The organism is Ekhidna sp., assembly GCF_964218185.1.
In the GTDB taxonomy this organism is placed as follows: Bacteria; Bacteroidota; Bacteroidia; order Cytophagales; family Cyclobacteriaceae; genus Ekhidna.
This window is the reverse complement of sequence record NZ_CAXPLV010000012.1, coordinates 1-57671: the sequence shown is the minus strand read 5'-3', so window position 1 is coordinate 57671 and position 57671 is coordinate 1. Positions and strand designations below refer to the sequence as shown.

General features: G+C 42.5%; 38 protein-coding genes (1 of these 38 running past the window's edge). 22 read left to right on the top strand and 16 right to left on the bottom strand.

Annotation, left to right across the window (positions count from 1 at the left end; all coding sequences use genetic code 11):
* The 7 genes in view from ACEQZT_RS16200 to ACEQZT_RS16170 are tightly spaced (at most 12 nt apart) and all read left to right on the top strand, a layout consistent with a single transcriptional unit that may run on beyond the window.
* A protein-coding gene (locus ACEQZT_RS16200) for a GSCFA domain-containing protein (RefSeq protein ID WP_370090519.1) crosses the window boundary here: on the top strand, nt 1-49 show its 3' end. The gene continues 905 nt to the left of window position 1, outside the view; 49 of the gene's 954 nt are visible here — the last part of the coding sequence; its start codon lies off the left edge, out of view; the stop codon is at nt 47-49.
* A complete protein-coding gene (locus ACEQZT_RS16195; protein ID WP_370090518.1) occupies nt 46-2121 on the top strand; it encodes a thioredoxin domain-containing protein in 2076 nt (691 codons plus the stop codon). The genes ACEQZT_RS16200 and ACEQZT_RS16195 overlap by 4 nt, the downstream gene beginning before the upstream one ends.
* Before the next feature lie 12 nt (nt 2122-2133).
* A complete protein-coding gene (locus ACEQZT_RS16190; RefSeq protein ID WP_370090517.1) occupies nt 2134-2352 on the top strand; it encodes a hypothetical protein in 219 nt (72 codons plus the stop codon).
* Nucleotides 2345-2629, top strand: a complete 285-nt coding sequence (locus ACEQZT_RS16185; protein ID WP_370090515.1) for a type II toxin-antitoxin system RelE/ParE family toxin — start codon at nt 2345-2347, stop codon at nt 2627-2629. Before ACEQZT_RS16190 ends, ACEQZT_RS16185 begins: the two co-directional genes overlap by 8 nt.
* Nucleotides 2626-5088, top strand: coding sequence for a primosomal protein N' (gene priA, locus ACEQZT_RS16180; RefSeq protein ID WP_370090514.1), 2463 nt, complete (start codon nt 2626-2628; stop codon nt 5086-5088). Before ACEQZT_RS16185 ends, priA begins: the two co-directional genes overlap by 4 nt.
* 11 nt (nt 5089-5099) lie before the next feature.
* Nucleotides 5100-5804 (top strand): hypothetical protein, encoded by a 705-nt coding sequence (locus tag ACEQZT_RS16175; RefSeq protein WP_370090513.1) that lies wholly within the window; start codon nt 5100-5102, stop codon nt 5802-5804.
* On the top strand, nt 5773-6426 hold the full coding sequence (locus tag ACEQZT_RS16170) for a DUF6048 family protein (protein WP_370090512.1): 654 nt from the start codon (nt 5773-5775) through the stop codon (nt 6424-6426). The genes ACEQZT_RS16175 and ACEQZT_RS16170 overlap by 32 nt, the downstream gene beginning before the upstream one ends.
* Nucleotides 6427-6441: 15 nt before the next feature.
* Here ACEQZT_RS16170 and ACEQZT_RS16165 read toward each other — a convergent pair whose 3' ends face one another.
* Genes ACEQZT_RS16165 through metG form a run of 3 tightly spaced genes read right to left on the bottom strand, consistent with a single transcriptional unit; the run spans nt 6442 to nt 13227 of the window.
* Nucleotides 6442-7887, bottom strand: coding sequence for an OmpA family protein (locus tag ACEQZT_RS16165; protein WP_370090511.1), 1446 nt, complete (start codon nt 7885-7887; stop codon nt 6442-6444).
* Complete coding sequence (locus ACEQZT_RS16160) at nt 7884-11114, bottom strand: gliding motility-associated C-terminal domain-containing protein (RefSeq protein ID WP_370090510.1); 3231 nt, start codon at nt 11112-11114, stop codon at nt 7884-7886. Before ACEQZT_RS16160 ends, ACEQZT_RS16165 begins: the two co-directional genes overlap by 4 nt.
* Before the next feature lie 58 nt (nt 11115-11172).
* The gene (gene metG, locus ACEQZT_RS16155) at nt 11173-13227 is read right to left on the bottom strand and encodes a methionine--tRNA ligase (RefSeq protein WP_370090509.1); all 2055 of its coding nucleotides are present in this window, start codon (nt 13225-13227) and stop codon (nt 11173-11175) included.
* 98 nt (nt 13228-13325) lie between these two features.
* Here metG and typA point away from each other — a divergent pair, with 98 nt between their 5' ends.
* The 5 genes from typA to ACEQZT_RS16130 all read left to right on the top strand — a co-directional run bounded on the left by typA (nt 13326) and on the right by ACEQZT_RS16130 (nt 21284).
* Nucleotides 13326-15131, top strand: coding sequence for a translational GTPase TypA (typA, locus tag ACEQZT_RS16150; RefSeq protein ID WP_370090508.1), 1806 nt, complete (start codon nt 13326-13328; stop codon nt 15129-15131).
* A 105-nt stretch (nt 15132-15236) separates the two neighbouring features.
* Nucleotides 15237-17081 carry a peptidase M61 gene (locus ACEQZT_RS16145; protein WP_370090507.1) on the top strand — a complete coding sequence of 615 codons (1845 nt, stop codon included), beginning with the start codon at nt 15237-15239 and terminating at the stop codon, nt 17079-17081.
* Between the two features lie 44 nt (nt 17082-17125).
* Entirely contained in the window at nt 17126-18472 is a 1347-nt protein-coding gene (locus ACEQZT_RS16140) for an efflux RND transporter periplasmic adaptor subunit (protein ID WP_370090506.1), read from the top strand.
* 3 nt (nt 18473-18475) lie between these two features.
* Nucleotides 18476-19843 carry an ABC transporter permease gene (locus tag ACEQZT_RS16135; RefSeq protein WP_370090505.1) on the top strand — a complete coding sequence of 456 codons (1368 nt, stop codon included), beginning with the start codon at nt 18476-18478 and terminating at the stop codon, nt 19841-19843.
* On the top strand, nt 19836-21284 hold the full coding sequence (locus tag ACEQZT_RS16130; protein ID WP_370090504.1) for a TolC family protein: 1449 nt from the start codon (nt 19836-19838) through the stop codon (nt 21282-21284). Before ACEQZT_RS16135 ends, ACEQZT_RS16130 begins: the two co-directional genes overlap by 8 nt.
* On the opposite strand, the gene ACEQZT_RS16125 is transcribed toward ACEQZT_RS16130, so the two are convergent.
* The 3 genes from ACEQZT_RS16125 to ACEQZT_RS16115 form a co-directional block, all read right to left on the bottom strand.
* The gene (locus ACEQZT_RS16125) at nt 21281-23281 is read right to left on the bottom strand and encodes a lamin tail domain-containing protein (protein WP_370090503.1); all 2001 of its coding nucleotides are present in this window, start codon (nt 23279-23281) and stop codon (nt 21281-21283) included. The genes ACEQZT_RS16130 and ACEQZT_RS16125 overlap by 4 nt on opposite strands.
* 114 nt (nt 23282-23395) lie before the next feature.
* The gene (locus ACEQZT_RS16120; RefSeq protein ID WP_370090502.1) at nt 23396-24322 is read right to left on the bottom strand and encodes an SDR family oxidoreductase; all 927 of its coding nucleotides are present in this window, start codon (nt 24320-24322) and stop codon (nt 23396-23398) included.
* 173 nt (nt 24323-24495) lie between these two features.
* On the bottom strand, nt 24496-26247 hold the full coding sequence (locus tag ACEQZT_RS16115) for a sodium:solute symporter family protein (protein WP_370090501.1): 1752 nt from the start codon (nt 26245-26247) through the stop codon (nt 24496-24498).
* A gap of 144 nt (nt 26248-26391) precedes the next feature.
* Between ACEQZT_RS16115 and ACEQZT_RS16110 the strand changes: the two genes are divergently transcribed.
* On the top strand, nt 26392-28761 hold the full coding sequence (locus ACEQZT_RS16110; RefSeq protein WP_370090500.1) for an ABC transporter permease: 2370 nt from the start codon (nt 26392-26394) through the stop codon (nt 28759-28761).
* A gap of 113 nt (nt 28762-28874) precedes the next feature.
* Here ACEQZT_RS16110 and ACEQZT_RS16105 read toward each other — a convergent pair whose 3' ends face one another.
* Nucleotides 28875-30236, bottom strand: a complete 1362-nt coding sequence (locus ACEQZT_RS16105; RefSeq protein ID WP_370090499.1) for an NAD-dependent succinate-semialdehyde dehydrogenase — start codon at nt 30234-30236, stop codon at nt 28875-28877.
* A 60-nt stretch (nt 30237-30296) separates the two neighbouring features.
* Here ACEQZT_RS16105 and ACEQZT_RS16100 point away from each other — a divergent pair, with 60 nt between their 5' ends.
* From ACEQZT_RS16100 to ACEQZT_RS16085, 4 genes are all read left to right on the top strand, one after another.
* Nucleotides 30297-31424: an FAD-dependent oxidoreductase gene (locus ACEQZT_RS16100; protein ID WP_370090498.1), complete on the top strand. Its 1128-nt coding sequence runs from the start codon at nt 30297-30299 to the stop codon at nt 31422-31424.
* 89 nt (nt 31425-31513) lie between these two features.
* A complete protein-coding gene (gene hppD, locus ACEQZT_RS16095) occupies nt 31514-32638 on the top strand; it encodes a 4-hydroxyphenylpyruvate dioxygenase (RefSeq protein WP_370090497.1) in 1125 nt (374 codons plus the stop codon).
* Nucleotides 32639-32739: 101 nt separating this feature from the next.
* Nucleotides 32740-33474: a hypothetical protein gene (locus tag ACEQZT_RS16090; RefSeq protein WP_370090496.1), complete on the top strand. Its 735-nt coding sequence runs from the start codon at nt 32740-32742 to the stop codon at nt 33472-33474.
* Nucleotides 33475-34089 (top strand): SUMF1/EgtB/PvdO family nonheme iron enzyme, encoded by a 615-nt coding sequence (locus tag ACEQZT_RS16085; RefSeq protein ID WP_370090495.1) that lies wholly within the window; start codon nt 33475-33477, stop codon nt 34087-34089. It begins immediately after the preceding gene.
* Between the two features lie 321 nt (nt 34090-34410).
* On the opposite strand, the gene ACEQZT_RS16080 is transcribed toward ACEQZT_RS16085, so the two are convergent.
* Nucleotides 34411-35499, bottom strand: coding sequence for an SRPBCC family protein (locus tag ACEQZT_RS16080; protein WP_370090494.1), 1089 nt, complete (start codon nt 35497-35499; stop codon nt 34411-34413).
* A gap of 57 nt (nt 35500-35556) precedes the next feature.
* Between ACEQZT_RS16080 and ACEQZT_RS16075 the strand changes: the two genes are divergently transcribed.
* Nucleotides 35557-36855: an amino acid permease gene (locus tag ACEQZT_RS16075; protein ID WP_370090493.1), complete on the top strand. Its 1299-nt coding sequence runs from the start codon at nt 35557-35559 to the stop codon at nt 36853-36855.
* On the opposite strand, the gene ACEQZT_RS16070 is transcribed toward ACEQZT_RS16075, so the two are convergent.
* A complete protein-coding gene (locus tag ACEQZT_RS16070) occupies nt 36852-37283 on the bottom strand; it encodes a MarR family winged helix-turn-helix transcriptional regulator (protein ID WP_370090492.1) in 432 nt (143 codons plus the stop codon). The two genes, ACEQZT_RS16075 and ACEQZT_RS16070, sit on opposite strands and share 4 nt — an antisense overlap.
* Nucleotides 37284-37411: 128 nt before the next feature.
* Here ACEQZT_RS16070 and ACEQZT_RS16065 point away from each other — a divergent pair, with 128 nt between their 5' ends.
* On the top strand, nt 37412-40102 hold the full coding sequence (locus ACEQZT_RS16065) for a DUF3352 domain-containing protein (RefSeq protein WP_370090491.1): 2691 nt from the start codon (nt 37412-37414) through the stop codon (nt 40100-40102).
* Here ACEQZT_RS16065 and ACEQZT_RS16060 read toward each other — a convergent pair.
* Both ACEQZT_RS16060 and ACEQZT_RS16055 read right to left on the bottom strand, forming a co-directional pair.
* Entirely contained in the window at nt 40099-40629 is a 531-nt protein-coding gene (locus ACEQZT_RS16060; RefSeq protein ID WP_370090490.1) for a dihydrofolate reductase family protein, read from the bottom strand. The two genes, ACEQZT_RS16065 and ACEQZT_RS16060, sit on opposite strands and share 4 nt — an antisense overlap.
* Nucleotides 40630-40633: 4 nt before the next feature.
* On the bottom strand, nt 40634-42040 hold the full coding sequence (locus ACEQZT_RS16055) for an MATE family efflux transporter (RefSeq protein WP_370090489.1): 1407 nt from the start codon (nt 42038-42040) through the stop codon (nt 40634-40636).
* A 431-nt stretch (nt 42041-42471) separates the two neighbouring features.
* Here ACEQZT_RS16055 and ACEQZT_RS16050 point away from each other — a divergent pair, with 431 nt between their 5' ends.
* The gene (locus tag ACEQZT_RS16050; protein ID WP_370090488.1) at nt 42472-43470 is read left to right on the top strand and encodes a hypothetical protein; all 999 of its coding nucleotides are present in this window, start codon (nt 42472-42474) and stop codon (nt 43468-43470) included.
* Between the two features lies 1 nt (nt 43471).
* Here the strand turns inward: ACEQZT_RS16050 and ACEQZT_RS16045 are convergent, their stop codons facing one another.
* Nucleotides 43472-45517, bottom strand: a complete 2046-nt coding sequence (locus tag ACEQZT_RS16045; RefSeq protein ID WP_370090487.1) for a M3 family metallopeptidase — start codon at nt 45515-45517, stop codon at nt 43472-43474.
* Between the two features lie 80 nt (nt 45518-45597).
* Here ACEQZT_RS16045 and ACEQZT_RS16040 point away from each other — a divergent pair, with 80 nt between their 5' ends.
* Entirely contained in the window at nt 45598-47193 is a 1596-nt protein-coding gene (locus tag ACEQZT_RS16040; RefSeq protein ID WP_370090486.1) for a mechanosensitive ion channel family protein, read from the top strand.
* A 55-nt stretch (nt 47194-47248) separates the two neighbouring features.
* On the opposite strand, the gene ACEQZT_RS16035 is transcribed toward ACEQZT_RS16040, so the two are convergent.
* The 4 genes from ACEQZT_RS16035 to ACEQZT_RS16020 are packed head-to-tail and all read right to left on the bottom strand — an operon-like array spanning nt 47249 to nt 55624.
* The gene (locus tag ACEQZT_RS16035; protein WP_370090485.1) at nt 47249-50758 is read right to left on the bottom strand and encodes a T9SS type A sorting domain-containing protein; all 3510 of its coding nucleotides are present in this window, start codon (nt 50756-50758) and stop codon (nt 47249-47251) included.
* Nucleotides 50759-50788: 30 nt separating this feature from the next.
* Nucleotides 50789-52945, bottom strand: coding sequence for a tetratricopeptide repeat protein (locus ACEQZT_RS16030; RefSeq protein WP_370090484.1), 2157 nt, complete (start codon nt 52943-52945; stop codon nt 50789-50791).
* 1 nt (nt 52946) lies between these two features.
* Nucleotides 52947-55367 (bottom strand): tetratricopeptide repeat protein, encoded by a 2421-nt coding sequence (locus tag ACEQZT_RS16025; RefSeq protein WP_370090483.1) that lies wholly within the window; start codon nt 55365-55367, stop codon nt 52947-52949.
* 11 nt (nt 55368-55378) lie between these two features.
* Complete coding sequence (locus ACEQZT_RS16020) at nt 55379-55624, bottom strand: hypothetical protein (RefSeq protein ID WP_370090482.1); 246 nt, start codon at nt 55622-55624, stop codon at nt 55379-55381.
* Between the two features lie 2 nt (nt 55625-55626).
* Here ACEQZT_RS16020 and ACEQZT_RS16015 point away from each other — a divergent pair.
* On the top strand, nt 55627-57671 hold a 2045-nt coding region (locus tag ACEQZT_RS16015; protein WP_370090481.1), incomplete at its 3' end, for an AIR synthase related protein.

Below are 57671 nucleotides of genomic sequence, written 5' to 3'. Positions count from 1 at the left end.
AGTAAATGTGAGTGTTGAAATCGAAGAACTGAAGAAGCAGCTTTTATGAAAAAATACATTCTTTTCTTTTTCATCGCTGCGACAGCTTGCCAACCAAAAAGCCAAAATGAAATGCATACATACACCAACGATCTCATCAACTCCACAAGCCCATACCTCCTACAGCATGCGCACAATCCTGTTAACTGGCAAGAATGGGGTGAGGAAGCCTTGAGTCAGGCAAAAAAAGAGGACAAACCCATCCTGGTGAGCATTGGGTACTCCAGCTGTCACTGGTGTCATGTAATGGAAAAAGAGTCCTTCGAAGACACTGCGGTAGCCAAAATTATGAATGAGCATTTCATCAATATCAAGGTAGATCGTGAAGAACGACCCGATGTAGATCAGGTATATATGGATGCCGTACAAGCGATGGGGCTCAATGGCGGGTGGCCACTCAATGTTTTCCTAACCCCAGACCAAAAGCCATTCTATGGAGGCACCTACTTCCCAAAAGAGGGTTGGAAAAACTTACTAACCAGTATCAACCAGGCTTTCGAGACCAACCGGGATAAAATCAATGAGTCGGCAGAGGCTTTCACAAAAAGCCTTCAGGCCAAAGAATCAGAAAAATATAAACTTGAAGGAACTGATCACAACCTATCATCAGAAGATATTGAGGCGGCTTACCAAAGGCTGGCAGGGAAGTTTGATCTTGTGGATGGAGGAATTAAAAAATCACCAAAATTTCCAATGCCTTCTGTTTGGCAGTTTCTTGCTTCCTACTATCACCGAACTCAAAACAAAGATGCTTTTAAGCACCTTGAATTCACGCTTGAGAAAATTGCCGATGGAGGTATCTATGATCACATAGGTGGTGGTTTTGCTAGGTACAGTACCGATGAAGAATGGCATGTCCCCCACTTTGAGAAAATGCTGTATGATAATGGACAGCTACTGAGTCTCTATGCCAATGGCTACAAACTCACTCAAAACCCGAAATTCAAACGAACAATACTTGAAACGGTGGGATGGTTGAAACGAGAAATGCTTGATGAGTCTGGAGGGTTCTACTCAGCCCTGGATGCGGATAGTGAAGGTGAGGAAGGAAAGTTTTACGTGTGGACAGCTGAAGAAATTGAAGAATTAGCTGGTGATGACTTTAATATGATCGCCGAGTATTACGATGTGCAACCGCAAGGTAATTGGGAGGGAAAGAATTCATTGAGAGTGGTGAATGATGAAGCTGCTATTGCAGAGAAATACAGTCTAAGCAAGGAAGCTTTCAGCAATAAAATCTTAGTTTTTAAAAAGAATGCATTAGAAACAAGAGAAAATAGAATTCGTCCGGGATTGGACCATAAATTAATTGCCGGATGGAATGGACTTTCACTATCAGGTTTAGCTGAAGCGTATCAAGCCCTGCAAGATTCTTCTATTCTTGATTTAGCCAGTATCAATGCTGAATTTATTAAAAACCATCTGGTAAAGGATGTGGTATTGAGAAGATTTCCTGACAAGCAAATGGAAGGCTTTATGGAAGACTATGCAGCGGTCATTCAGGGATTCATTAAATATTATGAAACTACCCTGGATCGAGACTACTTAGAATTAGCTCAGGAATTGATGAATAGAACTGAAGCAGCATTTTATGATGAAAGTGAAAATCTGTACTATTTCTCAAGTGAAGCAAGTGCTGATTTGATTGCCAGAAAGAAGGAGCTTTTTGACAATGTGATCCCTTCATCTAATTCGATCATGGCCTGGAACCTGATTCATTTGGGTACTCACTTCTATGATGAGGAACTCATCAATAAAGGGAAGTCCATTTTGGCACAAGTTCGTGAGCTCATCATTCAGGAACCGGAGTATATGAGTAACTGGGGTGAACTGGCCATGGAACTTTCTGAGAACTTTGCGGAGGTGATTGTTGTAGGACCTAAGGCTGGTCAATTTGTCAATGAACTCAACCAAAAGTTCATCCCCAACAAGATAATATCCGGTACCAAAGAGCCAACAGATAAGGCTCCATTTGAAGGTAAAACTGCAGTAAATGGTGAGACCACTATCTACGTTTGCTTTAACAAATCATGCAAACGACCCGTAACAACTGTTGAGGAAGCTTTGGAGCAAATCAATTAATTTAGAGGGAAGATGCATACGATCAGACTACAAGTAAGCGATAAAATATACGAAAGGTTAATTAAGTCTCTACAAACATTAAAAGGTGATGACCTGACCATTATCAACGAAGACGATGAGTTTATATCTAATCAGAAAGTAGTACATGAGGACTACAAGTTGATGAAGGAGAGTAAAGAACCTTATCTGAATTTCGAGGAATTTGAAAGACGTTTAATGACTGATGATTAAGTACAAAGTAGAAGTTACTGAGGCTTTTACGAGTAAGCTTTTAATCATTATTGATCAGATAAAACAAGATAGGCCTAACGTTGCAAGAAAAATTCGAAAAGAGATTCTTCTCAAAATAAAATCTCTTCAAGAAATGCCTTTGAGAAACAGGCAATCAGTCTATTTTAACAATGAAAACATTAGAGATTTAATCCATAAAGGATTTACTATTGTCTATGAAATTCAGGAGAGAAAAGTAGTTGTTTTCAGCATTTTAAAACATCAGCTTGAGCCTTGAATTACGCCGAAATCATCCTGCCCCTCCCTCTCGCTGGTACCTTCACCTATCGAATACCCAGTGAGTTTCAATCAACAGTTCAGGCTGGATCGAGGGTAGTTGTTTCTTTCGGCAAGAAGAAAATATATACAGGGATTGTACTCAAACTTCACTCTGAATCACCATCTGACTATCAGCCCAAAGAGCTGCTGGATGTCCTGGATGACCAACCGGTTGTGAATAAAAGTCAGCTCGTTTTCTTTCAATGGATGGCCCGCTACTACATGTGTACTTTAGGTGAAGTAATCAATGCTGCGCTTCCGGCAGCTCTGAAACTTTCGAGTGAATCTTTTGTAGGAATAAAGCCGGACATCAATCCGCTAGATGTGGATGTAACAGATCGTGAGTGGGAACTATTGAGAGCGCTCAAGACAAACGACCTCACCATGAAGGATGTAAGCGAGGTTCTTAATCTCAAACAACCTCAGCGGGTACTTAAACAGCTATCCGAAAAGGGATTGATTGATCTTTTTGAAAAAGTCAAAGACAAGTATCAGCCTAAAAAGGTAAAGCGAATACGCATTGCTGACACATTCATGGATGAAGGCATGCTAGAAGGTTTGCTCAATGAACTTGAGTCAAAAACCAAGCAGCAGGATGTGATCCTTGCCTATCTGAGGGAGGTTCCGGTTTTAGACAATCCCGATACTAATAAAACAGGTATTCTTAAATCAAAGCTATTAAGTGAGAATTTGAGTCCGTCCTCCTTGAAGACACTGATCAAAAATCAGGTCTTGATAGAATGGGAAGAAATAGTTTCGAGACTACCATCTGGTGATCAACGAGCTAATGCAGAAATCACATTGAGTCAGGTTCAGCAGCACTGCAAAAAGCAAATACTCCAATCTTTCGAAGATCACAATGCCGTACTTCTTCACGGAATAACCGGCAGTGGTAAGACAGAGATTTTCATTGAACTCATCAAAGAGCAAATCAATTCTGGAAAGCAAGTGCTTTATCTCCTTCCGGAGATTGCTCTCACCACCCAGATCATTGCTCGGCTTCACAGAATTTTCGGAGATTCTTTCGGTGTGTATCACTCACGCTATTCAGACAATGAACGTGTCGAGGTGTGGCAAAAGGTGCTGAATAAGGAATATCAGTTCGTTGTTGGTGTGCGTAGTGCTGTCTTCCTACCCTTCTCTGATTTAGGACTGATCATTGTTGACGAGGAACATGAACCATCCTACAAACAGTTTGAACCTGCTCCTCGATACCATGCCCGTGACTCAGCTATTTATCTGGCCACCATCCATAAAGCAAAGGTTCTCCTGGGGACTGCCACTCCTTCATTAGAAACCTATCAAAATGCGCTGGATAGAAAGTATGGCCTGGTAGAGTTGACAAGCAGGTATGGAGAAGCTTACAACCCTAAAATGGAGTTTGCCAATGTACAGCGGGAGCGAAAGCAGAAAAAATTAAAAGGTAATTTCACTTCTGTTTTGGTCGAGGCTATTCAGGAATCACTTGACAAAGAAGAGCAGGTCATCCTCTTCCAAAACAGACGAGGGTATGCCTCTTATATCACCTGCGACAATTGCAGTACCATCCCAAAATGCCCTAACTGTGCCGTCAGCCTTACTTACCATCAATACAACAACAAGCTTGTGTGCCACTACTGCGGATACAATCAGAGCATGTACAGTGACTGCCTGAGTTGTGGGAGCAAAGAGCTGCGCAATGTAGGTTATGGCACAGAGGAGTTGGAAGAAGAAATCAAGCTACTATTCCCTCAAGCCATCGTACAGCGAATGGATTTGGACACAACCAGAAGTAAGTACGGTTACCAACGTATTATTGAGGAGTTCGAGGAAGGTAACATCGATATTCTTGTTGGAACGCAGATGGTGAGCAAAGGGCTGGATTTTGATCGGGTGAATCTGGTCGGCATTTTCGATACTGATCGGATGATCCACTTCCCAGATTTCAGATCACACGAACGAGCCTACCACCTTATTACTCAGGTCAGTGGCAGAGCGGGTAGGAAATCTAAGAATGGAAAAGTCGTCGTACAAACCAACGACCCTGATCAAGAACTGCTACAACGGGCAAGAAATGACAACTACAAGGCATTTTTTCAATGGGAGATTATGGAACGTGAGCAGTTTTATTATCCACCTTTCACCCGGTTGATCAATATTACTTTTAAGCACCGAGAAAAAACGATCTCCTTTCAGGCTGCCAATTTCTTCGCAGCAGACATTCGAAAGAATCTTGGTAATCAGCGTATGATTGGTCCTGTAGAACCTCTTATTGGGAAGATCAGAAACATGTACTTGCATGAAATCACATTGAAAATTGAGAAGCAAGGCATTAACTTGCCGGCTGTAAAAGACTACCTCCGATCTGTGGAGCAAATGATGAAACAGATGCCGGCATTTAAAAGTGCTGGCGTGGTATTTGACGTAGACCCGATTTAGTGGAGAATCAAGTGAAACAACTACTTAGCATTTTCATCTTTTTCCTTCTCATTGTTTCTTGCGATCCGTGTGATGATTGTGATACAGTGAGTTATGAGCCTACTATTTCACTAGTTTTCATTAATCAGGATAGTATTAATAGCCTGGACGACAGCCTTATGGTTTTCTCTTTCAATGATTCTGCACTTGCTGTTCATGTGAATGCCCTTGACACTTTGAGAGCAAGGCTGGAAGAAGTGCAGATTGGCTTAGACACAGGAAACACTTCTCTGCAAGCAGAGAAAGATGAAATATTGATACTAATTCCTGAAAGACAAACCGATAGTTCATATTATGCAACACTAAATCAAGACGCAGACTCGCTTACCGCTGTTTTTAACACTACAAAATCAACAATCAACTCTGGACTCCTTCAGGTAGATCAAATTGAAATATTGGGCACTACCTTCGTCAATACATATGAAGATATCGACAGTGCCACGATCTGGAGCATCCCACTTTCCTATGATGGTGAGTTTAACACCTATGAAGTAGTGATTGCCGGCATTGCCCGAACCATAGAGTTTAGCTATGACAATACTCAGGAGGTGGATGAAGAACGAAATGTAATAATCCGGGCAGAAAATATACAGGTAGTCTCAAGTACCTTTGACTCGTTTGATAATTGTGAAGAAAACTGCGTAGATGGCGAAGCATCGTTTACTTTTTATTTTTAGTCTCATCCTTTCAGGCATTTGCTTTTCGCAAGGAAGTGGAGCTGATTCGGTGACGTACACCCGCCCTGTCACTCCTTCTATCTATATGGATTATGGAAAGCTTTTGACGATTGCTACAAATTTTGAAACCAAATATGAAGGTGGTATCGAGTTATTATTCAAAGAAAAATTCCCGTTGATCATTGAGGCTGGCCAGGCAACCCTAACTCCGGAAGGAGCCTACTCAAACGGCACCTACGAAAGTGAAGGTTTTTATTACCGAATTGGTGGCGGCTATTACAGTCAGTTTCTGCCAAAAAATAAAATAGGCATTACACTGAGATATGCCGCTTCTACATTTAATGAGACCGGCAGGATTTTCATTGAGAGTCCATCAGGCTCGCAAGATGATTTCATTCAAAATATTAGGCGAGACAATTTAAAAGCTACCTGGTACGAAGTGGTGGTCTACTCAGATAGAAAACTTTCAGATCTATTCAGCATAGGAATGAACCTACGCCTGCGAATTTTGGCTGACTATGACGAGCAAGACCCGATCGATGTTTATGCTATTCCCGGTTACGGTCGTTCATTTGACAAGACCATTCCAGCAGCTAACTTCTTTTTAAAGATGAGTTTTTGATTGACCTGAATCCTTCTATTTCTTAATAAACACAATCTCGATTCGCCTATTAAGCTCACGGTTTTCCTTTGTATCGTTCGGGTAGAGCGGCAGGTTTTCACCATATCCAACGACATTCATTCGAGCAGGATCAATTCCCCTACTCAACAGGTAATTGAACACCGTGAGTGCGCGATATCTTGAAAGATCAAGATTGGTTTCAGGAGATCCTGAGTTATCTGTGTGACCCTGAATCTCGATATGCAAGGTCTTGTGATGTCTGATATAGTTGTAAAGTTTGTCTAATTCAGTATAAGAATCAGGAGTGAGCAAATAGAGTCCCGGTTCAAAGCCAATATGATCCAAAATAATGTGCGTGTTGTCTGAAACATTCCCCGCTAGGTCATCCAGTGAAGAATAAATACCTCCCTCTTCTTCGGCGATAATCGGTTCCTCCTCCGTTAGAACAGTATCCGGTTCAGATACCTCTACAACGCTTTGATTAGCTAAAGAATCCTTCTTTGCTTTTTCCTCCACTTGAAGTTGTCTATATCGCTCCACACGTGCCCTATTGATGGAATCCCTCCTAACCTTTATAATGCTGTCCTTTCTGTGCTGAACCATCGCCGGAGATTCAAAATAGTATGAACCAAATAGCTCATGAGTGAGACCTAAGGATGAAGCGTCATTGCCGGGTGCTTCAATCCCATAAGATATTTTAGATGAATTATTTAGGCGGAATGCGAGCTGAAATATGGCTCCAAAGTTTTGCCGGTAGCCCACCGTAGCGCTTATCGTTTGGTCATAAGATGCTTTGAGCTGACCTTCCAGTTGATGTTCAAAATTCTCTGTCATTCTCAGCACAACTATGGGATTAAGTCTATACTTCTGCCTTTTCAATGGAACATTAAATGAAAAGGAAGAATGATAATCTGTAATAGAAGTGGTATTCAGCAATCTTGCAGCTAATCCAAAATCAACAAGTCGATGGTGTATCGAAAGCCCAAGTTTATTGGCAATTGAAAGCCTCCGGTCTACACCTGCTAATTCAGGATCTACGAGCTCTTCTACATTGAAACCATCTGTATTTATACCATTATAATTTAGGCCAGTATTTAACCCCAAACCGACCCTGATTTGCTTAAACTCAGCAAGTGTACTTGAAGCAAAGAATTCCAGCTTCGCCCGATTGGCTAGATTAAAGTCTTCGTATTGAAAAACGGAACCAATGGCATGAGGTGACCATACTTTCCCGTTGCTCATAAGCGGGTATTTGAAAAACAGGGTATTGGAAGATGGACCTAGTCCTTCCCATTGATATCTGTATAGATAACTAACTTGTCCATTTGAGCCACCATTAAGTGCTGGGTTGAAGTAACCGATTAGATCCTGATGACCAATTAGCGTGGTTTGCTGACCTTGAACATGCCCAAGTAAGCATATGCTGATCGATGCAAGAGTTATGTAAAATCGTTTATTCACTTATTCTTAAAATAAAAACTACCCTTCATAACTTCGCCATCTACTTTAAACAAATAATAGTAAACTCCCTCCCCTTTTAGGCTGTTTATTAAGCGCTCTGACTCTTGAGCTTGATTGAAATAATTTTTAAATGAGAAGAGTTTATTTCCCCAGGCATCTATCACCTGCAGCTCATTTTCAAGTTGACTGTTTAGCCCTCTTATTTCAAAGTAATCATTGAGTCCGTCCCCATTAGGTGAAATAAACTTTGAAAAGGTGATTTCTGAAATCTCTTCAAGTGATACCACCACGCTGTGATTTACATCGCACCCATTTTCCGAAATCACTGATACACGAATGGTAATACTATCAGACTGATAATTTTCCGGAAGCTTGAATACTGCCTTACTGTTATTTTCGAAGCTTATAAATTCAGCAGGCTCCCACATGAATGTTACGCCATCCTCAACCTCATCCAATATCACCGATGCTTCAAATGGAATTCCTTTTGTTTGAGTAGTGCCAACCTCAAGCGACGAAGTGAATGAATTTTGATTTTCGATTACTTCAAGTACTTCTGACACATCAACACATCCATCATAGCTTACTTCAAAATAGAAAAATCCTGGCCCATAAAGTGATTCCTCAACACCTATCAATAATTCAGGATCCGTTTCACCCGATATCGGCTCGAAATCAGTGCTATCTCCGCTGTAATACCATTGAAAATCAAATACACTGAGGTCTGGTAGCAGCCCCTGATTTACTTGTAAAAAAATATCATTCCCAAAACAGTATAAAGTCTCACCTGCTATTTGGGTTGGTAATGTTAAAACATCAAGGTCATTACTGATTGAAAAGCATGTATTGTCTGCTGTGCTTGCAATACATTGGTATCTACCAGGTTGGGAAATGGTATAACTAGAACTGGTAGCTCCTGCTAAAGAATCATAAATGCCTTCAGATGGGTTGTATCTCCTCCATGTAAATGAAAGATCATTGAAGTCTACTACAGAGAGGTTAGTAACATCGACATCCACGCTAATATCACCATCACCACAAAAGAACATTTCCGATGAGGATGGCATGTCGGCAAATTGTAGTTCGATGATAGGGTTGGGATTAATACGAACAGCAAATGGTGTATTGGCACTTCCTACTATACACTCTCCATCAAGCACCAATGAATAAAAATAAAGTATCAAGGGTTCGGTCAGGTCAGTTCCGATAGCTCGGGTATCAATAGTTAAGTCCGGACTGGATGATCCACCTAACTCGACTAGCTCGATTGTAACATCTTCTTCATCCAAAAGGAAAAATGAGTAGTACCAAAAGTAGGCTGTACTTGAAGACCTCTCATAGTCGCTGCTAATTTCGATTATGTCTCCTTCGCAATACTCAAACGCTCCTTCGATTCCAGCCTCAACAAAATCCGGATCAGATGAGTCTGGTATTTCTACATATACCGGACTTGTTTCCGCCGAACAAAATGCATTGGAAGCCGAAAGTGTGTAATAGCCATCTAGTGTGGCCTGATAGAAAGAGTTCGTACTATCCCCGGGTGCTGGCACGTAGGTAACATCATCAATGCTGTAGTACCACTGATATTCTAATACATCATCACTTCCTTCCCCATACAATAGAACACTTGGGATGTCATTACAAGCTAGCGCCTCATTGTCTTCTACATTGGTAATCCCAACGGATGGAGGGTCTGCTGAGGCTACCACGAATTCCTCGGACAAGCCGGTACAGCCATTTTTCGTGACCTCCAAATAATAAACACCTCCACTAAAATTTTCATCTACTGTAATGCTAAAAGTAGCATCACTATCGACCTCTGTGTACGTATCCGAAACCTCATCGTACTCAAGCCAAGCATAACTATCGGCAGTATTATCATAGGAAGTGAATGTCAGCTCATCCCCAGTACATGCAGGCACATAATTGACACCTGCTGGATAATCGTAGGCTAGTTTATTCCCAATCAAAGGAAACGGAAAAGGTGCATCAGCAAAGATGGCATTTGAGTAACCAATACACCCTGCAATCGTGTCGGTGATTGTAGCAAATAGCAATCCTCCATCAATTTGGAATGGATTCCCATCATTTTGATTTAAAACTACCTCATCACCATCTCCTATGATCCTTTCACTTATCCCCGCACCTAACATAGCCTTTGCTTGGAAGTAATCACTAACTCCATCTTCACCAGAGAAAGATTTAAAAGCATCAAGTGTGAAAAACTCCGAATAATTTATACTCATCCACTCAACTTTCAAGTTGGAATAGGTCGAAGAAAACTGCAAGGTTCTGGTTGGTTCTGCATCTGCTCCGCAGTAAAAGAAGTCATCGGTCCCAATTGCAGGATTCAAATGGCTAATCTCTCCCTCAGGATAGGGCCTCCAGTAAACGGCAATAGTCGTATCGTTTGAGCAGTTCTGTTCGGTGATAGTCAGTCGGTAATATGCAGTATCATACAGTTGTGCTGTGGGCTTAGAAACATCTATACTTTTGGTGTTGCCAACTGGTGTGAAAGTAACACTGTCCAATGATTCTTCCCATTGATACTCCGTGAATGCCCTTCCATTGCTCTCCAAGGTAACAAGATCATCACCGGGGATCAAAGGGTCATAACATGTAAAAGTTGAGGAGATAAATTCGACGACTGGATCACTGGTAACCTCCATCTCTCTGGAAATAGCACTGCAACCTACGGAATCAGTAACCACTACTCTGTAGAAACCCGCTTCAACAGCTATCAGGATGCTAGAGTCAGCAGACTCAGTAGACAGTGATTGAAAAAAAGATTCGCCAAACTCATCAGGCACCAAAATTTGCCATTGGTATGACGCTATAGAATCCATATCAGTTTCTGCCTCAAGGTATGCCTCCCCACACAATTGTATCTCAGGTCGCTGAACAACCACAGCTTCATTCAAAATTTCAGCTTGAACATAAACGTATGGGCTCACAGAATTACCTATCCTAACCCTAACCGCATACCTCCTATCAGCTACAAGAAAAGAGGTAATAAACTGGGACCTTCCGGTCGATCCATCTAAAGAGCCCAGGAATACTGGCTGAGTCCCATTCGTCGCTGTGAACCATTCAAATTCAAGATTTGGATTGCTGATAGAGCTTGTTGCAGTTAAGGTGACATAGCCAGCACCGCATATCACCTGATCTTCAGTTGAGGGTGCCACAAGTTCAACAACATCTTGCGCCAGCCCATTGAGGGCAAGCATAACCAAGGTTAAACAGAAAGAAAATCTAGAATTCGGAAACGACATGCTTAGCTGCTTGCTAGTTTATGGTACCTCCATTCTCAGCATCTGCTCCGGGGCTGACAGCCACTAATTTTCCATCGGAATTTTCAGCAAACAGCAACATACCCTGAGACTCAACACCCATGATCTTACGTGGAGCCAGGTTAGCCATTACAGTCACTTTCTTTCCTATCATCTCTTCAGGTGTGAAGTGCTTTGCCACACCACTTAGAATCGTTCGGGTTTCCAGCCCCATATCCACGGTAAACTTCAAGAGCTTATTGGACTTCTCTACTTTCTCAGCGGTTTTGATTTCTCCAACCCGCAAATCCATTTTCATGAAATCATCAAACACAATTTCCTCTTTCAATGCTGGCAATTCAGGTTTACTATTTTCTTGTTCGTTCATTTTCTTCGTTTCCAGTAGTTTGTTCACTTGTGCTTCCACCTCCTTATCCTCAATCTTTTCAAACAGCAATGTTGCCTTGTTGAGTTGGTGATTATCAGGAAGAAAGTCTATTCCGCCAGCATCAATCCATGCCCGTTTTTCAGTATTCAGTATTTCCTCCAGTCGTTTAGCCGTAAGGGGCAAAAATGGCTCGCACACAATCGCTAGATTAGCACTAATCTGAAGCGCGAGATTAAGGATCGTCTCTACCCTATTCCGGTCTTCTTTGATCAGTTTCCATGGCTCGGTATCTGCCAGATACTTGTTCCCAATCCTTGCCAGATCCATCATCTGAGCAAGTGCCTCTCTGAATTTGAATTGATCCAGAGCAGCTTCAATTTTCGCTGGTGCTTCGCTTACTGCTTTAATCACCTCTTCATCAATAGGCTTTAGTTCACCTCTTGCAGGAACCTTGCCTTCAAAATATTTATGGGTCAGCACAACCGCTCGATTCACAAAATTGCCAAAGATAGCTACCAGTTCACTGTTGTTTCTGGTTTGAAAATCCTTCCAGGTGAAGTCATTGTCCTTAGTTTCCGGAGCATTAGCTGTCAGTGTATAGCGCAATACATCCTGCTTCTCTGGAAACTCCTGTAGGTATTCATGCAACCAGACAGCCCAGTTTCGCGAAGTTGAAATCTTGTTACTCTCCAGATTCAGAAATTCATTGGCTGGTACATTGTCAGGCAGCACATAGCTTCCTTCGGCCTTAAGTAAGGTTGGGAAAATTATACAGTGAAAAACGATATTATCCTTCCCAATGAAGTGCAGCAATCGTGTATCCTCAGCTTTCCAATAATCTTCCCAATTCTTGCGATTATCCTTTGCCCATTGCTTGGTGGCAGAGATATAGCCGATTGGAGCATCAAACCACACATACAACACTTTACCTTCTCCGCCATCCACCGGAACAGGTATCCCCCATTTCAAATCTCGCGTCATGGGCCTTGGGCGCAAGCCATTATCGATCCAGCTTTTGCATTGCCCGTAGACGTTAGACTTCCACTCTTTATGCCCTTCCAGCAACCATTCCTTTAGCCATGGTTCGTATTGATCCAATGGCAAATACCAATGCTTCGTTTCCTTCATCACCGGAGACTCCCCACTCAGCATGGATTTAGGATTTTTCAACTCTGTCGGGCTCAATGTCGAGCCGCATCGCTCGCATTGATCGCCATAAGCTTCCTCATACCCACAGTTCGGGCATGTTCCTTTGATATATCTGTCAGCCAGAAACTGCTGCTCCTTCTCATCGAAAAACTGCTCAGAAGTCTCCACGGCAAACTTCCCTTCTGCCTCCATCTTTCTGAAGAATTCAGAAGCAGTCTCATGGTGAAGTTCCGACGATGTTCTATGATAGATATCGAAACTGATTCCGAACCGTTCAAACGAGTCTTTTATTTGATTGTGATAGAAGTCAACCACCTCTTGCGGGGATTTTCCTTCTTTCCTGGCCCTCAGTTCTATCGCTACCCCGTGCTCATCCGAGCCACAGACAAAGGCTACATCCTCGCCCTTACTTCTGAGGTATCTCACATAAATATCTGCAGGCACATAAACGCCAGCCAAATGCCCGATATGAACCGGTCCGTTGGCATAAGGAAGTGCTGCAGTGATCGTATGTCGTTTGTATTGCTTCGTCATAAATTCGATAAGAGACCGCAAATATAAGTTTTGTGTTTACCTGATATAGTGCAATCCACAATTGTTCTGTCTAATTTTGCGGTCGAATTCAAATTTGCATGCAAGAAATTAGAAATATTGCCATCATCGCACACGTTGACCATGGCAAAACTACGCTCGTTGACAAGATCATTTACGCTACTCAGGAGTTTCGTGAAAATCAGGAGAAAGGCGAGCTAATCCTTGATAATAACGACCTGGAACGTGAGAGAGGAATTACCATTCTTTCCAAAAACGTATCCGCTGAATACAACGGTGTTAAAATCAACATCATCGATACGCCCGGTCACTCCGATTTTGGAGGTGAAGTGGAACGAGTACTAAAAATGGCTGACGGAGTTATTCTTTTAGTGGATGCTTTTGAGGGACCTATGCCTCAAACCCGATTTGTATTAGGCAAGGCCCTTGGTCTTGGTTTGAAACCGATCGTAGTTGTAAACAAGGTGGATAAAGAAAACTGTCGGCCGGATGAGGTGCACGAGCAGGTATTCGACCTTATGTTCTCACTAGATGCAACAGAAGAACAACTTGATTTCCATACACTTTACGGTTCCAGCAAGCATGGCTGGTTCAGTGAAGATTGGAAAAAACCTACTGACAATATCCTACCACTTTTAGATAAAATCATAGAAGTAATTCCTCCTGCCCCCTACAAGGAAGGCGTTCCTGCTATGCAGATCACTTCTCTTGACTTCTCTTCATTTACTGGTAGAATTGCCATTGGCAGAATTGTTCAGGGAGACATCAAAGAAGGAGCATCCCTTGGACTAAGTAAAAGGGATGGTTCGCTGAAGCGAGTTAAGGTGAAGGAGGTTCACATATTCGAAGGGCTGGGCAAAAGAAGGGTGGAATCTGCACGAGCTGGAGATATTTGTGCCATCACTGGAATTGAAGGTTTTGAAATTGGGGACACGATCACTGATTTTGAAAATCCAATGGTTCTTCCAAGAATAGCAATCGACGAGCCTACCATGAGTATGATGTTCGCGATCAATGATTCTCCTTTCTTCGGCAAAGAAGGAAAGTTTGTGACTTCCCGTCACATCCGTGATAGACTGATGAAAGAGCTGGAGAAAAACCTTGCGCTTAGAGTAGAGGAAACCGGATCTGAAGATAAGTTTTTGGTGTATGGTCGTGGGGTACTTCACTTGTCTGTTTTGATTGAGACGATGAGAAGAGAAGGATATGAATTGCAGGTAGGCCAACCTCAGGTTCTTTTCAAAGAAGATGAGAATGGTCAAAAACTAGAGCCGATTGAGCATCTGGTGATTGATGTACCGGATGAATATTCAGGCAAAGCAATCGAAATGGTGACTCAGCGAAAAGGCGAGTTGAAGATAATGGAGCCAAAAGGAAACATTCAGCACCTTGAATTTGAAATTCCATCAAGAGGACTCATTGGCCTGAGAAACAACATGTTAACAGCAACTGCAGGCGAAGCTGTAATGACACATCGCCTGAAAGAATATCAGCCTTATAAAGGTAAAATTCCAGGTAGAATCAATGGTTCATTGATTTCGATGGAGCATGGCCCGGGAACTCCATACTCTATTGATAAACTTCAGGATCGTGGATTCTTCTTTGTTGATCCAGGTGTTGATGTATATACCGGACAGGTAATCGGAGAGCACAGCAGAGGTTCAGACTTGGTAGTCAACATTCAGAAAGGAAAGAAGCTGACGAACATGCGTGCGTCCGGGTCTGACAACAACGTGAAAATTGCTCCGGCGAAGAAGTTCAGTCTTGAAGAGGCACTAGAATACATTCAGAAAGATGAGTATGTGGAAGTAACTCCTAAGTCTATACGTATGCGTAAGATTTATCTGGATGAGAACCAGCGCAAGCGTATGGCAAACGCTGAATAACCAAAAAACAACCGACACAACCACTTATATAAATTAACCCCTATTTGGAAACAATAGGGGTTTTTTACGTTTAGACTTGCATAGTATTTGACACACAAATCAATTATGAGAAAAATAGCATTCACCCTTTCCTTACTATTCGCTTTCGCTTCCATAGCGCAAGACAAATACCTTATCAACATTGATCTCACTCAGGCAAATGAAGATCGAGTTCCTGTAGAAATAAAGGTTCCGACCATCTCTGAAGATACAGTCGAGTATCACATGGCCAAGATTGTTCCAGGCACCTACAGCATTTCTGATTTTGGACGCTTTGTAGTTGATTTTAAGGCGATCGATAAGGATGGAAAAGAAATTGCTGCTGAGAAAATAAGCACCAACAGATGGGTTATTCCCAACGCTAAAAACCTGAGTAAGATTAGCTACTGGATAGAAGATTCCTACGATGAATTTGACGGATATGGTAGTAATAAACTTTTCGAGCCAGGTGGAATGAGTATAGAATCAGATAAAGGGGTGTTTGTTATGAATACGTTTGGCTTTGTAGGATATATTGATGGATATAAGTTCAAGCCCTTTGAGCTAACTGTCGTTCATGATAAAGCTATAAAAGGCGCTACCTCACTTAAGAAAACCATTTCTACAGAAACATCTGACACTTTCATTGCAGACAATTATAATTTTCTTGCTGATGCACCGATCATGTATAGTAAGCCGGATATTGTGACGAAAAATATTGCCGGAGCTGAGGTTTTAGTTTCGGTTTATTCCCCCAACAAGATTTTGTCTGCCGCTGACGTGATGGACAACATAGATGAACTGATGGAGGCACAAGCTAAGTACCTGGGAGGTGAACTTCCTGTGGATCGATATGCATATTTGATCTATCTCTTTGATTCTCCTTCTATCTCGGGTTCTTGGGGTGCATTGGAACATTCCTACTCCTCGCTTTACACCCTTCCTGAAATGGATCCTGAGCGAATCAGTCAGACGGTCAAGGATGTAGCAGCTCATGAGTTCTTTCACATTGTAACGCCGCTGAATATTCACTCAGAAGAGATTCATAACTTCAACTACATCGAGCCGGAAATGAGCCAGCACCTATGGTTATATGAAGGCGTGACCGAATACTCATCCCATCATGTGCAGGTAAAATACAAGCTGTATGATCTTGAAGATTTCCTTGCTGAGATGCAAAGCAAAATGAACCAGCAAGATCAATACAATGTAGATATTCCCTATACTGAATTTAGCGCCAATATCCTTGAGCCGGTAAATGAGAGACGGTATGGAGATGTGTATGCCGGTGGAGCGCTGATTGCCTGGTGCCTGGACCTCACCATCATCAAATCCACAAATGGTGAAAAAGATTTACAAGCTGTATTGCGGGAGCTTGCCAAACAGTACGGTCCAATGAAAGCCTTCAAAGACGATGAGCTTTTCGGCGAAATAGAAAAAATTACAAATGCAGAGGTCAAAGAATTCTTAGACAAATATGTGGGCGGGAATGAACGACTTCCTTATGCAGAGATATTAGGATGGGCAGGCCTTAGATATTCACCAGAGAGTAACGAAATGGTTGCAACAGCTGGGAAATTTACCCCTGCACTCAATGAAGCGCAGGAAATTTATGTGGCTGGCAATAGCGATATGAATGCCTTCGGGAAAGATCTGGATCTTCAGGTAGGTGATGTTTTACTTGAGTGGAATGGTGAAAAAATCACTCTTGAAACTTTCTCAGATGTAATGCAATCATACTATAGTGAGATTGCAGAAGGAGATAAAGTAACTGTTTTGGTGCGCAGAGAGGTGAAGGGGAAAACAAAAGAAGTAAAGCTAAAAGCTAAATCAATGCTTGTAAAATCTTCTCAAAGACATGCATTGGAAATCATAGAAAATCCATCTCCTGAGCAACAAAAAGTGAGAGCATTCTGGCTAGGCACAGAGTAACCTTATGTTCAGATTAGAGTATTTAATTGACAACAAACCTAAAAATGAAGAGGAATAGAGTTTTAATCATCGGTGGTGCTGCAATAGTCACCATCCTGGTGTTGGTTTTCGCCGGCAGCTCATCAGATGCCAATCCGGAAGTAGTAATTCCGGTAGAGCAAGGCGAATTCATTGTTGATATTACTACATCCGGTTCTTTGGATGCTAAAAATTCAGTTCCCATCAAAGGTCCGCAGGGAATCAGAAATTATCGGATTTGGAATCTGACCATCCAGCACATCATCGATGAAGGTACGGAGGTAAAAAAAGGCCAGTACGTTGCTCGCCTCGATCCTTCCGAGCTTACCGGGAAAATCAAAGATGCTCAGCTGGAGGTAGATCAGTCTCAATCTCAATACACCCAGACAAGGTTGGACACAGCCCTCACCATGAGGCAGGCAAGGGATGAGCTCATCAATTTGGAGTATGGCGTTAGGGAAAAGCAACTGGTGTTAGATCAGTCACAGTTCGAGCCACCTGCAACTATTCAAAAAGCAGAAATCGATCTGGAGAAGGCTAAAAGAGCGCTAGCCCAAGCAAAAGAAAACTATGAAATCAAACGCCAGCAAAATGTGGCTAAAATGCAGGAAGCTGCTGCTGAGCTACAAGGAGATAAAAATGAACTTGAAGGTCTTCAAGCCTTACAACAGGATTTTACCATTTTAGCTCCTGAAGACGGGATGCTTATCTATGAACGAGACTGGAGTGGTAAGCCTATCAAAGCAGGCTCTCAAATCAGTGCATGGGACCCCACGGTAGCCACCTTACCAGACCTCTCCAAGATGTTGTCGAAGACCTATGTAAATGAAGTAGATATCCGAAAGGTAAAGGCCGGACAACCAGTAGATATTGGTTTTGATGCATTCCCTGACAAAAAGCTAAAAGGTAGGGTAATCAAAGTTGCCAATGTAGGTGAGCAACGTCCAAACTCTGACGCAAAGGTTTTTGAAGTGGAAATAGAAGTGTTTGGAACTGACCCCTTACTAAAGCCTGGTATGACTACCAGCAATAAAATCATTACAAAAGCACTAGATAGCGCTATCTATGTTCCTTTGGAATCTCTTCATTCACAATATGATTCTATCACCTATGTTTTCAAAAAGCAAGGTGGGAGCACCATCAAGCAGGAAGTAATGCTTGGAGATGCGAATTCAGAGTATGTTCATATTGTGGCTGGCCTGGAACCTAATGACCGGGTGTACCTCAGCACCGTTAGCGGCCTACAGGGAGATGATGTCGTTCTAATCCCTGAAATGAACGGCAAACGAATGCAAAAGCAAGAAGAAGCACCTGAGCCTGAAGCCAGACCTCAAGGCGAATTTCCACAAGGTAGAAGAGGACGAAGAAACTAACCTATGGATAAAGAAAGGCTCCTTGCTAACCTCCTGATCGCTATAGAAGCTGTTCTGGCGAATAGAGTTCGATCAATTCTTACTGCTCTGGGTATCATCTTCGGTGTAGCGGCTGTAATAGCTATGCTAGCAATTGGTAACGGTGCACAACAGGAAATCTTAGAGCAGATCAAGCTTGTCGGGGTAAACAACATCATCATCGAACCAGTGGTGGAACAAACCGAGGAAAACCTGGCCGAAGAAGATGAATCAAAGGAAAAGAAAAAATTTTCCCCCGGGCTTACACTCGATGATAAAGAGTCGATCATTAAGACAATCCCAGGCGTACAGACAATCAGTCCTGAGGTTCTTTTAGAAACCTACATCATCAAAAACGGAATCCGAAGATCTGCCAAGCTGGTTGGTGTAGAACCCTCCTATTTCGATATATTCAATTTCACCCTGGATGAAGGGAAAATGTTTAATAGTGTTCAGCTTGAAAAAGGCGAAGCGGTCTGCATCATCGGTAAATCCATAAAGACCAAATTCTTCCCCTCAGAAAACCCAATTGGAAAGATGATCAAATGCGGCCCCAACTGGCTAAAGGTGATTGGTGTACTGGAAGAAAGATATATCAGTGAGAGCAGTATCAGCAAACTTGGAATCAGGGATTACAACATGGATGTATACACCCCTCTCCAGACAGTTCTGGTCAGATACAAAAACCGAGCGATGCTGACTGAAGAAATGATTCAGGGAGCCAACCGCGGTGGTGGTGGCAATGTTATTATCATAGGTGGTAATGGTAATTCTAATGAGGCTGATACCAAGACAACTAATTATCATCAGCTAGACAGGCTGGTGGTTCAGGTTGACCAAACTGAACTATTGAATCCAACTGCAGATGTGATTGTGAGGATGCTGGAGCGAAAGCACAATGAAGTAGTGGATTACGAAATCGAGATTCCTGAGCTACTATTGAAACAGCAACAACGCACCAACGATATCTTCAGCTATGTGCTTGGAGCCATTGCTGGCATCTCACTGATTGTGGGTGGCATTGGCATCATGAATATCATGCTGGCCTCTGTACTTGAGCGAATCAAGGAAATCGGACTGAGACTTTCCATTGGAGCTAAGAAAACGGATATCATCAACCAGTTTATGTTTGAATCTATGATGATCAGCATCAGCGGCGGATTCATCGGTATCATACTTGGTGTGATAATGGCTTTAGCCGTCAGTCGTTTTGCAGATATCCCTACTGTAATTTCATTTGGATCAATTCTAATTTCATTTGGTGTTGCTACTACTATCGGGCTGGTCTTTGGTATTGCCCCGGCTAAAAAAGCAGCATCTCAAGACCCTATTACTTCACTCAGATATGAATAAAATAGCTATAGTTATCTGCCTGGTTGGGCTTGCGCTTGGTTCCAATGCTCAGGTAGTCTATTCATTGGATAATATCATTGACCTGGCCAAAGGACAGTCTCCTCTGGCAAAACAAGCCGAAACCCGAAAGGAGAACCGCTTCTGGCAGTATAGACTATTTAAGTCCAATTACAACCCTCAACTTGCACTAAGTGGGAATCTTCCTGCTTATAGTAATCAGTTTATTCCGGTAACACAGGAAGATGGATCCACACAATTCAGACCGGTGGAACAGACTAACTCGTCATTGAATTTGGGATTATTCCAGCCAATTTCACCAACCGGCGGAAGTGTATCTGTAAATACAAGAGCTAGCCAGTTTCAAGATTTAGTCATTGATGATACACGATGGAGAAGCACTATTGTGGACCTGACCATAAATCAACCAATTTTTGCATTTAACGAGTTGAAATGGGATAAAAAAACAGAGCCTATTCGATTTGAGGAATCCAGACGAAGCTATGTTGAGGAAATGGAATTTGTTTCCCGAACCGCTGTACAACGATTCTTTGATTACCTGGATGCCCAGGTAAACTACCAAATTGCTGAGTTCAACTTATCAAACAACGATACGATCTACAATATTGAAAAAGGGAGATACAACATTGGAACAACCTCTGAGGATAAACTCTTACAGGTGGAGCTTCAATTGTTACGTTCCAAACAAGATTTAGCCAATGCGGAATTGGATTTGCAGACTTCCAGACTAGCTCTCCGAACCTTCATTGGATTGAATGAGGGAGAGAATTTCAATCTTAGCCTTCCTGAGAACATCCCAATATTCCCAGTTGATGAAGAAGTAGCTTTGCAATATGCAAAAGATAATCGTTCGGATTTTATTGCTTTCGAACGAAGGAGAATTGAGGCGGATGCTCAGGTAGCCCAAGCCAAAGGTCAACGATTTCAAATGAATCTGAACGCTTCTTTTGGACTGAACAGTGCTGGAACAACATTCGATCAGTCTTATGAAGATGCACAAACTCAACAATTTGCAAACTTGACATTAAATATCCCGATAGTGAACTGGGGCAGAAATGAAGCTCGAATGAAAACGGCGTTAGCCAACAAGCAGCTCACAGACTATGTCATCGCGCAGGAAGAACAAAACTTCGAACAGGAAATATTAACCCAGGTTAGACAATTGGATGTACTACAGCAGCAAATAGAAATCTCGAAGAAGTCTGATGAGGTAGCTCAGAAGCGATATGAAGTAGCACAAAACCGATACCTAATCGGCAAAATCGATATCACAAACCTCAACATTGCCCTGACTGAAAAAGATAACGCAAAGCGAAGCTACATTACTGCACTAAGAACCTACTGGATAGCTTATTATGATTTAAGAAGGCTGACCCTATATGACTTTGCAAACAAGGAATTGCTCTATACGATCAACGATTAGAATTTAATAATTCTGGACTTGTAATGGAAATTTTGGGAGGAGAGTTCAACAATGTACTCTCCTTCCTGTAAATCCAATAGTATCTTAGAAGCTACATCCCCTGATACCTCCCCGCTGAAAATTGACCTACCGGAATTGGTATAAATGACCAACTGAAACTCATTTTCTGGAGATACTACTTTGACGCTGTTTTTTATCGGGTTAGGAAAAATGCCAACTATGCTCGCGTGTGGTTCATAGGAAACAATCCAGCTATATTCAAATTTGCCATCAAAATCTACTTGCTTCAATCTATAATATGACTTCTGATAGGCCGCATTGTCAACATAATTATAGGTTTGAAGGTCGTTGGTGTTTCCATTCCCAGAGATATAGCCTATGCTATAAAACTTATCTCCATCGATGGATTTTTGAACCAAAAACCCATCATTATTCACCTCGCTGATAGTAGCCCATTTTAGCACTGCATTACCAAACTCCTCCTCCACTGTAAAGGACAACAGTTCTACCGGTAGAGGCTGTGCATACTCTCCATTCAGTGGGCTTCCCGAATCCGAATTAGTAGAACTATAGGCTAAGGCGTCTCCTGAGTCTTCATATCCGGTGGAGCCTGATGAATCATTTCCACTCCTATTGATACCAGGACTAGATTTCGAACCATAAGTAGTGGTTGTAGAACTTTCTGAATAACCCAAATATGTTGCAGTTCCTTCTGTGGCTCCAGCAGGATAAGCCAAGCTCCAAACTACATCACCGTCATCATTAGAGAGAATAATCTCATCTGCTCCATCTGCAAGCGCCATATTGTGCTGAATCACCCGTGAATCTGGAGTCCCACCAAGCCACTGTGACTCAAAATCGATCTTTGATTTAGCCAGGATGATATAATCACTGGGGTTAATCGTTGCACTCGCAATTACATTGTTATCAGAATCTTCATCAGAGATGGACCATCCGGTAAGATCAACAGGATTTAAACCATAATTATACAGCTCAATCCACTCATCTGTCGTTTCAGACCCAAGTGAGTTATTCATAAACTCAGTCACTGCTACAAGTCTTGGCGGAAAACTCAGTTTGATTGGTTCTGATTGCAAGTTGGGTGTTGTCTCATCATCTTCAGCCACCACATACACATCATAATCAAGCCCTTCAATTAACCCTGCTACAGATATTGTTTCTGTGGTAAAAGCACTAGAAATTGCTTTCGATCCTGAAAAGAGGGTTCCTCCGGGGGCACTCCCAGCCACCACCTGTGCAGAACTGGGTGCCAAGGCATTGAAAGGAACAACTACATAATACATTGTGCCCTGCTCGTTTGTTTGTCCTAGAATATCAAATGAGGTAGTGGTTACATTATTCAGATATGGAAAAGTTGGACTCCAAACCGGTGACGATACCGGACTATATGAACCTGCTGGAAAAGGGGTAGAAGCTGTAGCATTGGATGTCTCCAAATCCAATGCATTTGCCCCACTAAACATCCAGTTTCCTATCGTAAAGGTAGTTCCATCAGGACCTGTTGCGTCATTTCTATAGGCCCAGCCATCCAGATAAGACCAGGCTCCAGGCACAGAACTAATTTCTCCAAAAACATCAATCACAAGTTCAGCACCTAGGAATGTACCTGTAGCATCGTAAAATAGTTCGATTGCATCATCTCCATTGATCGTCAGGACTCCTGAGGTCATGTCTGGTGCAAATCCAAACCAGTTCGTAAACTCAGTACTTTCTGATGCCACATAGATAAAGTCACCACTTGTGGCAGAACCGGAAAGTGAAAACTCGGGACCATCTGTACCCCCACCATTATTTGCTGATCCAACAGCATACAAACTTAAATCAGCAATATCTGCAGTAGCATAAAGCTCCACAGCTTTAGGTGTTCCTCCTGTGAGAGGACCATCAATAACACCAGTAATGATTAAATCTTGTCCAAAAGATTCGATGGAAAAAAGAACAAAAACGGTAGTAAGAAATTTTTTAAGTGAGTGCATAATGGATTCTTCTTCACCTTAACATTAGAAATGTTATCAGTGAGGAAAGAAAACTTTACGCTCAGCATCCGGTCTTGCTGGTTAGATAACCAAATACACCTGTTTAATGAAAATCTATATTTTGAGCTTCCGCATGCCTTTGAAGTACAACCACATCATTTTCAGTTTGGAACTGCCTTTCTTTCGGCCCATTTCCATCGCATCCCAAAGTTCTTCAGGGATTGCCTCTAGCTGATTGAATTCTCCCGCCCCTTTTAGCCACTCACCCCCATCGATTGTGATCACTTCACCATTGATATAGGCTGAATAGTCTGAAACTAAATATGCAGCGAGATTAGCCAGCTCCTGATGGTCTCCTACCCTTTGCAAAGGCACCTTCTTCGCCGGATCATATTTTTTCTTCAAATCTCCTGGAAGTAGTCGATCCCATGCTCCTTCTGTAGGGAATGGTCCCGGTGCGATAGCATTGCTTCTGATTCCATACTTCGCCCATTCCACGGCCAATGATCGTGTCATGGCAAGCACCCCACTTTTGGCGCAGGCAGAGGGCACCACATAGCCTGATCCGGTCCAAGCATATGTCGTGACAATACTCAGGATATTTCCTCTCTGCTTATTTTCAATCCAATCTTTACCAAGGGCTAGCGTGAAGTTGTAACTTCCTTTGAGAACAATATCCACTACCGTATCAAACGCACGGTGCGACAATCGCTCGGTAGGGCTGATGAAATTTCCAGCTGCATTGTTGAGCAAAACGTCTACTTTTCCAAACTTCTCCTTTGCTTCGCTGATCACCCGCTCTACTTGCTCATACTCTCGCACATCACATGCCACACAGTGTACAGGATAGCCACTCTTTGCGGTTATTTCCCTGGCTGTCTCCTCTAGAACTTCCATTTTCCTACTGGTAATGACCAGGTTGGCTCCTAGCTCTGAAAAATAAGATCCCATGGATTTTCCTAAACCAGTACCTCCTCCTGTTACAATGATTGTTTTTCCCTTTAATGACTCTGGGCTAAGCATGCCTTGTGTGTGACTCATAAAATTCTAATTTGAATGGCAATATAGACAATGAGGCATAAAAAAAGAGGCCCTCAAAAAAGGCCTCTACATTTGGCAGTGAATAGAGCGGTGTGCTTCTATAACGTAAAGAACTCAACTTATCAAATGATAAACAATACCCTATTTGGGGTATTTTTCACTATTCACCAATATTATTTTTTCCACCATTTAAAAATCAAAAACACAGAGATTCCAAACAAAAGGAGGAAGCCAAAACCAGCCATTAAATAACCATAGAGGAAGTTTCCTATTCCAAACAGGGCTGAGTAAACCCCAATAGTGCCAACAAATATGCTGAGAATTGAATACCCCAAGCCTGCTTTATGGTCTTGTTTGAAATTGTTCCATCCTATTCCAGGGTTAATTGTGGAGACAAAGGCCTGCAGTTTCTCCGTTGATTCGGGCTTGGATAAGAGTGCTGTTGCTATCCAGGCGATTGAAGTAACTATTGTTGCGATCAGTAGCTTCATTGTAAACTCATCAATGTATTCATTCCCAAATGTGCCTTCAGGAATCAGAAGTACCAAAACAAATGCATTGATGGTTGCCACAATCATCCCAACGATTTCTGTTAGGGCATTGATTCTCCACCAAAACCATCGAAGCAGGAAGATGGCTCCTGTACCAGCTCCGGAAAGCAAAAGAATGTTGAAAGCCTGTGACGCATTTTCGAGAACGGTGAGTGACAAGACACCCGCAAATACCATCAGTAAAACAGTTGACACCCGACCTACTAAAACCAGCTCTTTCTCAGAGGCATCTGGTTTGACAAATCGCTTATAAAAATCATTGACAACATAGGATGATCCCCAGTTCAGATGCGTACTGATAGTAGACATGTAAGCCGCAATCAATGAAGCAACCACCAATCCTAGCCATCCCGGAGACAGTAAAGTAAGCATGACCGGATACGCAATATCATCTCCCAAATATTGATCATTAATATGAGGGAAAGCAGTCTTAATAGACTCTAAATCAGGGAATAAAATGAGAGAAGCTAAAGCAACGATAATCCATGGCCATGGACGCAAGGCATAATGGGCAAAATTAAAAAATAGGGTTGCTCCAACCGCATGCTTCTCATCTTTAGCAGCCAACATTCGCTGAGCGATGTAACCTCCTCCCCCTGGTTCTGCTCCGGGATACCATACTGACCACCACTGAACTGCCAATGGAATAATAAACATTGAGATTAATGCTGACGTGTTTCCAAAATCCGGTAATACATCCAACCTTCCAATCAAAGTTTCATTAGAAAATAGTCCGCTAAGTCCGCCCACTTCAGGCTGGCTAACTGCAACATAAGCTGCATACAATGCTCCTAGTAATGCAATTCCAAACTGAAAGAAATCCGTCCAGATTACTCCTTTAATCCCGCCGAGGGCAGAGTAAGCGGCCACTACAATGGAAGCTATCACCACCGTATAAATAGGCTCTATTCCAAAGAGAATAGAAGATATTTTGATGGCTGCCAGGGTTACCGAACCCATGATTAAGCAATTGAAGAAGACACCTAAATAAAGGGCACGGAAACCTCTTAAAAAAGAAGCGGCCTTACCGCCATAGCGTAGCTCATAAAACTCAAGGTCTGTTAACACACCTGACCTTCTCCACAGTCTGGCATAGATAAAAACCGTAACCATTCCCGTTATCAAAAAAGACCACCAGGCCCAGTTTTTAGCAATTCCTCCTTCACGAACAAAACCGGTCACAAGGTTTGGAGTGTCCGCCGAAAAAGTGGTGGCCACCATAGAGACGCCCAACAACCACCACGGCATGGATTTTCCGGCAAGGAAATACTCCAGCGAGCTCTTGCCGGCACTTTTACTTGCCACTACGCCAATCCCCAGCACAATTAAGAAGAAAAGTCCAATAACAAGCCAGTCGAATAATGCTAATGTCATACAGTGTTAGGTTAGAAACGGGCGTGAAAAATAACTTTTATTAATGATGTAACCATTCTGGACAAGCAAAGTATTTCGGATATGCAACTTTTGAATCTCATTTAAAGTCCTTAAAGCATAGTTTCAAACCCAACTTTACCTGTCATGCTCAAAAACTTCTTCCTCATCTCCATTAGAAACCTGAAAAAGAACGGACTCTACTCCATTATTAATATTTCAGGACTTTCCATCGGTATCGTTTGTAGTGTACTCATCCTACTCTGGGTAGCAGATGAGGTATCATATGATAAGTTCCTTCCAAAGTACGATCGCCTGTACCAGGTTTGGATCAGTTCCGAGTTTGACGACAAGGTGAACAACTGGCAGTCCGTACCGCTTCCTACTTATCAGGAAATGAAAGTGATTGATAGCAATATCAAAAACTCGGTAGTGGCCGGCTGGGGAAGTAATCGTCTGTTAACTGCCGGGGATGAAAGAATTATCAAGAGAGGATATTTTGTAAGCGAAGAGTTTCTGGAAATGTTTGAATTTCCACTGGTATCGGGTACACATGAAGAAGCGCTGAAAGACCCTATGTCAATTGTCCTTTCTGAATCTTTGGCAAAGATTCTATTTGGTGACGAGGATCCCATTGGAAAGCAAGTGAAGCTCGAGAATGATGGGACCCTCCAGGTTACAGCTATTGTAAAAGATCTGCCGGAAAACTCAAGTTTTCAATTTGACTATCTCGCTACATGGAAATATCGGGAGTCTGTGAATGAGTGGGTTCGCGATAACAAAGACAACTGGGGTAATTATTCTTTTCAGGTATTTGTAGAGCTGAATGATCCTATAAGAGAGGTGGACGTTGAGCAAAGCATTTATGATCTGGCCATGGAAAAAGATGGTGAGCATGGCATGGAAAAACATTTTTTCCTCCATCCTATGTCACAATGGAGATTATACTCAAACTGGGATGATGAAGGCAATCAAGCAGGTGGCCGCAGTGATTACGTTCAACTATTTACAGCCATCGCGATTGTTATCCTGATCATTGCCTGCATCAACTTCATGAACCTAGCTACTGCCCGATCTGAAAAACGAGCCAAGGAAGTAGGAATAAGAAAGAGTTTGGGAACCAGTCGTACGCGTCTGATCTACCAGTTCATCAGTGAGTCCATTTTTATCACCTTCATCGCTTTCGTCATTTCAGTCCTTTTGACAGAACTGGCTCTTCCATCATATAATAGCCTTGTAGAAAAAGAGCTTTCGATAGATTATTCGTCTCCGGTTTTCTGGTTGGCGTCAGTTGGAATCATCCTGGTTTTAGGAGTAATTGCCGGAAGTTATCCTGCTTTCTACCTCTCCTCTTTCAAACCTGTGGAAACGCTGAAAGGAACGGTTAAAGCAGGAAAAGGAGCTACAACTCCACGAAAAGTTCTCGTGATCATGCAGTTCGCTTTCTCCATTGTGCTGATAATCAGCACTATTGTCATTTTCCAACAAATCAATCTGGTAAAAAATCGAGATCTGGGCTATGATCAGGAGCGCTTGATTGCGGTGGAGTTAACCGAAGATTTAAGAAAAAATTATGAAATCGTAAAACAGGAGTTAGAATCTTCAGGCCTTGCTGAGTCAGTCACCCGTTCCAATTCACAGATTACACAGATCAACTCCAATAATTTCCTTGGATGGCCGGGCAAACCCGAAGACCGGAGAGTCATTTTCACAACCATTACCACGACCTACGACTATGCAAAAACAATGGGCATAGATGTACTGATGGGCCGTGATTTCTCCAAAGAATACGGAAGCGACTCTAGTGCCATCGTTATCAATAAAGCTGCACTTGATATCATGGGGTTAGAAAATCCAATTGGCACCAACCTCGACTTGTGGGGAAGTAATAGAAAACTCATTGGAGTAGTGGATAATGTACTCATGGGATCGCCCTATGACCCGGTCAAGCCCATGTTTATGATTTTGGACGATTGGGGTGGCTATATTTCAGTACGTCTGAAAAAGACCAATGACCTACAGCAAACACTGGCCGGTGTGGAGGAAATCTTTACCAAACACAATCCTGCCTATCCATTCGAATACAACTTTGCTGATGTGGAGTTTGCCAGAAAGTTCACTACTATCAATCTTACCAGAAAGCTGGCTAGTCTATTTGCCACACTGGCTATGATCATTACTGGGCTTGGCTTGTTTGGTCTGGCGTCCTACACTGCTGAGCAACGGATCAAGGAAATAGGCATTCGTAAAGTACTTGGTGCTACCATAGCCAGCCTGATGAGTCTCATGTCCAAGGACTTTGCAAAACTTGTGATCATCTCTTTTGTTTTGGCTGCCCCATTTGCCTGGTACTTGCTTGATGAATATCTCGAGCGATATACTATTCGAGTAGGTATTCAATGGTGGATATTTCCGGTTGTGGGAGTCATCGTGCTGCTATTTGCAATCCTGATTGTGTCAGATCAGGCCAGACGTGCTGCTAAGGCGAACCCGGTGAAGTCGCTAAGGAATGAGTGATTGATCTGATTTGAAAGGGAATTATCCCCTAGAGGGGATTATAGGGGTGTTTTAAGAAAACAAAAAAACATCCCCCCAGCCCCCTTCAAAGGGGGAATACATTTTAATGGAGATCACCTTACATAAACTGTCTTCACATTCACAAACTCCTTGATGCCGTGGTGTGATAGCTCCCTTCCGAATCCACTTTCATTGATTCCGCCGAACGGTAACCTGGGATCAGAAGAAACCATCGCATTCACAAAGCAGGAACCAGCTTCTAGCTTTTCTGCAGCCAGCCTCTCAGCCCTGGCAACATCTTTGGAAAAGATGGCTCCACCCAAACCGTAATAAGTATCATTGGCTACTTTCAAAGCCTCTTCTTCATCTTTTACCGTAATGACGGTTGCCACTGGCCCGAAGAGCTCCTCCTCATAGGCTGGCATACCTTTCTTCACATTGGTAAGAATAGTAGGAGGATAATAATATCCTTTCATATCTGGCACCTCTCCTCCTAAAATGCACTTTGCCCCTGCCTCGATGGTTCTTTTCACTTGATCGTGTAATTGATCTCGATACTTCTCCCCCACCAACGGACCCAGATCAGTATTTTCATCTGTTGGATCACCGAAACTATATGATCCCATTTCTTTTATCAGCCGTTGCTCTACCTCTTCCTTAATTGATTCCGGAACGATAAAGCGCTTCGCACTGATGCAGCTCTGCCCACTATTCTTTAGCCGACTGGCTACTGTGGTTTCAATAGCTAAATCCAGATCTGCATCCTCCAGGATGATATATGGATCACTTCCACCTAGCTCCAACACACACTTCTTCAGCACAGCTCCTGCTTGTTTAGCTACCTCCTTCCCGGCTCGCGTACTTCCCGTTAATGTGACAGCCTTTACATATCTGTGAGCTATTACATCAGAGGCCTGTTCATTTGTTATGAATAGATTACTAAAGACCCCTTTTGGAAATCCGGCCTTTTCAAAAACGGAGAGAATAGCCTCCGCACATCCTGGCACATTAGGTGCATGCTTAAGGATCGCTACATTTCCGGCCATCAATCCCGGAGCTGCAAAACGAAACACCTGCCAAAACGGATAGTTCCAGGGCATAATCGCGAACACTATCCCCAACGGGCGATGACTCACGTAACATTTGGAAGCATCTGTTTCAATGAATTCATCTTTCAGAAACTCTTCTGCATGGTCTGCATAATAGTCACACACCCATGCACACTTCTCCACTTCCGCCTTACTCTCCTTTAATGTCTTACCCATCTCTTCCGTCATGATTGCAGCAAAACTCTTTTGCTGCGTTCTCAATACTTCAGCTGCTTTTCTCATTAAATCTGCCCGATTCGAATAGGAAGTATTCCTCCATTCTGTAAAAGCTTTCTGAGCCTGATCAATCGTGCTGGTAACTTCCTCATTTGAATGATTGGGGTAATTTTTTAGTGGTTGCTCGGTAGCCGGATTTATCGCTTGCATCGTATGGCTTTAGTTTTTCGTGAGTTTCTAATTATCTTCTCCTTGAATTTGTATTTCTTCATGGATACCACAAAACATGCTGATAGCCGAAGAGGTTTCATTAAAAAAATAGGAGCTGCAGGATTGTATGCCTCCACCTTGGGGATACCGGATTTTTCTTTCGCTTTTGAGAGAAATCAATCACCCTATACCCGATTAAATCCAGTAAAGGTTTCTGAAGAAAGAATCATTCGCCAGGTCGTTGGGTTGCGGCCATATCGACCATCAGGTTTCAATCTAAAAGTCCAAAAACTAGATCATAAGACTGTAATCCATAATTACGGACATGGAGGTGGCGGAATATCGCTATCCTGGGGTACAGCCAGACTGGCCATTGAGATGCTGGACTCAGGTGAACCGGTGGCTGTTCTTGGATCAGGTGTTATCGGTCTTTCCACCGCAATCCTGTTGCTGAAAAGAGGGATTCCGGTGACAATTTACACTGAGAAGCTACCTCCCAACACCACCTCTAATGTTGCAGCTGCTTTTTGGGCGCCTGTTTCCGTGTATGATTCCGCAATCGTTAATCAGGATTTCATAACCACTTTTAATCAAGCTTCCACTATTTCACACCGCATGTTCCAGGACTTAGTGGGCGCTCGTTATGGGGTCCGGTGGATGAAAACCTTCTTTTCAGGCGTTCCTTTCGATTTTCCCGGTGGAAAAAACCTATATCCGGATTATAAAAAACATACACCTGAAACTTCACCCTTTCAGTCCATAGGCAAACCCGAGGAGCTACATTCCTTGCTTATTGAACCTCCCATTTATCTAAAAGCATTGCTCGATGATTTCTTTCAATTGGGCGGTAAGCTTACCATTAAGAGGTTTAACAATACAGAGGAGTTGATGGAGCTAAATGAAAACTCCATTATGAACTGCACCGGACTGGGTTCTCATCACTTATTTAAGGATTCTGAATTAATCCCCGTCAAGGGACAATTAACCGTATTGCTTCCTCAGGAAGAAATCAACTACGGATATGTGGATCTTTCGAGCAACGATCTTTTGTATATGTTTCCACGAAAAGATGGTATCATCTTAGGAGGTACTTCAGAAAAGAACAATTGGTCCATGGAACCAGATCTGGAAGAAAATAACCGAATCCTCAGCGGTCACGCAGCGTTTAATAAAGATTATAAAAAGTAAACACTCAATTCTCAACATCCCATTTTAGGATAAAGAACAATTAATTTTTAATTTTGTTGTTAAAGCAACTAATATAAACCACACAGATCATGGAACGCACTGCACTAGCACCCGATGCACAAGAAAAGGACTTCATGCCAATCAATGGCACGGACTATCTTGAACTATATGTGAGCAATGCCAAGCAAGCCGCACACTTTTACAAGTCAGCATTTGGATTCCAATCGCTTGCTTACGCCGGTCTGGAAACAGGGATCAAAGACCGGGAGTCTTATGTGGTTGTTCAGGACAAAATCAGATTGGTTCTGACCTCACCGCTAAGAAGTGGTACCGCAATTGGTCAACACATTGACAAACATGGCGATGGAGTAAAAGTAACGGCACTATGGGTGGACGATGCGACCCATGCCTACAATGAGGCCGTGAAAAGAGGCGCTAAGTCCTTCATGGAACCAAATACCATTGAAGACAAGCATGGAAAAGTGGTACAGTCAGGAATCCATACGTACGGTGAAGTGGTGCATATTTTCATCGAAAGAAAAGATTACAATGGTATTTTCCTTCCGGGCTATCGGGAATGGAAAACCGAATACAACCCTAAGCCGGTTGGATTGAAATATGTAGACCACATGGTGGGTAACGTAGAACTTGGCGACATGGATAAGTATGTGAAGTTCTATGAAGAAGTGATGGGCTTTAAGCAGATCATGTCTTTCGATGACAAAGACATTTCCACAAAATACACGGCACTCATGAGCAAGGTGATGAGCAATGGCAATGGAAGGATCAAATTCCCTATCAATGAGCCGGCGGCTGGACTGAAAAAATCACAAGTAGATGAATATCTGGAGTTTTATGAAGGTGCTGGAGTGCAGCACATTGCCGTGGCTACTGACAATATCATCCAGACGGTAACTGATCTTAAAAACAGAGGCGTAGAATTTCTTCAGGTGCCAGACACCTACTATGATGTGCTGACAGAGCGTGTAGGAAAAATAGATGAAGACATAGACGCCCTGAGACCTCTGGGTATTCTGGTAGACCGTGACGATGAAGGCTACCTGCTACAAATCTTTACTAAGACGGTGCAGGCACGTCCTACCATGTTCTTTGAGATCATCCAGCGAAAGGGAGCTACCTCCTTCGGAAAAGGAAACTTCAAGGCTCTGTTTGAAGCACTGGAGCGAGAGCAAGAGCTGCGAGGCACATTATAAAATCAATCACTACTAATCACGCTGAAAAGAGGAACCTTAGAGGGTTCCTTTTTTTATGCGTAAATGATTAAACAGGTATATTTGAAGGAAACCTAGAATTCTTGAAAAACATTATAAACATTCTCATTTCGCTAGGTCTTTTGCTAGGCTTTAATGCGAATGCCCAAATCAAAGAATTAAACCTATTCATTGGAAATCAATTTATGAATATTGACCCTATCAATGAATGGGAGGATATTTTGGATATGAACCCCATTAGGAATGCTTTTTCCGCAGAACTTTCAGCAAATATTTACTTAAAATCTGAAAGTAATTTATTTATTCAATCTGGTTTCAAGTTTCACCATGTCACAAATCAATTTGGGTGGATAGAACATGTAGATCCCCGAATAAAGTATGGGGTAAACCTCAACTATTCCACCTATTTTATTTCACCATCTTATAGGTTGATGCTTAATAAGGATATGGAATTAAGATGTGGAGTAGGCCTTCTATTACATTATGCAGTGGCCAACCAAGAAGGTGCTAAATTGACATATGATCAAAACAGTGAAAACTGGATTTCAACACAATATGACTCCAAATATGAGGACATTGATTTAGGTTACAATGTATCATTAGTCTTATCCAAATCAATAAACAACAATTTATCTATAGCAGTCAAAAGTGAGTACAATTGGCTTTATTCAGATATTGGGGAACCAACTCCTTCTCCTTATAATGAAGTTGATTTAGGCAGAGATAATTTTATTGTTCCTATTCATAAGGGAAATCTGGACTTGTCCGGATTCAGTATTCTTTTAGGAGTTACAACTCGAATAGCAATATCAGATTAGATGGAATTATTTCAGAAGTTCACCAGTCAGAATGGTCATATTAAATACCTACTTCCAACAATAATATGCCTGTCCATTCAATTTTCGTGCAGTGAAACCAACAGACTTAGAACAGTTACGATTGAACAATTTGAAACATTCATTAATGAAACAGGGTACGTGACGGATGCTGAAAAATACGGCTGGTCAATAGTCCAGGTTGATGTATATAATTTCAGGAAAGTAGAAGGTGCAACATGGAGAAAGCCTGATGGCTTTAATGAACCGAAATCAAAAGCATTTCCCGTGACGCAAATAAGCTACAATGATGCCAGGGCATATTGTAAGTGGTCCGGCCGAAAGCTTCCAAACTATGATGAATATTGGCTTTTAGTCAAAGAAGATAACCGAAGAATTAATTCAGGTGATAAACAACCCATTTCTGAGGCGAAGCATGTAAATGTGCTTGGCAATGTCTGGGACATCACAACTACCACAAAAGAAGGTATGATCAGGCTTGCCGGAGGCTCATATTTATGTTCACCAACCACCTGCGATGGAACCAAAAAAGATCGAACACTATATGTTGATAAGGAGACCGGAAATATTCATATTGGCTTTAGTGTTGTTGATTGAAAAAACAATTCGTTCCTATTTTAACTAAATAGTCCTTCCTTGTTTCACTCTCCCACTTCGTATATTAAGTATGGACGCCTCCATCCGTTCAAATGGACACTACCATTCGATCGAATGCACACTACCATTTGAACGTATGGAAGCGTTGTTACTGGAGAACCCTAAAAAACCTTTATAATTCGCTTCAATTGAGGTTTTTGATTTATCAATCCCCCACTCGTCCTCGTTTGCAACGGGGATGGTTAAATCACAGTATTTATAAATGCGTAGAAGATTCCGGCACAAGGCCGGAATGACGTTCTAGGAATATTTATCCTATCATTATCCCAAACACTTCGCCAGCATCCCATGAAACTGGTGCACCCCAGTTTCACGCTTGGGGGAAAATCGACCGGCTTTATAGTAGTTGGATTTGAGTCCTTTGTGGACGCCCTCCACTACAAATTCATCTTCGCGCTCCACCTTGTCCAGCAAGGCTCCCGCGCCTTTGTGAAGCTTGGATTCGTCATAGATGTAAGAAAGGAAAGAGACTTTGGTCTGGTTGGGTGAAAGCGGACGCACAATATTGACGGACAAGCCCCATGGATAGAAGTTGAACATCATATTGGGGAACACCCAGAAGTAATAGGCCGCCACGCGCTTACCGTGATGGATGTGGCCAGCAGGAAGATCAAAGATATCCTCCGCTCCCTCAGAATAGCCCACCTGTACATTGAAGTGATCGTGAAGGATGGTCTCATAACTTCCATAGTCAAGCGCTTCATTCAGATCGCTATGCACAAAAGGGATGTGAAACCCTTCTAAATAGTTATCACAATACAGCGCCCAGTGTGCATTGACCAGGTAATCTTTGGATTGTGTTTCGCTATGCACAAACTTAGCAAGTGGCAGGAACCCAACATACTGATTCATCTCAGCAATGACTTTTTCAAAATCAACCTCTCCTCCCATTTTGGCAAACAGCATCGGTCCCCACTTTGCCGTATCAAACCGATGCAAGTCTTCGCATTCCCTGGGAAAGTCTTTGGCTTCTTTAAACTCAGGCATGGATTCAAATGAGCCATCCAATCCAAACTTACGGCCGTGATACATGCACATCAGCTTTCGCTGACTGCCGGGATTTTGAGCAACCAGGTTCCCTCTGTGTGTGCATACATTGCTGAGGCAATGGATTCCCCCTGCCTCATCTTTGGTCAGTACCATTGGTTCGGTCAGGTAGCCTTCCAGCATGACAAACGGGTACGTCTGCCTTGGGAGCTTCACCAGATTTTCATCCCCTATCCACTGCCACGATTTATAGAATACTTTTTCCCTGATCTGATCGAAGGTGGACTGGTCCTGGTAAAAGGAAGCCGGCAGGGTTTCCGCTTTTGAGATGTCCGAATTGATGGTGTACTTGGGTGTGCTCATTTATTTCAGCTATCTTTCAAAAATACCAATTTTACACGGCCTTACCATTCAAACCACATGAGTAGAAAAAAGCTAGGATTCTGGACCAGCTCATCGCTGGTAGCCGGTAATATGATTGGCTCAGGTATCTTTCTTCTCCCCTCGGTGCTGGCTTCATACGGTAGCGTCAGTATTTTCGGCTGGGTTATCTCAGCGTTTGGTGCCGCCTCGCTGGCTTTTGTCTTCATCGAGTTTAGCAAAATCCTCCCGGGAACCTCAGGGGGGCCTTACGTCTATTCGAGAAAAGGTCTTGGAGATTTTGCCGGATTCCTCGTGGCGTGGGGGTATTGGATATCTGTCTGGTGTACCAATGCAGCCATCACCATAGCACTGATTGGCTATCTGGGGGTATTCTTTCCGGTGCTCCAAACAGATACCACGCTTGCTGTAGCCACGGGATTGGGTATTGTATGGGCCATAGTTTGGCTCAACACGCGTGGAATAAGAGAGGCTGCTGTGTTTTCCCTTGTGACTACCATCCTTAAAATCACTCCTCTACTGGCAATCGGGCTTGTTGGAATGTTTTACGTAAAACTCGAAAACTTCACGTTGTTCAACATCAGTGGTGTTTCTGATTTTCAGGCCATGACAGCCACTGCCACCCTTACCCTTTTTGCCTACATGGGAATTGAATGCGCCACGATTCCCTCGGGAGATATTGAAAACCCGGAGCGTACAATCCCCCGATCCACCTATTTTGGGCTTGGGGTAGCAGCAGTAGTCTATATTCTGGGTACCACATCGCTGATGGGGATTATTCCTGCGGAAGAATTGCAGTATTCACAAGCTCCTTTTTCAGATGCTGCGGCTGTGATGTGGGGGTCGTGGGCAGAGAACCTGGTGGCATTCGGGGCGGTAGTTTCTACTCTTGGAGCTCTGAATGGATGGATCTTGATTCAGGGACAGATTCCAGCTGCCATTTCCAGAGACAAGCTTTTCCCTCCCATTTTCGCGAAAGAAAACAATAACGGGGTGCCTGCATTGAGCATCATCCTTTCAAGTGTTTTGATTTCAATCCTGATTGTGATGAACTATTCCGAAGGCCTGATCAAAGCTTTCCAGTTTATACTCCTGCTGGCCAGCATGACGGCACTGATGGCCTACCTCTTTACTTCGGTAAGTTATGTGCTTGTAGTTGGTGCTAATGAAAAATTGGAAAAAGGATTTAAAAGGAAAGCAACTTTAGCCTCCATCGCATTTTTGTTTTCCATTTGGGCCATTGCCGGTTCAGGTGTAGAGATTGTCTACTGGGGATTTATACTATTGATAGCAGGGATTCCACTGTATGTCTGGATGCAGCTCAAAAAGAGCAATTAATCTCGTTCGGAATAGTTCGTGAATACTTTATCAAGAATGCTGATCAGCGTTTCGTATTCCTGCTCAGAAAGATTCGTCCAACCCAGCTTTCGGGACTCCTCAACCGCTGGCAGGGCTCTTTTTACAACATTGTTTCCTTTGACCGTTATCGAAATATGAAACTTGCGTCCGTCATACCGATCCCGCTTTCTCTGCGCATAGCCTTTTTTCACCAGCAGATCAACGATACGGGAAACCGTAGGCTTATCTCTAAAACTCATGCTGGCAAGATCCGTCTGAAACATGTCTTTTTCAGATAACTTGTTAAGGATCACCCACTGCTCAGGTGTAACATTGATCCCACGCTGTTTGAATCTATTGATGAGATCCTGTCTTACAACCTTATATGTCCTGTCAATGTACGATCCAATCTCTTTGTAGTCAGCCATGTACAGCTAATTTATGTAATTATTTCACCTATAAATTGATACCGCTAATAAAAAAAGCGAGACAAAGAATTGGATAGGTACTATTTGGTCAATAACTAAGTTATTTTTGAAGAAATCAACCATTTGACTTGAAAAAAGTTTTAATCACAATAGCTGTTTTACTCCTGATCGGAGCGGGATACTTTACATACGAAAAATGGGTGAAACACTCCAACCTCACCACCTGGAGCTTCGTACCCGCAGATGCGGCTCTGGTGATAGAGAGTGAGTTAACTCAGGACCTAACTTACTTTCAAACTTTTTCAGCATGGCAGACCCTATCCAAATCTTCCGGATTTGATAATCTAAATCGGGGGTTAAGCTTCCTGGATTCCATCAATGGTGATGGCGGCTTTACTGCCATTTTCAAAGACACTCCGGTACTTACATCTATGCACAAGGTATCAAGCGAAGGTGTTGATTTTCTGTTTATCGTAGAGTTGCAGAACATTTCGCAAAATACGTTTGCCAGTGCTGCGGTAGGGAGAATGAAAGAGGCTGGTTACAGGCTCAAAACGAGAAACTACAATGATTTCAAAATCAGTGAGGTAAGTGATGGAGTCAGAACACTAACCTACATTTTCTACAAAAACTTCTTCCTGGCCAGTTTCACACCTTATCTGGTGGAGGACGCAATCCGTGTGATCAGTGAAGATGAACTGCCTGCTTTCAGAGAGAAGTACGCTCAGCTAAAGGAGACAGGAGCCAAAGGACTGACATCTTTCTTCATCAACTATGAAAATGCCGGATCTGTGATAGAAGCCTTTGCTTCTTTAAAAACAAACTTTCCATTGGTTGCAGGCAACTATGAAATAATGATGGACTCCTCCTTTATTCAGCTTTCCGGGTTTTCCTATGCTAAAAACGACTGGATAGCCACGCATACAAGCCAACCTGCAACATTCGAGATGGCGGAGATCGTTCCGGAAAATACAGCATGGTTTCTTCACATAACCTCATCTGAAATGCAAAGCTGGAAGGACAAACAGATTACGTTTTTGCGTTCTCGATTTCCATCGATCAAAAGCTACCACGACTCTCTTAAATCGGTCTATGACTTTAATGCGGATCAGGTTTTGGATCTGGTGGACAATGAGATTGGGATTGCAAACCTGGAGTCACCCCGAGCGCGCGACAAGCAAAAGCTTATGATTATGGAAGTGAAAGATGCTCAGGAGTCGTTGGCATTTTTCGAGCAGCTGACTCAGCGGATAGCGCTGGCACGAGGGGATTCGGTGTACTCAGAGCCATACAGTGACAATGAAATCCGTTTCCTCCCGATTAGCAATTTCCCATCAACCATTTTGGGGGAGGCAGGTTATGATTTTGAGCAGTGTTTTTACATCAACTATCGCAACTATCTCATTTTCTCCAATGACCTGCAGGAGCTAAAAAACCTAATCACTTCCATTCAAAATGAAGATACCTGGGGCAAATCGATTTCCATGAATAACTTCCTGGAACGGTCAAACAATGCAGCAAACGTAAGCTTGTTTGTGAATATTCCCCGAGCCTGGAAATCCATCTTGGGCAACCTGAAGCCCGGCTGGTCAGAGCACTTTGCTAAGAACAGCACATACTACAAGTCCATTGAAATGGCGGCTTTTCAGTATAGCTACCTCGATGGCAGGTATTTTACCAATTACACTTTTACTCAGCCTGATAAGAAACCCAGGAACATTCCCAAGACCAGTGCTGAAAATGGGGTGAGATTTATCAGCACTATTACGTCCAAACCTTTTCTGGTCAGGACTCATGCGCACAAAGATTTTGACATAGTACTGCAGGACAGTACCAACACAGTTTATTACCTGGACCCTAATCAAAATGCACTTTGGTCTCAAAATGTAGAGGGTGTCATAAAAGGAAGTGTATACCCAATTGACTATTACAAGAATGGGAAGATCCAGCACATTTTCGCAACAGAAAACGAAGTGCACATCATTGACCGCACAGGCACATATATACCTGACTTCCCTAAAAAGCTCCCGGGAAATGTGAAAATTGAGCACATCAACCTGATAGACTATGACCTAAGCAGAAATTATCGCATAGCTATCACTAATACAGATGGAGACGTTTTTCTCACCGATAAAGACTTGAAAGTATTGGATGGCTGGTCTCCCAGAAAGCTCACTAGAAATGCTCTACAGCCACTGAGTCATGCAAGGATGGGCCGAACCGATGTGATGATTTCTCTTCATGAAAACGGAATTATCAATGTAATGAACCGAAGAGGAAGTCACATGAAAGGATTCCCATTTGATACCAAGCAGTTGCTAAGCAAAAACTACTTCCTCCGGTCATCAAACACTCTGGGCAACTCTGCGCTTAGTGTGATATCGAAAGGTGGAGAGTTAACCGAGATCAATCTTGAAGGTGACGTGATCAAACGTGATCAACTTATCAAAACTAGTGCTGACGCAAGCTTTCAACTGATTCCGGACACAGGAGGAGATTCATTCATCATCATCCGAAAAGAAGGGAGCAGCTATCAGGTGCTGGATGATACAGGAAATCTACTCTTTAAGAAAGATTACCTGTCGCAGTGGCCTATACTGATCCAGTTCTACCAGTTTGGTGCGGGCAAGGATCTGGTCATATTCACAGATACGGCAAACAAGAGCCTTTACATCTATGATAAGACAGGCAACCTCGTGACCGGAAATCCTCTGAACTCAGAGCATGAAGTAAGTCTCATCTACTCCAGCGCAAAAAAAGAGTTCCAGGTTTATACCACTTGGGGCTCCAGCCTGGAACTCTATACTTTTAAGTACTAAATCACCTGATAGGTGATTATCTGAAAACCATCGTCAAAGGTTTGATTATACATCACCCTGAGCTTGCATGAAGCTCTTTGATCTCCAAAGAGCTTCACCCCATCACCCAAAATGATGGGGTTGACTTTCAGCTTCACTTCATCGATCATTCCATTTTCCAGGAGCCATCCCGCAAATGTGCCACCCCCACACAGGTAGATATCACTTCCAACCTCACTCTTTAGTGCTTTCAATTTCTCAATATCACGGGGCAGCACAGTAACCTGATCACTTTGAGAATCGAATGACAGGCTATTGGAAAAAATGTAGTGCTCCATATGCGGATAAGCAGGATCACCCGGTTTCAAGCCATATTGATAACCAAACTCGTAGGTATTTCTGCCCATGATTACCGTATCAAAAGACTGAAGATCATACAGGTATTGATCCACAATTTCTCCATCGGAGGCAAACAAGCTGACATCATTATCCCGACCGGCAATGAAACCATCCAAAGAAGTAGCTACATAGTAAATGATTTTTCTCATATGCCTACACTTCAATGGTTTTCCACTTTCCTCTTTTAAAAAGGACAATAGCAATCACAGCGTACAAGCTATGACAAAAAGCGATACAGAAAAACACTCCATTAGGTCCCCAATCATACATGATTGACAAGACATAGGCCAAAGGAATTTGTATCGCCCAAAATACGACCATATTGATCCACAGTGGTGTATAGGTATCCCCAGCGCCATTAAATGCCTGACCGATAACCATCCCATAAGCGAAAAATATGTACCCAAAGCATATAATCCTCAATGCCTGGATTGCGGTGTTCAGAACCACCCCTGATTGATCAAAAATGGCCAGCACCTCATGCGAGAAAATCGAGAAAAGTATTGCTACGCAAATCAAGAAGATCGTATTCCATTTGGCTGTACGCCAAACAGAAGTTTCCGCCCTGTCAGGTTGCTTAGCCCCAAGGTTTTGTCCTACGAGCGTAGCTGCCGCATTGGCCATCCCCCATGAAGGTAATAATGTGAAAACGATCACACGGAATGCGAGCTGATAGCCCGCTACAGCCTCCGTTCCAAACTCGGCTACAATTCTTACCAGAAACAGCCAGCTCAATGTTTCAACAAGAAACTGACCTATACCTGCAGAGCCAATTTTGATAATTTCAATCACCGTCTTTATCCGAATGACAAAGTTTTTGATCGTCAATCGGATAATCGAGCTCCCATTGAATAGGTGAACCAATTGGTATATAACCCCAACCGATCGTCCGGTAGTGGTTGCAATTGCAGCTCCTTCAATGCCCATGGCAGGAATCGGACCCAATCCAAATATGAAAATTGGATCAAGGATCATATTCAGCAGGTTGGCCAGCAAAAGCGACTTCATTGCTATAGAAGCATTGCCTGCTCCCCTAAATATCCCATTGATCAAGAAGATGAGAATGATACTGAGGTTTCCGGCATACATGATTTTTGTATAGCCTACGCCCTCTGAAATTAAACCAGTCTCCCCTCCCATGAGGGCTAGAATATCATCGGCAAAAACGAACCCGGTAACTCCAAAAACTATCCCGATAACAATGGAAATAACTATGGCCTGAAAGCCTGCATCCGCTGCACGTACAAGTCGTTTTTCTCCAACTCTACGCGCCACAATAGCTGTAGCTGCCATGCTGAGACCTACCGCAAGCGAATAAATAATCATGAGCGGTGTTTCCGTCAAAGCAACGGTAGCAATAGCGTTTACACTGATCCGTGAAACGAATATCATATCCACAATTGCAAAAAGTGATTCACCGATCATCTCAGCAATCATGGGAATAGAAAGCAAAACAATGGCACGATTGATACTGCCAGTGGTAAATTCAGTTTCCTCTCCTCTCAAGGCGGAAACAAAGAGTCTAAAAACTCTTGATATAGAGAATGATTCTTTCGTCATTTCTAAAAGAAATTAAATGTGATTAGCTGCTTCAGTTGTGCAGCTTAGGAAATTTTAAAAAAGAAAATGAATAGTGAGATTACCCAGCCTTGGGGTTACCCTCTGATGCGAGAGGGCGTGGTTCGTACAATCTCAGTAAGAAGAATCATAATAATGCAATTGTAGCGAGTTTTTTCAATTTAATCGATCTACCTCCCCGGATTTTTTATACAAAAAAGTAAAAATCTTTGTTTCCTTCAAAATCGTCTTCGAGCATATACTTATACGACATCAATATTTTAGAAGGTCCTTTTCATATTTAAACACATCAGAAAAGATCATTTATTGTATCTAAACTTCACGTCAATTTTAGTCTAACAAGAATAGATTTCGAACGATAATCTTCTAAAAATACAATTCATATCTATATAATTGATTATTTTGGCACCCCAATGGAGCACGACTACAGCCTACTCGTAGAAAACCTGAAAGGAAGAAGGTATGACGAAGCACTTCGCGAACCTGTACTTTCTGATGCTTTTAATCAGTCAGGTTATTCGGATTGCATTCGCTACACTCTGGAGTCCATGGTGGAAATAGATCCATCTTATGCATACAAGGTATATGCAAACTCTCGTCGTATTCATGAGGTGATAAGCAAGACCCTTAAAAAGAAGGGATACGACGTTGATTATCGCTATCAGGGCGCACTAAAGACATTTACTAATATTCTACTTTACGGTGACGTTGAGATCATTGTCATAAAAAAGGTGGTTTCCAATAAGCCTCACCTTGATATGCAGACACTTGCGAGTGACATGCTTGACGTTCTCTCCAAGGATCCAACTTTCAAGTCTGTCGATTACAGCGACAAAACCAGGATTCGAATTACCGCCCTTAAGCCAACCTGTGAAATTGACATACTTCCTTCGATGTGGGTCAATAGCGCTGAGTACGTGAAAACTAAAAATGAAATTTATCGTGGTATCTGCGAGTTTGATTTCGCAAAGAAGAAGGTAAAGAAATACCTGCCTTTCCTCAATATCGCCCGGATCAATGCACGCGACCAGCATACCAACGGCAACCTTAAGTGCATGAGTAGGTTGCTTAAGACCCTCAGAGCTGACTCTGATGAGAAAATAGATCTGAAAGATTCTGAAATCAACGCCATCCTTTACAACATACCTGAGGTTGACCTTACAGTTGATCCAAACAAGGTTCTCTCGCTTTTACCTAAAGTGGCACAACTTTTAAATAAGCTTGCCACAGATGTCAACTACTTTAACAGCATGCTCTCCCCCTCCGAAAAAGATCGTGTTTTCGGTGGAAGACCAGAGAAACAAAGTGAAATACAGAAACTAAAGCGTGCGCTTGATCAACTCATCACCGACCTGAAAAAGGATCTTGATGGGATGAATAAGTCCATCGATTCAAAAATCGAGTACCTGTAGACTACTTTATCAATCCTGCTCTCCTTAATAAAGGCTCTGGTGAAGGCTCACTGCCTCTAAACTTTTTGTAAAGCTCCATCGGGTGGGCAGTCCCTCCTCTACTCAGGATATTATTTTTGAATGAATTGGCTGTTTCTTTATCAAAAACACCTTTTTCCTGAAATAATGAAAATCCATCTGCGTCCAATACTTCAGCCCATTTATAGCTGTAGTATCCTGCAGCATATCCTCCTGCAAAAATGTGACTGAATTGAACACTCATATTGGTGTTCTCCACTTTTGGGAATAATTCCGTTTTCGCAAAAGCTGAATCCTCAAAAGCCGGAACGCTGCTAATCTTTGAAGCTTCCTCGAGAGAAAGGCTATGCCACGCCATATCCAGCAAGCCAAAGCTTAGCTGACGTACCGTAGCATAAGCTTCGTGGTACGTTGAGGCGTCTTTGATTCGGGTTATCAACTCCTCCGGGATCAACTCTCCCGTTTGATAATGTCTTGCGAATAGATTGAGGCATTCTTTCTCATAGCACCAGTTCTCCATTATCTGAGATGGTAGTTCCACAAAATCCCAATACACACTCGTGCCGGACAAACTCTGGTAAGTAGTATCCGCCAGCATGCCATGGAGGGCATGACCAAATTCATGAAAGAGCGTGGTTACTTCATCAAATTTCAACAAAGACGGGTGGTTGGAAGACGATGGAGTAAAGTTGCAAACGATGCTTACCTGAGGTATGATTCGTTCGCCATCTCTTTTAGCCTGATCTCGAAAGGATGTCATCCATGCTCCTCCTCGTTTCCCGTCTCTTGGGAAAAAATCCGCAAGGAAAATTGAGATCACCTCTCCTTCTTTATTCAATACCTCATAAGCCTTAACATCCTCGTGATAAACCGGTAAGTCGCTATTTGACTTAAACGTGATATCGTACAGTCGTTCCGCCGTTTCAAAAACACCTTCGATTACATTCTCAAGCTTGAAATAAGGTTTGACTAACTCATCATCCAACTCATACTTCTGCTTTCTCAGTTTCTCAGAATAGTACGCCCAATCCCATCGCTGCAGCTCAATATCCTCACCTCTCGATTTAATGAACTCTTTGATCTCCTCTACTTCTTCTTTTGCTTTCGGTAAACTCTTCTCTAAAAGATCATTGAGGAAAGTCATCACCTTATCTGGAGATTCAGCCATCCGTTGCTCCAACACATAGTGGGCAAAAGTTGGATAGCCAAGAAGAGAAGCAAGCTCTGCTTTGAGTCGTATAGTTTTAAGCACGATTTCCTGATTATCATACCTATCTCCTTTAAGACACTTACACATGTATGCCCTGTACATTTTCTCCCGAAGCTCACGATTGTCTGCGTATTCCATAAAAGGGATATAGCTGGGAGCTTGCAGAGTGAATATCCACGAACCCGCTTTCCCTTTCTTTGTTGCAAGCTCTTTTGCCCGTTCTCTTACATCGGCTGGTATACCTGATAGGTCACTCTCGTCAGTAATGACCAGCTCAAATTGATTAGTCTCGGCAAGCACATTTTCCGAATAGGTTAGGGATAACTTCGACAGCTCAATACTTATTTCTTTGAATCGTTCTTTCTTGTCACCTTCCAGCTCTACACCTCTTCTGACAAAGTCGATATATGTTTCCCAAAGCAGCTTCTCCTGCTCGGCATTTAGATTTAGTGACTCTCTTTCTTTATATACCTTTTTTACCTTCGCAAATAGTGCCTCGTTCTGCTTTACCTCACTACTGAAAGCCGAAAGCTTGGGTGAAACCTGTTGTGCAATTTTTTGAATTTGATCGTTGGTCTCTGCCGAGTTTAGATTGAATAGGATCGAAGTATTGCGTTGCAATTTTTGCCCACTTTGCTCCAATGCCTCAATCACGTTGGTGAAATCCGGTTCATCGGTATTATCCAAAATTTTCTGAATCTCATCCTTGGCTTCCTCTAAAGCCTGATCGATGGCCTCCTCATAGTGCTCGGTAGATATTTTTGAAAATGGAGGCAGCTCGAATGGAGTATTGAAGTCAATTAAAAGAGGGTTGGACATTTTGATGTACAGTTTTTAGTTTATCAGACGGCAAAGGTAGTCGTCTATGAAGATTACTTTTGCGACAAAACCGATAAGATATGAGATTGTTTTCTGTACTTCTTTTTTTCATTCTAGCGGGGCAATTAAACGCTCAAGAAAATTTTGTGGATTTGTCCAATCCTCAATCTTCAATCAAGACTTTCCTTTCAAATCTTCAGGATGACCATTACAATGACTCACTTGCAGCCTTGCCTTTTAATCCTTCCGAGAGGTCGATGGAGGTTGCTAAAAATGCTGCAACAAAACTTAAAAGAGTGTTGGACGGAAGGGGGCTTTTCATCTATATGGATGAGATTCCCAAAACAAAAAGTTATCAGGACTCGGCAACCAACAAAAACAAGTACGTACTGCTCGATGATTATCCTTCCATATTTCTACTAAAAGCAGAAAACAACAACTGGTATTTCTCTGATAGCAGCATCGATAAAATTGATGTGCTCTACAAAGAAACATTTCGATTAGGGACAGGAAAACTCATCAACCTTCTTCCCAAACTAGGTACCAAAAAAACATTTGGTCTGTATACCTACCAGTACATTGCTATTTTCATCCTTGCGCTAATTAGTACCCTTGTTTATAAGATCTTTTCATTTATTACCGAGCGAATCTTTAGCCGCATTGTAAAGCGAATTGGATATTCCGGTGACGCATCAGAAAAGTATCTATGGCAGCTGGCAAGACCAACGAGTGTATTCATCATTGTGATGCTGTTGATCTTGTTTACTCCGGCTCTTCAACTGCCTATCACATATTCTAAATATGTGAACATCATTTTGCACGTAATGCTGCCGCTGTTTGGCACGGTGATCACTTACCGTTTTGTAAACATTCTAAGCATTTTTTTAGCTCGACTAGCACAAAAAACAGAGAGCACGCTCGATGATCAGCTAGTGCCACTTCTCAGGAAGACGCTAAAGACCTTCGTGATTATCATTGGAACCTTGCTCATTCTGGACAACCTGGATGTTCCCATCCTTCCATTGCTTACTGGTCTGTCTATTGGAGGTCTGGCGTTTGCTTTGGCTGCCCAGGACACCATAAAAAACTTTTTTGGTTCGGTGATGATCTTTGTAGATAAGCCATTTCAGGTTGGTGACTGGATCACTTCAAATGATGTGGATGGAACAGTAGAGGAAGTAGGGTTCAGGTCTTCGCGAATTAGGACGTTTAGAAATTCACTGATCTATGTTCCTAATAGCAAACTTGCTGACAATACCATTGACAATCATGGATTGAGAAAATACAGGCGATTTAACACACAAATCTCTATCACGTATGACACTCCTCCTGAGATGATCGAAGTGTTTGTGAAGGGTTTGCGTGAGATCGTGGAGAAGCACCCGCATACATGGAAGGATAACTACCATGTGTATTTTAATGAGATGGCGTCCAGCTCCCTCAACATCATGTTCTACATTTTCTTTAATGTGCCCACCTGGGGAGAAGAGCTGAAATGCCGACATGAAATTTTGATGGATATTGTGAGGCTGGGTAAGGAACTCGGAGTGAATTTCGCATTCCCCACTCAAACACTTCACATCGAAAATCTACCGGGTCAACCATCACTTTCTCCTTCCTACTTATCAAGTCAGGAGGCTGAAATGAAGCTTCAGAGTTTTATGAAGAAGGGGTGATAAAAAAGGGCGAACTGAGATTCAGCTCGCCCTTTTCAATTAAGTACTATTTAAATTAATCTTTCTTAATCCAGCGTTGCTTGAAGGTCTGATCTCCAGCAGTTATCTCAACAATGTAGATGCCTGGTCTGTGATTACTCATGTCTACTTTTGTGTTTAAGGATTCTCCTGAAACTTTGTAAAGTTCACTGTAGATTTCACGTCCATTTAAATCAGAAATTCTAATCTCAGCATCTCCTGTCATTGGTTGATTAACTGATATATCCATCATGTCAGCACCAGGATTAGGATAAAGGACAAGCTGATCATTATTCTCATCAAGCCCTAAGACTTTTTCATTAACAGTTAGAGTGAATGGTGCAGTTACTGATGCACCATATTCATCAATTGCCTTTACATGAATATTCAACTCATCCCCTTCATCCAGGTCAATCTCTTTAATGACAAGGAGTTGATTTCCATCAATCACAAACTTACTGTTGTCGGCATCATTTGTACCATCACCTGCTGTCATGAACAAAACATGCGTATCATTAATGTTTGGGTCAATTACTGACAGTTCTCCTACTGAAGATCCAATTGCCGTTCCCTCAGCAACAGCGCTGATTGACAGCTCGATTCCAGTTGGTGCAGCATTTTGGTTTTTAAACACCAACAATCCTGACAGATAATCTGCTTCCTCATCAAAACTATAATCACTACCGCTTATAATGACATCCATATCACCGTCATTATCAACGTCAACCATATCCAACAGATATTTAGAATAACCACTAAACAAATCTGGTGCAGTATTTACCATGAAGCGCTGGCCTTCTTCAAAGTTTCCATCACCATCATTCAAAGAAGTAATTAACTCCATGTTATAAGAAGGAGGCCCTTCCGGATTATCCTCAGTCGTTAACATGATTGATGCTAAATCTAAGTCCTCATCTCCATCCAGGTCGCCAAGTTTGGTTGCAATCACATTTGATTCAATAGATCCTGAAGTACTTGTACCTTCCGTATAAGTAGACTCATTAATTAGTCCAATATTAGAGAACTCTCCACCTTCATTTATATAAATATTTGTTCCTTCTTCATTGGTAACAAGTACATCCAGCATTCCATCTCCATCAATATCACCTACAGAAGCGGTTACATTGAAACTTTCTGAATCAAAGACATAAGAATAATTTGCTTCACCACCCTCGAATAACCCCTCTCTACCATATGTAATGAGGCTGCTCCCTTCTTCATTCAGCATTAAAACATCATCAATATCGTCCCCATCAAAATCACCAGCAATTATTTGAAGGGCATCAAAGTACTGATATCGGAATTCATAATTAGTATTGGCAAACCCTCCTTCAATGCCTTTCATAGCATAAACATCTCCATTGTCAATTATAATCAAATCATCAAGTCCGTCTCCATCAATATCAGCAACGATCATTTGATCTGCTTCCATCTCCGCTTCTCCAGTAAAACCTAAATTATCAAAATAAAAATACCCCTCATTATTGCTCAACAGTTTAAAATCACCAGAAGAAGCCGCCCTAGTCGTAGATTTGAATGCATATTTTGGAAATGAAGAAAAATCAGCTGAAGCTACCAAATCCTCATCACCATCCTGATCAACATCTGCCATCACAAATGCATCAATTCCATAATCTAGCTCGTAGATTGACTCCTGAGTAAATACTCCTCCTCCTAATTGTTTCCAAACGGTATTAGGATATCCTCCTGCTAATGCACTCCTATCAATCAATTCTGGCGCATACTTCGTGGCAGTTATCAAATCCATGTCACCATCATTATCAACATCTGAGAATTTGAATTTATTGACATTTTGATTCCCAAATAACTGAATTGGCTCTTCACTAATTGTGCCATGCCCTTTTTCAGGCATATTCACAATGGTCAGAGATCGTTCAATTGTTTCTGTAACACCATCTACAGTCACTGTTAAAGAAAAGTCAAGCGATCCACCGTGGGTTTCATAGTCCAGATCTTCAGTAATGGTCAATTCGTTGGTGCTTGTGCTGAAACTAAACATTGCGGCATCATCACCATCCAAAACTGCTGAACTAACTGTTTGTCCAGTTGTCTCTAGCCTGGCTATGACACTCCCTTCGGTCAGACCTTCGTTAACCACCATATCTCCTTTCAAGACAGGAAATGGAGGAAACACATTTAAATACAAAGAGACTGAACCATTTTCCACAATCAAATCATCAATCCCATCACCATCAAAATCACCTAAAATAAAATCACCTCCAGATGAAGAGAAATCACCAAGTGGGATTGCTTGCCTGTAGTTCAGCGAACTAGTTTTTAACTGAGAAGCTCCAACAGATATCAGGTATGGACTATAATATTCATTAGCAAATATGATATCCTTGTCACCATCTTGATCCACATCGGAAATCAAAAGGTCACTAAAGTATGTCCATTCAAATGTTTCCTCACCTAAAAAGTCAAAAGCGGGATTGTCAGTAGCATGATTACCCAACTGAACATTGATATTCACTTCATAATCCCCACTATAGTAATACTCAAAAGATGAAACTACATCTAAATCACCATCATCATCGAGATCAACTAAATCTAAAGATGAGATGTAAGAAGAGAATGACCTTTCATCCCGTATAATTTCCGAATCATCAAAAACAGGTATTGATTCACCACCAGCTGTATTATTTCTTACTTCTACTATGTCGTAGTTGTAAGTGTAAGGTCCAATAGAAAGTTCAGCATTGTAATAAAAGTCATACATCTGACGGGATGAAACCAAATCCATGTCCCCATCTTTGTCCAAGTCAGCAAGTTCTATATGGGTAATTGTTTCTTCACCTCCCAGCGAAAGAATGGTTGTAGCAGGAGCAAAAGATCCTCCACCTATATTTTCCACTGCGTGAACATAAGACCCTCCTGTGGCCCACACTATATCATTGTCTCCGTCACTATCAAAATCTGCAATTTCTAAATCTGAAGTAAATGCGCCAGACGCTACTGTCTGATAGGAGGTGTCAAATGCTCCACTTCCATTGTTTTTGGCCCACCTAATATTTCCATTATACTCAAAAACAACATCAGGAAAATCATCTCCATCAATGTCTCCAATAACAAAGTCATCGGAAAGCCCAGATAATCCCATTTGAGATGTACCAATGAACCCATCGTTTGCATTTCCATTGATTACATACCCCTGAGATCCACTTGATGCAATTATTTCTAAATCAGCATCCAAATCTAGATTGGCTGCTTGTCCATTATTTGTACCAATGGATGAGAACGAGAAATCTGTTTTCTGGAAGAATTTTGGATCAATGGACTGTGCATTTCCTATTGAAGGAATAGCTGCCATAGCTGCTACAGATCCTGCAACAGCTGTTCCTTTCATTGAGAATCCAAGTTTTTCTAGTCTCGACTTATATTTTTCAACCCTGTAAATAAGTTGATTCTTCTTTCTTCTCGGAAGTGAATTAAACTCACCTGAATTAATTTTCTTTTCAAGTCTTCGCCTGAACTTATAATATTTTTCTTTTGCGGCGTTTAACGAACGAGAGTAAAAGTTGTTCATGGTAGTGGTACGGTTTATTTTAAAATCAAATCAATCACTTCTAAAAGAATTCAAATCAAGAGCAGATCCAACTTCAAAATCCTGCGGCACTAAGCCCTTTTTGAATTTTAGTAATGCTTTAAGATATGCTTTCTCCAGATATCTAACCTGAAGTTCTGTATCGAAAAGCATCACATTATCAGCACGTTGCAGCTTTTCTCTTACTTCTCCCAATTCGGCGGCACGGGTTGCAAGTTGCGATGACAGTGTAATATAGTCATTCTTAGTGAGAGAAATAAACTTTTCCAGTCCACAATACTTTAGCAAACTGGAGCTCAATCGACTATTATGATTGTGTCCTTTGAGCGTCACCATAGGCACGCCCATTCTTAGTGCTTCGATCCCTGTCACATGGGCATTGTAGGTGAAATTATCCAAAAAAAGATCTGCGTGTTTTAACCTTTCCCAATGCTGATGAATGGACAATGGTTTAGCAAAAATCAACCGCTCGGGCTCAATCTGATAACCAAGAGATCTTTCTGTGAGTGTTTTTGCTAACGAATCCTGGCCTGCTCCATATAGCCAAAGCACAGATTTTGGCACATTCTGAAGGATTTTCATCCAGGCATCAAATGTATCCGGGTCGAGCTTTTTAGGATGGTTAAAATTGGCAAAGACAAATACCTTTTCTGGTAGATTGTGATCCGATCTATTGGTTGAAATCGTTTTATCCAAAGGAAAAGAACTGTTGACTAAAAGGGAGCAAGGGAGCGAGATCACGCTCTCATGAAAGTTTTGCCTAAGCTGATCGTCAAGCATGAACTCGTCAGAAAATACATAGTCAACAAAATCTGCTCCGGTAGTCTCATGCGAACCAACCATAACCATTTGAATAGGTGCCGGCCTAAGAGCTAAAACATCAAACTTCATAGAGCTATTATATCCGGCCAGAGCAACAAGAATATCAATTCCTGTTCGATTTATTAAGTTGGCGATTTCCAAAGAAGTGAAGCTTGAAACATCATGGTAATAATCTACTGAATCCCGAATCTCTTTATTAATAAAATCATCTGTATGAACTAACGAAAATGCATGAATTTCAAATCGACTATTATCATGATAATCAAATAATTCACGCACTAATGTCCCACCCGGATGTTGTCTGAAATTAGGGGAATAGTATCCAATCTTGATTTTATTTTCGGAAATGGAGTGGTCGTAAGAAATATTTGGAAACTGCTGAGATATGTTTTTTTGGATCTTAGAAGCGTATTTTTCCGCCACCTTGGTGTAGAGATTCGGCTCCACTTTTGAATAACTAAGGGCATAAGGTACAATTTCAAAAATCGGGTTTTCTGAATGCAGATATTCCTCAATGATTTTATTCAAATCAGCTACATCTTCTTCGTAATGAGTCCAATCAACCAAGTGCTGTCTGGCTATTATCTGGTAGAGCCTTATACCACTTTGATAAGTACCATCACCTCGTTTAAGACCCTCTTCAAATATTTTTAAGGCTCCCAAGTGGTCGCCTTTCTCATTGGCTAAAAGTTGACCAAGGTTGTAATATGCAATTGAAAGAGTGGGCTCTATTTTAATGGCCTTTTCATAGTACTCAATTGCACTGTTGGTTTCTTTTTTTCGTTCATATAGTCCTGCCAGATTGCTATATCCCATCCCCTCTTGAGGATAGTGTGAAAGCAAGATTTTATAATATTCCTCAGCCTTCTTAAAGTCCTCTCGTTTTTGATAAATGTTTGCAAGATTATTTAAGGCAGCTTTGTGATCAGGCTTAAGTTTAAGACACTTCTGGTAGAGGCGGATTGCTTCTTTAAACTTTCCAAGTCTAACGCTATTTCTAGCGTAGTTAAACCAATACTTAGGGTTAGAGACTTTAATACCTGAAGATTGAATTTTTGTAAAAAGCTTATCTGCTTCTTTGATCTTCTCCAGCTTGACATAAATAATTGCAAGGTTGATCTCAATTGCGGGATCAGGACAATGTGAAGCAGCTTTTTCTAAAATCTGAGAGGCTTCTTCTGCATCTCCTTTTCGGAGCAAAGTTTGTGCTAAAACCAGATATGCTCCCACCCTTTCCGGTCTTGCATTGCATAACTCGGGAGCCTCCTTAATTATCTTATCATATTTTCCATCCAAGAACTCTTGAGACAGCCTCCTCACTCTACCAATGTATTCTTCCGCATCCATTCTAAATGTCTACTTTAATATCCCTTGGCTTTTCGCCTTTTTCATAAAGGGTCCACATTTGTTCGTAGGATGATTCAAGCCTCCCAACCAACTTTGCAGTTTCGAACAATTCAGAAGTTTTTCGTGCTTTCTGCACCCGTTTTTTCAGGATCTCAAGTTTCTTGCTATCGGACGAAATTTCAATGGCTTTATTCACATAATCCTCCATGCTTTGAGCAATCATATCTGGCATGTTCATAGCTGTCAAGAATGAGCTGCATAACCTGGAACTAACCGACTCACCCTGGATTGTTAAAACGGGCACACTCATCCAAAGCGCTTCGAGACATGTAGTATGACCGTTATAAACCGGAGTATCTACAAATAAATCAATCAATTCCATTCGACGATAGTGTTCTCTGTAGGGTTCTTTACCACAAAAAATTATTCTATCTGATTCTATCCCTTTTGCAGACGCAATCTTCATGAGGTTGTCTCTAACACTGGCCTGACCAGCATCATAAAGCCATAATACAGAATTGGGAACATTTCTTAAAATCTGAAGCCAGGCATCTACCACCCAATGACTCAATTTTCTGGGGTGATTTAAACAACCAAATACTAATTTGTCCTTAGGAAGATTATAGTCTTTTCGAGTGATTTCTTTTTGAGAAGGAGTCATCTCAGCATTCAAGAAATAGCTAGGAGGAAGCATTGCAATTGACTCACTAAAATATTTTCTGTTTTTATCGGTAAATGCTACTTCATCTCCAAAAGCATAATCAAAGAAATCAGATTGCAAGGTTTCGTTGTAGCCCATATAGATTGCCTGAACCGGGGCGGGACGAAGGGCGGGAATTTCCATCTTCATTCCAAAATTATAACCTGACAGGCTTATTAGAATATTAATTCCATCTTCATTGATTCGCTTTGCAGCATCCTCAATTTTCATGTCATCCAAATCAACAAATTGATCAGCATTGTTTCTTATTTCTTTGCCTATTTCATCATCTGATTTTCTCAAACTGTACGCATGGACTTCAAATTTTTCCCTGTCGTGATACTTAAATAAATCCTTTGCCAGCATTGCATCGGGGTGCATTCTGAAATTAGGTGACAGATATCCAATTTTAATCCGGCTCTTTTTAGACTGATAAGTGAAGGCAAGCTTATTTCTTAGCGGAGTTACTCTTTTGATTAGGCTATCCGTGTATTTCTTAGTGACTTTGGAGGCTAGTTCTAATTCAAAGGGATAATAGGCTAAATTGTAAACTGGAATCTCATCGTCTTTCCGATCGCTGGCCACAAACTGTTGCAGTAGGTGGGAGACTCTTTTGTGCATTTCCTCATACTTATCAACTCTACCCATTTTAGAGTACAGCAATTGTAAGGTCATATTAGCCCTTAGAGCGTATTCTGGGTGCTTATCTACCCTTTTTAAATATGATTCCGCTTCATCTAAGCGTTGAGCAAAATCCAGGACAGCCCCTGTTAGAAATGTTGACTCCCAGGCATATGGATTTACTTCTAGATAAGGAATCATCAATTTTAAGAACCTATTGAACTCAAAATTTTGCATGAAGATCCTCCCCAACTTCAAGAATGGCTCTTCGTTTCGTGTGCCCGATTCGATTAACCTTTTTAGAATTTCAAGGCCTTCATTCTTACTTCCTTCATTATAAAGAGTAGAGGCGTATGTACTTAAATACTTTTCATTATTTGGCGCTAACTCAATAGCCTTTTTCAGAAACTCTAAAGCCTTTTTATAGTTATGTCGTGAGCTCTCGATTACACCTAAATTGTAAATAGCCATTGCGTTATTTGGCTCTAATTCAAGTGTTTGCTTATATAGATTTTCAGCCTCATCAAGCTTACCTAGTTTTTGAATTAATCCTGCCTTATTGCAATATGCCATCGCAAAGGATCGATCTATCTCTATCAATTTTTCATAGCAAGCAAGAGATCGCTCATAATCATATACTTGCTGATACAAATTCCCAAGGTTGTTTATAGCCTGTTTATGATCTGGTTTTAGATCAATTACCTTTTTATAAAGCTCGGCGGCTTCCCTAAACTGTCCTAGTTCTTTTAAATTACGAGCTGCATGAAATAGTATCTTGGGGTTATCCCTATTCTTTTCTACGAGCGAATCAAAGCATTTTTTTGCCTCTTCCAGAGCTCCGACCTTTATTAGAGCTCTTCCTTTCTGAAGGGAGAAATCAATATGATTTGGGGAGATATCCAACCCTTTGTCATAGTGGGTCAATGCTTGTTCATACTTAGCTTCCTGATAAAAGGACTGACCAATCATGTAAATGCTTTCCAGGTGCTTGGGCTTTAGTCGAAGTATATCAGCATAAAGTTTTCTTGCTTCACGCAGTTTCCCTGACTTGTGCAAATCCAAAGCAGTTTGATAGTAAGTATTGATGCTTACTTTATTCATTTTTTTTGAAGTTAGCTTGGACTCTCCCCGGCAGTTGCGGCCACCTCACTATTTGCGTAAGGACCTTCTTGTTTTTTCTCAGGCGCTTCTTGCCAGAATATGCGTTTTGGAGTGATGATGGCCCGGGTATGCAAATCTCCCAACGTATTCAGAATGTTGGGACGCATAATGCCTGGTAGTATATGTACATCATACAACTCCTTCACTGCATTCTTATACTCTAGTAAGCCCTCGACCCTTCTAGTTCGTAAGTTCACAATTGTCGTTTCGCTACTGTTTTCGGTTTGGTAGCCCGGTCTCCAAAGAGCAACTGGAAAGCTTTGTGGCTCGAGAGTTGGCGAATGAGGTCATAGAGACGTATCGGATCGACCAGCCTCTGCCTGCCCCTTTTATCATCAATCTAGAGAAACCGGCTCAACCGGAGCCGGTGGCATTAGGGAAGCTCACCACGGCCGAACTGGTGAGCCTGTCTGAAGATTTAAGGCTGGCCCTCGATTCCAAGGAGATGGAAGCTCTCCAGAGCTACTATCGCGCTCTCGGAAAAGAGCCCACTCGCTGCGAGCTAGAGACTTTTGCCCAGACTTGGAGCGAGCATTGCGTACACAAGACCTTTCGAGCCTCCATCGAGTACACCGAGGAAGGTGAGACTCGGTCCGTGGACGGTCTACTTCCGATTCTGCGCCGGGCTACCGAGGAGTTGAATCTGGACTGGGTCGTTTCCGCCTTCGTAGACAACGCGGGCATCGTCAACTACACACCGGGGTGGGATATCGCTATCAAGGCGGAGACCCACAACCACCCGTCGGCTCTGGAGCCTTTTGGAGGGGCCAACACCGGCGTGGGTGGTGTGATTCGCGACATCCTCGGGGTGAGCGCCCGGCCTTTCGCCAATTGGGACGTGCTCTGTTTCGGCCCTCTCGAATCGACTGCGCCTGAAGGTTCCTTGCCTCCCAAGCAAGTGATGACGGGAGTGGTGAAAGGCATCGCAGACTACGGCAACAAGATGGGGATCCCCACCGTGGCCGGAGGCGTCTACTTTCACGAAGGCTATTTGGCCAATCCGCTGGTGTATGCGGGATGCCTCGGAATCTTACCTCACGGGCCGCGGCCTACCGAAATAAAAGACGGTGACCGGATCGTCTTGATCGGGGGGAAAACCGGACGCGACGGATTGGGAGGGGCCACTTTCAGTTCACTGGAGATGGATACGACCACCGCCCAGGAGTGTGGAACGGCTGTGCAGATCGGTCATCCGATCGCCGAGAAAGTGGCAAGCGATCTGCTCCTTCGAGCGCACTCCGAGGGGCTTTACAACGCGGTCACGGACTGCGGAGCGGGCGGCCTTGCGTCAGCCATCGGCGAGATGGGCGAAGAACTGGGAGCGGTGGTGCACCTGGAGAGGGTGCCTACCAAGTATCCCGGTCTGTCTCCGCGCGAGTTATGGCTTTCCGAGGCTCAGGAACGCATGGTCTGCGCCGTCCCCGCGGAAAAGTGGTCCAGACTCAAGCTCCTGGCATCCGAATACGAGACGGTCTGTGTCGACCTCGGCCATTTCGGCAACGACGGTCGTCTCCAGCTTTTCCACGGAGAGCAGTGCTTTGCCGATCTGGAGACCACTTTCTTACACGGAGGTCTGCCTAGAAGGCACCTGAAAGCCGAATGGTCCCGTCCTTCTATCGAGCAAAGACCGGTTGAAGTCTCTGCCGAGGAGGCGTTGCTTCGGCTTCTCGCCGATCCTAATATCTGCAGCCGAGAGCCGCTGCTTCGCTATTACGATTTCGAAGTTCAGGGAGGCACCAGTCTGAAGCCGCTCACCGCTCAGGGCGGGCCTTCCGACGGGTCGGTGATCGTGCCCTACGAGTGGCAAGACCAGGAAGACCCACCAGCCGTTGTGCTGGGTTGTGGTCTGAACCCGTGGCTCACCGAGCTGGATCCGAGACTGGGTACTCTGGCGGCTGTCGACGAGGCCATTCGCAACATCGTCGCCGCGGGCGCCGACCCGGCTCGAATTTCGCTTCTCGATAACTTCAGCTGGGGCAATCCAAAGCTGCCCGACCGTCTGGGCAAACTCACTCGGAGCGTGCTGGCCTGCGCCGAAGGTTCGCGGCTACATAAGGCGCCTTTTGTCTCCGGTAAGGACAGTTTAAACAACGAATTCAAGCTGCCGGACGGCACCAGACGCGCCATCCCTGGCACGATTCTCATTAGCGCGGTGGGATGTCTCCCAGAGGTGAGTAAGCGAGTACCAAGCGATTTTCAGAACGCCGGAGATGTGGTCTATCTGCTGGGTCCCGAGCAGTCCGC

What these genes read in the sequence shown, in the direction of transcription:
- ACEQZT_RS16195 (WP_370090518.1), top strand. Translation starts at nt 46, where the DNA reads ATGAAAAAATACATTCTTTTCTTTTTCATCGCTGCGACAGCTTGCCAA.
- ACEQZT_RS16190 (WP_370090517.1), top strand. Translation starts at nt 2,134, where the DNA reads ATGCATACGATCAGACTACAAGTAAGCGATAAAATATACGAAAGGTTA.
- ACEQZT_RS16185 (WP_370090515.1), top strand. Translation starts at nt 2,345, where the DNA reads ATGATTAAGTACAAAGTAGAAGTTACTGAGGCTTTTACGAGTAAGCTT.
- ACEQZT_RS16170 (WP_370090512.1), top strand. Translation starts at nt 5,773, where the DNA reads ATGGCGAAGCATCGTTTACTTTTTATTTTTAGTCTCATCCTTTCAGGC.
- ACEQZT_RS16160 (WP_370090510.1), bottom strand. Translation starts at nt 11,114, where the DNA reads ATGCTTGCCCTCAATGGGCTGGCGCAAGATGTTGTTGAACTTGTGGCA.
- metG (WP_370090509.1), bottom strand. Translation starts at nt 13,227, where the DNA reads ATGACGAAGCAATACAAACGACATACGATCACTGCAGCACTTCCTTAT.
- typA (WP_370090508.1), top strand. Translation starts at nt 13,326, where the DNA reads ATGCAAGAAATTAGAAATATTGCCATCATCGCACACGTTGACCATGGC.
- ACEQZT_RS16145 (WP_370090507.1), top strand. Translation starts at nt 15,237, where the DNA reads ATGAGAAAAATAGCATTCACCCTTTCCTTACTATTCGCTTTCGCTTCC.
- ACEQZT_RS16140 (WP_370090506.1), top strand. Translation starts at nt 17,126, where the DNA reads ATGAAGAGGAATAGAGTTTTAATCATCGGTGGTGCTGCAATAGTCACC.
- ACEQZT_RS16135 (WP_370090505.1), top strand. Translation starts at nt 18,476, where the DNA reads ATGGATAAAGAAAGGCTCCTTGCTAACCTCCTGATCGCTATAGAAGCT.
- ACEQZT_RS16130 (WP_370090504.1), top strand. Translation starts at nt 19,836, where the DNA reads ATGAATAAAATAGCTATAGTTATCTGCCTGGTTGGGCTTGCGCTTGGT.
- ACEQZT_RS16125 (WP_370090503.1), bottom strand. Translation starts at nt 23,281, where the DNA reads ATGCACTCACTTAAAAAATTTCTTACTACCGTTTTTGTTCTTTTTTCC.
- ACEQZT_RS16120 (WP_370090502.1), bottom strand. Translation starts at nt 24,322, where the DNA reads ATGAGTCACACACAAGGCATGCTTAGCCCAGAGTCATTAAAGGGAAAA.
- ACEQZT_RS16115 (WP_370090501.1), bottom strand. Translation starts at nt 26,247, where the DNA reads ATGACATTAGCATTATTCGACTGGCTTGTTATTGGACTTTTCTTCTTA.
- ACEQZT_RS16110 (WP_370090500.1), top strand. Translation starts at nt 26,392, where the DNA reads ATGCTCAAAAACTTCTTCCTCATCTCCATTAGAAACCTGAAAAAGAAC.
- ACEQZT_RS16105 (WP_370090499.1), bottom strand. Translation starts at nt 30,236, where the DNA reads ATGCAAGCGATAAATCCGGCTACCGAGCAACCACTAAAAAATTACCCC.
- ACEQZT_RS16100 (WP_370090498.1), top strand. Translation starts at nt 30,297, where the DNA reads ATGGATACCACAAAACATGCTGATAGCCGAAGAGGTTTCATTAAAAAA.
- hppD (WP_370090497.1), top strand. Translation starts at nt 31,514, where the DNA reads ATGGAACGCACTGCACTAGCACCCGATGCACAAGAAAAGGACTTCATG.
- ACEQZT_RS16085 (WP_370090495.1), top strand. Translation starts at nt 33,475, where the DNA reads ATGGAATTATTTCAGAAGTTCACCAGTCAGAATGGTCATATTAAATAC.
- ACEQZT_RS16080 (WP_370090494.1), bottom strand. Translation starts at nt 35,499, where the DNA reads ATGAGCACACCCAAGTACACCATCAATTCGGACATCTCAAAAGCGGAA.
- ACEQZT_RS16075 (WP_370090493.1), top strand. Translation starts at nt 35,557, where the DNA reads ATGAGTAGAAAAAAGCTAGGATTCTGGACCAGCTCATCGCTGGTAGCC.
- ACEQZT_RS16070 (WP_370090492.1), bottom strand. Translation starts at nt 37,283, where the DNA reads ATGGCTGACTACAAAGAGATTGGATCGTACATTGACAGGACATATAAG.
- ACEQZT_RS16060 (WP_370090490.1), bottom strand. Translation starts at nt 40,629, where the DNA reads ATGAGAAAAATCATTTACTATGTAGCTACTTCTTTGGATGGTTTCATT.
- ACEQZT_RS16055 (WP_370090489.1), bottom strand. Translation starts at nt 42,040, where the DNA reads ATGACGAAAGAATCATTCTCTATATCAAGAGTTTTTAGACTCTTTGTT.
- ACEQZT_RS16050 (WP_370090488.1), top strand. Translation starts at nt 42,472, where the DNA reads ATGGAGCACGACTACAGCCTACTCGTAGAAAACCTGAAAGGAAGAAGG.
- ACEQZT_RS16045 (WP_370090487.1), bottom strand. Translation starts at nt 45,517, where the DNA reads ATGTCCAACCCTCTTTTAATTGACTTCAATACTCCATTCGAGCTGCCT.
- ACEQZT_RS16040 (WP_370090486.1), top strand. Translation starts at nt 45,598, where the DNA reads ATGAGATTGTTTTCTGTACTTCTTTTTTTCATTCTAGCGGGGCAATTA.
- ACEQZT_RS16035 (WP_370090485.1), bottom strand. Translation starts at nt 50,758, where the DNA reads ATGAACAACTTTTACTCTCGTTCGTTAAACGCCGCAAAAGAAAAATAT.
- ACEQZT_RS16030 (WP_370090484.1), bottom strand. Translation starts at nt 52,945, where the DNA reads ATGGATGCGGAAGAATACATTGGTAGAGTGAGGAGGCTGTCTCAAGAG.
- ACEQZT_RS16025 (WP_370090483.1), bottom strand. Translation starts at nt 55,367, where the DNA reads ATGAATAAAGTAAGCATCAATACTTACTATCAAACTGCTTTGGATTTG.